The sequence below is a fragment of the Parvibaculum sp. genome (assembly GCF_039680535.1).
GTDB lineage: Bacteria > Pseudomonadota > Alphaproteobacteria > Parvibaculales > Parvibaculaceae > Parvibaculum.
On sequence record NZ_JBDKSS010000034.1, the window covers coordinates 1 to 56,308 of the forward strand.

Sequence of the window (56,308 nt, forward strand, 5' to 3'; positions counted from 1 at the left end):
GACGAGTGCCCGCATTGCGGCGAGGCGCTCCATCACCATCGTGCCGATGACGCGCCGCCCTACTTCACCATGCTGATCGTCGGCCACATCATCGTCCCGATCATTCTCGCGGTTGAGGTCGAATATGGCCCGCCGGTCTGGATCCAGATGACCATCTGGCCGCTTCTCACCGCCGCACTCTCGCTTCTGCTGCTTCCGCGCATCAAGGGCGCGGTTGTCGGCCTGCAATGGGCCCAACGCATGCACGGCTTCGGCGGCGAAGTTCACGACTAGTCTTCTGGACAGCCCCGATCCCGCCGGGCATCCTGACCGGAAACGACATTCAAGAAACCGGGACGGAAACATGGCAGAGGGACAGACGGGCGCTTTCGACCCGAAACAATCGCGCGACCAGGAATATCGCGATGGCAGCGCGGGCCGCGCCGTGCGTCCGCGCGATGCGGCAACGCTGATCCTTGTGCGTAACGATGGCGCGAGTCCTCGCGTGCTGATGGGCCAGCGCCACGCCAATCACAAATTCATGCCGAACAAATTCGTCTTCCCCGGCGGGCGCGTCGATCCGGCGGATAGCCGCATTCGTCCGGTCGAAGATCTGCGCCCCGAAGTGGCGCGGCTTCTGCTCGCGCGCATGCGCGGCACGCCGTCGGAAAATCGCGCGCGGGCGCTTGCGCTTGCAGCCATCCGCGAAACCTTCGAGGAAACGGGGCTAGCTGTTGGCCGCGTGATCGAGACACCGCAGACGAGCAAGCACAAGGACTGGAACGCCTATTTCTCCGCAGGCGTGTCGCCTGCGCTCGGCGCGCTGGAGTTCGTCGCTCGCGCCATCACGCCGCCCTATCGCACACGCCGCTTCGATACGCGTTTCTTCATTGCCGATGCCGAACATATTCACGGCGACCCGGCGCATGTCACTGGTTCCGGCGAATTGCAGGGATTGCACTGGATCGGCATCAAGGAAGCCGAAGACCTCGATCTGCCGAACATCACCCGCGTCGTGCTTGCCGAGATCGATGAACGTCTGCGTCAGAGCGCGGCGGCCCAGCGCGAGAGGCCGGTGCCCTTCATCCATTTCCGCAGAGGCGACGCCGTCCGCGACACGCTGGAGGGATGATGACGAGTGAAGCGCCCCTGCGCCCGCGCAGCGTCCGTCCGCGCGACGCAGCGAGTCTCGTGCTCGTCGATAAGCGAGATGACGAACCGCATATTCTGATGGGACGCAGACATGCCCGCATGTCCTTCGTTCCCGATGCCTTCGTCTTTCCCGGTGGCAAGCTCGATGCGGATGATTTCATCGCCCGTCCGGCGACCGAACTGCCGGCCTCGGTGAATTTCGGCCCAAAGGCGCGCGCACTCGCAATGGCGGCAATCCGCGAAACATTCGAGGAAACGGGCCTCCTTCTCACCTCGCCGGGCGACGTGGGGGCGGAAGCCGCGCAAAGCTGGGCGCATTTCCGCGAGCGCGGCATCGCTCCTCGTCTCGACGCGCTCTCGCCGCTCGCCCGTGCCATCACCCCCACGGAAAGTCCGATCCGCTTCCATGCGCGTTTCTTCACGGCGTCGGCCACGGCGCTGGAAGGAACGCTGGCGGGAAGCGGCGAACTTGAAGACCTCGACTGGTATCCCCTTTCGGAAGCGCTGAAACTTCCGATCATCGACGTCACCGAATTCGTGCTGCACGAGATAGCCCGGCGGCAGCGCGGCGAGCCGGATCGCGTGCCGCTTTACAGCTACCGCAACGGGCAACCGCTCAAACACCGCTGACGCCGGGGCAAAGCGACGCGGGCAGGTGGAAACCTTGCCTCGCCCCGGCTAGACTGCCTCCCGCATCGCGACAGGCGATGCAGTCACAACATCAAGGGCCGTCATCCGTGCGCCATGCCGCGCAGCGAAACTGACGATGACGCATGACCACTCAGACGAACCTCTCCACTCAACTCACATCCGCTGAGCGCCGCCGCGGCATTGCAGCCGCCATCGCCTGCCTGACCGTCGTAGGCGCATGCCTCGGCGCCTCCATGCCCTTCCTCGCGCTGGTTCTCGCAGGCCAGGGCGTGCCGCCGGCGATGATCGGGCTCAACTCGGCCATTCCCTCTCTCGCCGGCCTCATCGCCACACCCTTCATTCCGAAGCTGATGCAGCATGTGCCTGCGAACCGGCTTGTCGTGGTGAGCCTCATTCTCGCCGCCGGGGCAATGATCGGCTGCTACCTCGTCCCAAATTATTGGGCCTGGTTCCCGCTCCGCGCGATCATCGGCGCGACGATCACCATTGCCTTCGTGATCAGCGAAATCTGGATCAACGCGCTGGCCGATGAAAAGACGCGCGGCCGCATCATGGGCATCTATGGCGCGGTGCTGGCGATCGGCTTCGCCGCCGGTCCCGTGGTGCTCTTCCTCGCAGGCTCGGAAGGCTTCCTGCCCTTCGGCCTCATCGCGGGCCTCGCGCTCGTCGCCTGCATTCCGGTGCTCATGGCAGGCGACACAGCCCCCGGTGGCGAGGGCCACGCGCCAAGCCGCTCCTTCGCCGCCTTCCTGACCGTCGCGCCCACGGCGACGCTCGCCGCCTTCGTCTTCGGTGCGGTGGAGCAAGGCGTGATGAACCTCCTGCCCATCTACGGGACCAGGATCGGCCTCACATCGCAGGTGGCGGCACTGGTGCTCACCGCCTTCGCGGCTGGCAACATTCTCTGCCAGATCCCGCTCGGCATTCTGGCCGACCGGATGAACCGCCGGCTGCTGCTCGCCATCTGCGGCGGACTGGCCGGGGGAATCATCGCCTTGCTTCCGCTCGTTGCAGGCACCCTGCTCGTCTTCCCGGCAATCTTCGTCTTCGGAGGCATGGTGACGGGGCTCTATTCGGTGGGCCTGACGCTCCTCGGCCAGCGATTCCATGGGCCGGACCTTGCCTCGGCCAATTCGGCCTTCGTCATGTGCTACAGCATCGGCGCCCTGATGGGGCCACCCATCGGCGGGGCCGCCATGCAGGCCTGGGTTCCCCACGGACTCCCGGCCTCAATGGCGATTTTTGCCCTTGGATACATGGTTTTGGCCCTCTGGCGGTGGCGGACGGCCAGGGACAACCCGGCGGCCGGCTGAGGGAAAGCTCAACGGATGGCTTGACTTAACGGCTGCGGTGAGTAGTCTCCGGCGCAATCCGCACATCCCACCGATGGCGAGACGAACCCTCGCGGGCGCCTCTGGCCGACCCGCCCAATTGAAGGATTTCGCGCCATGGCGAAGCCGGCTTCGATCAAGATCAAACTCGAGAGCACCGCGGACACGGGCTACTTCTACGTGACGAAGAAGAACTCGCGCACGATGACCGAGAAGTTCACGATCAAAAAGTACGACCCGATCGCGCGCAAGCACGTCGAGTTCAAGGAAACCAAGATCAAATAAGGCTCGATGGGACAATGTCCCGTCGCCTTGTGAATCAGAAAGGCCGGTCCAATGGACCGGCCTTTTTCATTTGCCTGAAGGTTCGGCGGCAAGAGTGGCCGGCCGGAAATTCATGGCTTAACAGAGGAGGCCACTCCACCACCACGTTCCGACCGGCCGTGCCCCACGGACCCAGGAGATGCGGCGGACCTGAGCATCCCGTGAGGACACAAACGCTGCCCATGATTTCGGTTTCCTTCACCCCCCAGCTAGGGAAACCGGCACGGCAGCGAAAGCAATTCGATTAAATTTGAGCGTATCATTCCGGTGCAGTCAACTGAAGTCGAACACGAACGCCCACGTCCAATTCAATGATTCAATATGAAGAAACGTGGTTAAGGCCCCGTCGAATGAATCGAGCGAGGCCCTTCTGCCGCAACGGCAAAGCACCTGCAGCATCGCCTTAAGAGCGACATCTAACCCATTGACCTTAAGTTATTTTCAGGCCGCTTCTGCGACGACGCGATTACGGCCGTCGCGCTTGGCGCGGTAAAGCGCGGTATCGGCGCGCACCAGCAGGTCCTTGCCTGTATCGGTGCCCATTTCGGTCACGGCGATGCCGATGCTCACAGTCACGTTGAGCGTCACCGTCGGCTCAATGCGGAAGGGAGCTTCCGCCACCTTCTGCCGAAGGCGTTCGCCGACCATGAAGGCATAGGACACATCCGTGTCCGGCATCACGACGACGAACTCCTCGCCGCCGAGCCGGCAGGCGAGATCGACGCCGCGGACATTCTGCTGGATACGCTGCGCGAATTCCTTCAGCACCGCGTCGCCCGCCGCATGGCCATGGGTGTCATTGACCGCCTTGAAGAAGTCGATGTCGAAGATGAGCAATGAAACCGGCTTGCCGGAGTGGATGCCCTCTTCCACCAGCGCATCGAGGTGGCTCTCCATGTAGCGGCGATTGTAGAGGCCCGTGAGACCGTCCGTGACCGCCAGTTCGAGCCCCCGCTGGAACTTGTCGCGCAGATAATCCTGATAGCGTTTGCGGCGAAGCTGCGTGCGGCAGCGGGCCACCAGCTCGTTGCGGTCGACCGGGCGCAGCAGGTAATCGTTCACGCCCATGTCGAGCGCGCGGACGAGGCGCGTCATGTCGCCCTCCTCCACGATGGCGAGAATCGGCGTCTGCCGCGTCGACTCGAGCGAGCGGAGCTGCGAGCAGAGACGCAGCCCATCGGACTCCTGCAACGTCAGGCTGACGATCAGCAGGTCGAAATCCCCGACGCTGGCGAGTTGCACCATCTCTTCCGGCGTTTCGGCGACTGTGACCGTATGCTCGATCGACAGCGCCTCGCTCATGCGCTTGAGCGATGTCGGGCGGTCGTCGAGAACGAGGGCGCGGCCCGGTTCGGCCATCAGCATCTTTTCGGTGCTGGTGCCGACGAAGGCGCCGATGCGCTGCCCCGTCGCCTCGCGCATGCGCAGCTCGTCCGTCACCATCTTAAGGCGAACCAGACTCTTCACCCGGGCAAACAGCGCCAGATCGTTGACGGGCTTGGTCAGAAAATCGTCGGCGCCTGCTTCGAGCCCCTGCACGCGATCGCGCGGCTGGTCGAGCGCCGTCACCATGATGATGGGGATGTGTTCGGTCTGGGGCGCGGCCTTGAGCCTGCGGCAGACCTCGAACCCGTCCATGCCGGGCATCATGACGTCGAGCAGGATGATGTCGGGCTGCTGGGCGGTCGCGACTTCGATCGCCTCGGGGCCGGACGCGGCCTTGAGCACGTCGAAATATTCGGCCGTCAACTTCGCGTCGAGCAGCTTCAGATTTGCGGGAACATCGTCGACAATGAGTACGCGCGCGGTCACGGTGCCCTTACCTCAGGAAACGCTGCACCGTCTCGAGAAACTGCGTCACGGAGATGGGCTTCGAGATATAGGCTTCGCACCCACCCTCGCGGATCTTCTCCTCATCGCCCTTCATGGCGAAGGCCGTGACGGCCACCACCGGAATGGAGCGCAGGCTGTCGTCTTCCTTGATCCACTTGGTGACTTCCAGGCCCGACACTTCGGGAAGCTGAATGTCCATGAGGATCAGATCGGGGCGGTTCTTGCGCGCGATCTCGAGCGCCTCGATACCGTCTCGGGTCTGAAGCGTCTCATAGCCATGCGCATCCAGAAGATCATGGAAGAGCTTCATGTTGAGCTCATTGTCCTCGACGATCAGAACTCTCTTGGTCATCGCATCCATAGCTCCAAGACTCCCCCAGTTGCCGGGCACGGCCGGCGCCACGATACTGCCACAGGCAGGTCGGGCTTGATTCCCGGTCCTCTGGCGTTCCATATGACGCCAATATCCTTAACAAGGTCTTTAAATGGACGGCCGGTTTGCAGCGATTTAATCCGAACCCGCGCCATGCTTAACGAGTTATTGTAGAGCGGGGTTTGAGATGAAGCCGGAACAGGCTGAAATCATTGCCATTCAGGCTCTGGGGCATATCGCCGGAGATGACGAGCTTCTGTTCGCGTTTTTCGACATAACCGGACTTTCGCCCGACGAGCTGCGGGCCCGCGCGAGCGAACCCGAGATTCTGGGCGGTGTGCTCGACTTCCTCCTGATGGACGAAACCCGCCTGCTCGACTTCTGCGCCGCCGCCGAGCTTCGGCCTGAATTGCCTAGGATTGCGCGCCGGCTCCTTCCCGGCGGCGAAGAGGTGCACTGGACATGACGACGACCGCTCCCGCCACGCCGCATCTGCGCGGCCTCGATCCGCTCGCGCTCCACGAAGATGTGGCGCCGCAGATCGAAGCCCTGCGTCTCGAACGCGGAAAGCCGCTCATCGTCTCCGATTGCGACGAAGTGCTGATGCAGTTCATCGCCGGGCTCGAACTCTATCTGGAAACACAAGGACTCTGGCTCGACCTTCAGAGCTTCGCGCTGACTGGCAACATCAAGCGCAAGGACACGGGCGAATCCCTGCCCGCCTCCGAGATGCCCGCGCTGATGCAGGGATTTTTCGCCTCATCCACGCATTCGCTGATCCCGGTGCCCGGCGCGGCGACGGCGCTCACCGCGCTTTCCACCCGCGCGCAGGTTGTCGTGCTCACCAACGTGCCGTTCTCCGAGAAGGAAACCCGCGTCCGGAACCTCGCCGCCCACGGCATGGCCTATCCCGTCATCGCCAACAAGGGCCTCAAGGGCGGGGCCGTAAAGCGGCTGGCCGAAATCGTCGATGCGCCGGTCGTCTTCCTCGACGACATTCCGCATAACCTCGCCTCGGTGGCGGCCGCCCATGCGCCGACGCATCGCGTGCATTTCATCGCCGATCAGCGCCTCGCCAAACTCCTCGGCCCGTCCGAGCACAGCCATTTCCACACGACCGACTGGGCCAAGGCGCACGACTTCATCTCGGCCCGGCTCGAAGAGGATGGTTTCTGAGCCATGCGCATCGGCATCGACCTCGGCGGCACAAAGATCGAAGGCATCGCGCTCGGCACCGGCGGAGGCGAACTGGCGCGGAAGCGCATCGCAACGCCCGGTTCCTATGATGCGACCGTCGCCGCGATCCGCGACCTTGTCGCCTCGCTGGAGCAGGAAACGGCGGCGCGCGGCACGGTGGGCATCGGCATGCCCGGCGCCATTTCGCCGGCGTCCGGCCTCGTGAAGAACGCCAACAGCACTTTTCTCATCGGCAAGCCCTTCGATCGCGATCTCGAAGCAGCTCTTGGCCGCGAAGTCCGGCTCGCCAATGACGCCGATTGTTTCGCGCTGTCGGAGGCGACGGACGGCGCGGGCGCAGGCGCACCATCCGTTTTCGGCGTGATCCTCGGCACGGGCGTCGGCGGCGGCATCGTCGTCAATGGACAGCTCCTCTCCGGTCCCAACGCCATTGCCGGCGAATGGGGCCACAATCAGCTTCCCTGGATGCACCCCGACGAATTGCCCGGCCCCGATTGCTATTGCGGCAAGAAGGGCTGCATCGAAAGCTGGAATTCGGGGCCCGGCTTCGAGGCCGAATATGTCCGGTCCGGCGAAGATCCTATGACGACACATGAAATCGTCGCGGCCGCCGAAGCCGGACAGCGGCCTGCCCGCCTCGCGCTCCGCCGCTATGCCGACCGGCTCGCCCGCGCGCTCGCCCATGTCATCAACATCATCGACCCGCATGTGATCGTGCTGGGCGGCGGCATGTCGAACGTCGCGTCGCTTTACGACGAGGTGCCGGCGCGCTGGGGTTTTTACGCCTTCACCGATCGCGTCGACACGAAGCTCCTTCGCAACAAGCATGGCGACTCGAGCGGCGTTCGCGGCGCGGCGTGGCTCTGGCCGGAGGAAGGGTCCGCATGACGGAGGCGGCGCCTCGGCCCGGTTTCTGCCGCGACTGCTTCACGGCAGTCACGGAGGACGTGACGCGCTGCCCCGCCTGCAATCGCCCTCGCCTCGTCTTCCATTCCGAAATTCATGATCTCGACATCGCGCATCTCGACTGCGACGCCTTCTATGCCTCGGTCGAAAAGCGCGACAATCCGGAACTCCTCGACAAGCCGTTGATCATCGGCGGCGGCAAGCGCGGCGTGGTCTCGACCTGCTGCTACATCGCCCGCATTCGCGGCGTGCGCTCCGCCATGCCGATGTTCAAGGCGCTGGAAGCCTGCCCCGAAGCCGTGGTCATAAAGCCGAACATGGAGAAATACACGCGCGTCGGACGCGAAGTGCGGCAGATGATGCGCGAGCTGACGCCGCTCGTCGAACCGCTCTCCATCGATGAGGCCTTTCTCGATCTCACCGGCACGGAGCGGCTGCACCATGCGAGCCCCGCCCTCACCATGGCGAAACTTCAGGCGCGCATTCAGAAGGAAATCGGCATCACCGTTTCCGTCGGCCTCAGCTATTGCAAGTTCCTGGCGAAGATAGCATCCGACATGGACAAGCCGCGCGGCTTCGCCGTCATCGGTCGGGAAGAAGCGCTGGAATTTCTCGCTCAGAAGCCCGTCTCCTTCATCTGGGGCGTCGGCAAGGCCTTCGAGCAGAAGCTGATGAAAGACGGGATCAGCCGTATTTCCCAATTGCAGAAGATGGAAGAAAGCGACCTCATGGCGCGCTACGGCGTCATGGGCAGACGCCTCTGGCGTCTCGCGCGCGGGCTCGACGACCGCTCCGTCTCAAGCGCGAATGTCGCCAAGAGCATCTCTGCCGAGACGACATTTCTCGATGACATTGCCGACGCGGCAGAGCTTGAGCGGCGCCTCTGGCCGCTCTGCGAGAAGGTGGCGGAGCGCAGCAAGGCCGCAGGCGCCTCGGGCCAAACAATTGTGCTCAAACTCAAGACCGCCGACTTCAAGACGCGTACACGGAGCGTCACCCTTCCAGACCCGACGCAGCTTGCGGAAGTGATCTATCGGGTCGGCGCGCCGCTTCTGGCGAAGGAAGCCGACGGCACGCCGTTCCGCCTGCTTGGTATCGGCCTCGGCCAGCTCCTCGACGGTCAGTTGGCCGACCCTCCCGACATGCTGGACCCTTCGGCGACGCGCCGCGCGGAAGCCGAACGCGCCATGGACAAGGTGCGTGCGAAATTCGGCGCAGGCGCAATCATCAAGGGACGCGGCATCAAGAGTTGAGACCGAGATCCCTCTCGATGCGCCGCACCCAGTCTTTCACCGCCGGAAACTCGGCAAGGTCGAAGCCCGCCTCATGCGAAAGGCGCGTGTAGGCGACGAGGGCCAGATCGGCGAGCGTCAGCTTTTCGCCGACGAAATATTGCCGGGCCGCAAGATGCCCTTCCATGACGCCGAGGGCGCGCTTGCCCTTCTCGATCAGCGATGGATCGATTTCTCCATCCGGCTTTTTCAGGATATGCGCGTAATAGCGGCGCACGGCGATGGCCGTTTCGTGGCTGTACTGCTCCCAGAAAAGCCACTGGTTCATCAGCGCGCGATCGAAGGCGTCCGTTGGAATGAGGTCTGAGCCTTCGGCCAGATATTGCATGATGGCGTTCGACTGCGCGAGCGGCCTGCCATCGTCGAACATGACGGTGGGAACCTGCCCCGCCGGATTCATCGCCAAAAAAGCCGATGTGCGGGTTTCGCCCTTTGATAGGTCGACTTCAACCCAGCGATAGGGAATGCCGAGGCGATCGCAGACGAATTTGACCTTGTGGCAATTGCCCGAAATCGCGTTTCCATAGATTGTCAGCATGCATCCCTCGTCAGCAGCTTCCCGGCTTGAAATACTCGATCTGGCTCAGTTCGCCGTTCAGCACCACATCGTCGTAATGCATGACGAGCGAACTCATGACGCCGTTCGGGAACATGCGAAAGCCCATCTCGAAGCTCGGCGTGCCGTCCTGCTCGTCATTGCCCTTGTCAAAATAACTCATATGCACGGGCCAGGCATGGACCGAGCTCAAGGCGTCGGCCGTGCCCCTGTTCTTGATGCGGACCTTGCGCGCATCGATGGGCGCGTCGCCCGCCGTTCCGATAAAGGCGGTGATGGCGGTCGGGCCGTCCTGCGTGCCGTCGAAAAGCGGCGCGGCGAAAACGCCCTTGCCGTCCGCCGCCGCCTTCAGCAGCGCCAGATTGAACGCCGTGGGAAAAAGAACCTCTTTGGACAGCGTCTCCGGCGCCTTGCCCTGCTGTTCAAGATGCACATGCCCGCCATTCCGGAACGCATGACCGCTGACCCGCGCGGTCACCTTGCCGTCGGTATATTCGGTCCGGTCGAAGCGGAATTCGTTGCCGTCGAGCGACTCCCAGGAACTCAGCCGGATGTCGCTGGTGGTCGTGCCGCCGTTCCCGTCGCCCAGATTGGTCACGACCCGCTGGTCGGAAATATAGCCCTCGCAGCGCGGCCCGCCGCGCCATTCGACAACCATGCGGCCAGAGACCGCGTCCGTGTCTCCCATCGATTTCATGGCGTCGATGGAAAGATCATAAACCGCACGATGCATCTGCATGGCGAGCGCCGGCGCGGCGCTTCGCGTCTTCGCTGCCCAGACAAGCATGGCCGCAAGAGCGATGGCCACGACCGCCGCGCCCACCAGGAGTCCGCGTGAGCCCGTGAGGCCCCGCTGCCGCAATCCAAACCACTCCCGCATTTATGGGTATTGTCCTTCCGAAGTCGCCGTCGCCCGCCAGACTTCCCTTTTTCTACCTCAACCCATGGGATAAACCAAAGCATCAGGTATCAGACCTTAGAGGCCCGCCGTGCCATCTCCGCTGCCCCGCCTGCTCGTCACCAGAAAGCTTCCCGCCGATGTCGAGGCGCGGCTCGACCGGAACTACGACGCCGAGACCAATCCGACGGACGTCGTGCTCACAGCCGATGAGCTGGTCGCCCGGGCGGAGGGCAAGGATGCCCTTCTCGTGACGCCCGCCGACAGGCTCACCGCCGGGACAATCGCCCGGCTGCCCGCCTCCATTCGCGTCATCGCGAGTTTCTCGGTCGGTTACGACCATATCGACGTCACGGCGGCGGAGGCGCGCGGCATTCCGGTTACCAACACACCCGATGTGCTCACTGACGCGACCGCCGACATCGCGCTGCTGCTGATCCTCGGCGCGGCGCGCGGCGCGGCGGCGGGCATGGCCGCGATCCGCGAAAACACATGGAAGAACTGGGCGCCGACCGGAATGCTCAGCACCGACATCAGGGGCAAGCGGCTCGGCATTCTTGGCATGGGGCGCATCGGTCAGGCGGTCGCGCACCGCGCCCGCGCCTTCGGCATGGTCATTCACTATCACAATCGCAAAAGGCTCGACGCGGCGACCGAACTTGGCGCTCATTTCCACGCGACCGCGGACGAGCTTTTCGCCGCCTCGGACGTTCTCTCGATTCATTGCGCCTCGACGCCGGAGACGCGCCGGCTGGTCAATGCCCGTACTCTCGCGCTGCTGCCCCAGGGCGCCATTGTGGTCAACACGGCGCGTGGCGACATCGTGGACGACGAGGCGCTGATCGTAGCCATAAAATCCGGCAAGCTGCGCGCTATAGGTCTCGACGTCTACGCGAACGAACCCAATATTGACCCACGCTACAGGACGCTGGAAAACGCCTTCCTGCTTCCCCATCTCGGCAGCGCGACGATCGAAACCCGCAATGCCATGGGCTTTCGCGCGCTCGACAATCTCGATGACTTTTTTGCAGGACGCGAACCGCGAGACCTCGTGAGAAGCTGACCGCATGATGCGGTCTTGATAAAGACCGACGAGAGTCCATATCGAATTTTTATGTGCAAGCCGCGCATTATCCGGGTGTCAACAAGCGGATCCCGGTAATGCCACGCAACATTGAACCACATTCTTCCCTCTCGGCTCCGCACAGCGAGGAGCCGGCCTCATCCAGTGGCTCCGACAATCTGCCTGGGCCAGCCGCGCCCTTCTGGGAAGCGCTCGCCATACTGACGATCGTTTTCATGCTCGTCATTTTCGTCAATATTGCCGCTGGAATGCTTCAACTGAACCAAACGAAACCACCGGCTCACGATACCGCCATGTCCCCCGCAGACAGCGCCGGGCAGTCGACGCTGCGCAATTGAACGAATTTCATTTTCCTTCCCCAATCGGCATCGACGGATTAGGTATTACCCCTGTCCATCGAGATGAAACGAAGCGGAGACAGGAAATGACAGGCAGGATCGACGCGCGGCTTTCGGAACTCGGCATCGCGCTTCCCAAGGCAGCAGCACCGATGGCCAATTACGTCCCCTGGGTCGTCACCGGGAACCTCGTCTTCATTTCGGGCCAGGGCCCGGTGGGGCCGACCGGCGTCGAATATACCGGCAAACTTGGTCGCGACCTCGACGCCGAACAGGGCAAGAAGGCGGCGCGCCTCGTCGCGCTCAACATCGTCGCCCAGCTTCGCGAAGCCGTCGGCGGCGATCTCGACCGCGTGAAGCGCTGCGTGAAGCTCGTCGGCTTCGTCAATTCGACGCCGGAGTTCAACCAGCAGCCCGCCGTCATCAACGGCGCGTCGGACCTCATGGTCGAGATTTTCGGCGACGCAGGCCGCCACGCGCGTTCCGCCGTCTCCGCACCGAGCCTCCCTGTCGACATCTCGGTCGAAGTCGAAGCGATTTTCGAGATTGAGTGAAGGGAACCACAGGCTCTAGAGTCGCCCTATGGGTGACGCCGAACAAGCCATCATCAAGGTCGCGCAAGGGCTCGGCGCCGTCGATCCGGCGGCGTGGGACGCTTGCGCGAACCCCGTGGGCGAGCCCTTCAATCCCTTCGTCTCCCATGCCTTTCTGAGCGCGCTGGAAGATAGCGGCTCGGCGACGCGGCGCACCGGTTGGGCGCCCTATCACCTGCTTCTCGAAGACGGATGCGGCGGGCTTGCTGGCGCCATGCCGATGTACCTGAAGAGCCATAGCCGCGGCGAATATGTCTTCGACCACGGCTGGGCCGACGCCTATCAGCGTGCGGGCGGCAACTACTATCCGAAGTTGCAGGTCTCGGTTCCTTTCACGCCCGCGACCGGCCCGCGCCTGCTGACACCATCGGGACCGGGCCGGGAGGCCGCAGAAGACCAGTTGCTCGCAGGCGCAATCGAAGTCGCGCGGCGCATGGGCGTTTCCTCGATCCACTGGACCTTCCTGCCCGAGCGGCAATGGAAGCGCCTCGGCGCTCAGGACTGCCTTCAACGCACCGATCAGCAGTTCCACTGGCACAATCGCGGTTACAAGACCTTCGACGATTTCCTTGCCGACCTCTCCTCGCGCAAGCGCAAGATGATCCGCAAGGAGCGCGAGCGCGCGGTGGAGAATGGCGTCGAGATCGAATGGGTGACGGGTGCCGACCTCACCGAAGATCACTGGGACGCCTTTTATGCGTTCTACATGGACACGGGCAGCCGAAAATGGGGCAGCCCCTACCTCACGCGAGAATTCTTCAGCCTCATCAATGAACGCATGCCGGAGGACACCCTGCTCGTCATGGCGAAGCGCGCCGGGCGCTATGTCGCGGGCGCACTCAACTTCATCGGCGGCGACGTTCTTTTCGGCCGGAACTGGGGCGCCATCGAGCATCATCCATTCCTGCACTTCGAGTGCTGCTACTATCAGGCGATCGACTTTGCGATTGCGCGCGGCCTTTCCCGCGTGGAGGCGGGCGCGCAAGGCGAGCACAAGCTCGCGCGGGGCTATCTCCCCTCAAAAACCTATAGCGCGCACTGGATCGCCAATGCTGCCTTCCGCGAGGCCGTGGCGGAATATCTGGAGCGCGAGCGGATTTACGTCGACCGCGACGTCGAAGCTCTTGGCGAATATTCGCCATTCAGGCACGATCTCGCACCTGACGCCGACGCGCATATGCAAGAGGACGATTTCTGAGAATGGCCTACGACAACAACAATATTTTCGCGAAGATCCTTCGCGGCGAGGCGCCCAGCTTCAAGGTTTACGAGGACGAGCGGACATTCGCCTTCATGGATGTGATGCCGCAGTCGGAAGGCCACACGCTGGTGATCCCGAAGGTGCAGGCGGAAAACATCTTCGACCTCCCGCCGGATGACGCGGCAAACCTCATTCAGGTTACGCAGAAAATCGCCGTCGCCGTGAAGCGCGCCATCAAGGCGCCGGGCATCATGATTGCGCAGCTCAACGGCTCGGAAGCAGGCCAGACCGTCTTTCACATTCACATGCACGTCATCCCCCGCTGGAGCGGCGCGGACCTGAAGCTGCATGCGCGCGAGATGGCTGACTTTGAAGTGCTGAAAGGCCAAGCGGAGCTCATCAAGGCGGAACTCGCCAGAGGCTGAGAAGAGCCCCGCGCGAAATGAAAAAGCCGCCGGAGCAATCCGGCGGCTTTCTCGTTTTCAGTCCAGGCGCACTCAGCCCATATGGAAGGCGCAGAGCTTGTTGCCTTCGAGGTCGCGGAAATAAGCACCGTAGAAATTTCCGCCGCGCAGGCCCGGTGCACCTTCGTCCGTGCCGCCGAGCGCAAGCGCCTTGGCGTGGATCTTGTCGACATTCTCGCGCGAGCCAACGGCCAGCGCGACCATGTTGCCATTGCCGACCGTTGCCGCCTTGCCATCATAGGGGGCGATGACACCGAGCATGGGGCCGCCATTCGACCAGAGGATGAGGCGGTCGCCATCTTCCATCACACGCTTCGCGCCAAGAAGGCCGAGAAGTTCGTCATAGAAGGCGCCCGCCTTTTTGCGGTCGTTGCTGCCAAGCGTTACATATCCGATCATTCTGTCCTCCCGTTTGGGTTATTGGATTTTGTCGCGGGAGTGTACAGGGCGACGCTTGGGAAGCGAACAGGAACCTTCGGGAAGATCGCCAGAAATGAAAGCGGCCATGAAGCTGAAACTTCATGGCCGCCTTGGTTCTTGCCGCCTGCACGCCTATTCGACGAGCAGCGGAACCTTGGGCGTCGTGCCGCCATTGCCGTTGTCGCCGCCGCTCTTCGGCGCGCCGGGTTTCCTCGGCGAACCGGGCTGACGGGGCGTCGCCTCCTCGATGTCGAAGACGAGCACATCGCCTTCGCCCACCCTGACGGTGACGTGCCCGCCCTTGGTGAGGCGGCCGAACAGCAACTCGTCCGCCAGCGGCTTCTTGATCGATTCCTGAATGACGCGGGCAAGAGGCCGCGCACCCATCTGATCGTCGTAACCGCGCGCGGCGAGCCACTTGTTCGCTTCCGGCGTCAAGGTCACCATGACATTGCGATCCGCAAGCTGTGCGTCGAGTTGCAGCACGAACTTCTCGACCACATTCGCAATGATTTCCGGCGTCAGCGGCGCGAAAGGAACGACCGCGTCGAGACGGTTGCGGAATTCCGGCGTGAAGAGCCGCTTGATCGCGTCTTCGTCCTCGCCGGCACGCTTGCCGCCGCCGAAACCAATCGCGTTCTTCGCCGCTTCCGAGGCGCCCGCATTCGTCGTCATGATGAGAACGACATTGCGGAAGTCGATCTTCTTGCCGTTATGGTCGGTCAGCTTGCCGTGATCCATGACCTGCAACAGGATGTTGAACAGGTCCGGATGGGCCTTCTCGATCTCGTCGAGCAGCAGCACGCAATGCGGATGCTGATCCACGCCATCGGTGAGCAGGCCGCCCTGATCGAAGCCGACATATCCGGGCGGCGCGCCGATGAGACGCGAAACCGTGTGCCGCTCCATATATTCCGACATGTCAAAGCGGAGCATCTCGACGCCGAGGATCGAGGCGAGCTGCCGCGCGACTTCCGTCTTGCCGACGCCCGTGGGCCCGGAGAAGAGGTAGGCGCCGATGGGCTTCTCGGGCTCGCGCAATCCGGCGCGGGCAAGCTTGATCGAAGCCGAGAGCGCTTCGATGGCCTTGTCCTGGCCAAAGACGACGCGCTTCAGTTCCTTGCCGAGGTCCTTCAGCTTCTCGGTATCGGTCTTCGAGACGGACTTTGGCGGTATGCGCGCCATCGTCGCGATGACGCTTTCGATCTCGGTGACGCCGATGGTCTTCTTGCGGCGCGATTCCGGCAGCAGCATCTGCGAGGCGCCCGCCTCGTCGATCACGTCGATCGCCTTGTCGGGCAGCTTGCGGTCATGCATGTACTTTGCCGACAGCTCGACGGCTGACTTGATGGCGTCGTTCGTGTAGCGGACCTTGTGGAAGTCCTCGTAGTAGGGCTTCAGACCCTTCAGGATCTTGATCGAATCCGGGACGGTCGGCTCTGCCACGTCGATCTTCTGGAAGCGACGGACAAGCGCACGGTCCTTTTCGAAGTGCTGACGATATTCCTTGTAGGTCGTCGAGCCGATGCAGCGCAGCGTGCCGCTGGCAAGCGCCGGCTTGAGCAGGTTCGAGGCGTCCATCGCGCCGCCCGACGTCGCGCCAGCGCCGATCACCGTGTGGATCTCGTCGATGAACATGACCGCGCCCGGATAGGCTTCGAGTTCCTTGATGACCGCCTTGATGCGCTCCTCGAAATCGCCGCGATAGCGCGTGCCCGCGAGCAGCGTGCCCATATCGAGCGAGAAGATCGTCGCATCGAGCAGCACCTCGGGCACCTCGCCCTTGACGATGCGGCGCGCGAGCCCCTCGGCAATCGCCGTCTTGCCGACGCCGGGATCACCGACGAAGAGCGGATTGTTCTTCGAACGGCGGCATAGAATCTGAATCGTGCGCTCGACTTCCTTCTCGCGCCCGATCAGCGGATCGATCTTGCCGGACCTCGCCTTCTCGTTGAGGTTCACGCAATAGGCGTCCAGCGCCTCGGTGGAGCGCTCCTTGCCGTTCTTCGGCTTTTCGCGCTGCTCGCCCTCATTGTCCGAGGCGCCGCGCACCGGGCGCGACTCGTTCATGTCGGCGCGCTTGGCGATGCCGTGACTGATGTAGTTCACGGCGTCGTAACGCGTCATGTCCTGCTCCTGCAGGAAATAGGCGGCGTGGCTCTCGCGCTCGGCGAACATGGCCACGAGCACATTGGCGCCCGTCACCTCGTCCCGGCCCGAAGACTGGACGTGGATCACGGCCCGCTGAATCACGCGCTGGAAGCCTGCCGTCGGCTTCGAGTCCTCACCGTCGTCGACGACCAGACTCGACAGTTCATTGTCTATGTAATTGGTAAGCTGCTGGCGGAGGACGCCGAGATCGACATTGCAGGCCCGCATGACGGCGGCTGCGTCTGAATCATCCAGCAAAGCCAGCAACAGATGTTCGAGCGTCGCATATTCGTGATTACGGTCATTGGCCAGCGCCAGTGCCCGATGTAGGCCTTCCTCCAGACTGCGTGAAAATGTCGGCACTTAAGACCTTTCCTTCCGCTGCGCGTCAGCCCTGTGACCCAACGAGTGACTAAAACAACCGCTCCGAATGTTACTCTCTCTCCATCGTGCATTGCAGCGGATGTTGGTGCTGCCGCGCGAAATCCATGACCTGGGTGACCTTCGTCTCCGCAACCTCATACGTATAGAGACCGCAGATTCCGACGCCGTGCTGATGCACATGCAGCATGATCCGGGTCGCATCTTCCCGCCCCTTGTTGAAGAAGTGCTCCAGCACAAGAACCACGAACTCCATGGGAGTGTAGTCGTCGTTCAGCAGAAGCACCTTGTACAAGGAGGGCTTTTTCGTTTTCGGCTTCGTTTTCGAGATGACGCCGGTATTCGTACCCTCGTCATCTCCCCGCCGCGTGTCGTCAGACATGCCCCGATCCTGCAAAATCACTCAAACCGGCCAATCTCCCATCCCGGCAAGCCGGATTTCGACGCTCGACCATCAATCCAAGCCGGAAGCACGCTTCCGGCCCGTCTATTAGATAAGCCAAATTCGCCAATTTCAAAGCCCGATCCGCTGCAATCTCCGCGGCCATGCCCGGGCGTTCATCGTCGTTGCGAAAATGGGGCCTGGCGACCGCCAATATCGAGCATAGACTGAGTCGGAAGCCACGCCGGTCAGCGGCCATCTGACGTGCGGTCGATACCGCCATGGTGGTTCAATTTGGGTGAAACATGCCCAAGCTTCGGGAATCGCGACCTTTTTTTGGCATTTTCATGGCTGCCGGGGATTCACAAGGCGACTCGGCACAGTTAGAGTAACCACAAGGTGAAGTTGCGTATTCGCCGCGCTTGTCCGGCAGGGGCAGGCGAAGATAAAGGGGTTATCGGGGTATGTTTTTGTCTTCGCTCGCGATCGCACCGTCAGGCCACGCATTGCCCAGACTGCGCCGCCAAGGTGTGGCGTTCGTATGCGCGGTGCTCGTTGCCTGTCTTGCCTTCTCGACGGTTGCGGAAGCCAAGACCAAGAAGCACCGCCGGCATAGCGAAGCTGGCGGCTTCACGCCGACTGCGGCCTCACTCGTCGTCGATTACTATTCCGGTCGCGTGCTCTATTCCAGCAACGCCGATGCGCAGACCTATCCCGCCTCGCTGACCAAGGTGATGACGCTTTATCTTCTGTTCGAGCGTCTGCAGCAGGGTACCATATCGCTCAATTCGCGCGTCCCGATCTCGACTCATGCCGCCAATCAGGCGCCGTCGCGTCTCGGCCTCCGTCCCGGTCAGACGATCCGCGTTGAAGACGCGATCCTCGCGCTGGTGACGAAGTCGGCAAACGATATCGCGGTCGCGCTGGCAGAATATATGGGCGGTACCGAAAAGGATTTTGCCCGGCTGATGACGGCGAAGGCGCGTGCGCTCGGCATGAGCCGCACGCAATACATGAATGCCTCAGGCCTGCCCAACAAGGGACAGCTCACCACGGCCCGAGATCAGGCCACGCTCGCCAAGCGCGTGCAGACCGATTTCCCGCAGTATTTCCGCTATTTCAGCACTGAGGAATTCGCCTGGAACGGCGCAGTCATCAGGAACCACAACCACCTGCTCGGAAAATATGAGGGCGTGACGGGTCTCAAGACCGGTTACACCGCCGCTTCCGGCTTCAACCTCACGACGACCGTCAAGCGCGACAACAAATCCCTGATTGGCGTCGTCCTTGGCGGCAAGACATCGCGCGCGCGAGATCTGCAGATGGTGGCGATCCTCGACCGCGCCCTGCCCAGCGCCATGGCCATGCGCGACACAGGCACCCGACTCGCTTCCGCCACCCCGCGCCCCACGACGCAGGCCGGTATTTCCAACGGCGACCGGCAGGCGCTCGCTTCCCTCGTCTCCCGCGACGAACCCGATCCGGATGAAGAGTCCTATACCGGCACCGAGCAGGTCGCGAGCCTGACGGCCCCGACGCCCGCTCAACCGGTGGCGCAGTCGCAGCCGCCAGTGGTGAAGCCTGTGAAGCCCGCCGTCCCGGTTCAGTCAGCGTCGCTCGGCTCGCCCGCCCCGGCCAGGTCCGTCCCCATTCTGAATGCGGAGCCTGCGGCGCAACGTGTCGCTTCGGTCGAGCCCACCGCACCGGTTGCAGCCGCGCGATCCGCCTCCGCGCCCATCGACCGCGCCACCGCCTATGCGCTTGCCGCCATCCACAAGGCTGAAGGCCCGGTGCGGACCGCAGGCCGCGAAATCGGCAGCCTCATCGTGACGCCGGCGCAGGCGAGCGAAGGCAACCAGGCAACGCAGTACGCCACCGGTCAGAAGATCGATCTCGCGCAGGCTTCCACGAAGCCGGCCACCGCGCGCTCCGGCCATAGCTGGCATGCCGGCGATCCGCTCATTCCAGAAGGCACATGGGTCATTCAGATCGGCGCCTATGCGGACCAGGCCGATGCGGTCGATCGCATCCGCTCGGCCATCAAGGCAGCGCCCGAACTCGGCAAGGCAGTTCCGGTGACAGTCGCGGTGAAGACGGCCGACAACCGCACCCTCTACCGTTCCCGGTTCGGTGGCTTTGACGATGAGCGCGACGCACGTAAAGCCTGCGGTCGACTGGCACGCCAGAGCATTTCCTGCGTCACCATCCCGCCCGCAAACTGGGCCATGCCCAAGGGCGAGAGGGAAAGGCAGCGGGGTTAGCCGACGCTCGGGCTTTGCGCTTCGTCGCCCGCCTGGTCCGGTGAGGACTCGCCTTGCGGTTCGCCTTCTCCCTCTTCCGCCGCCGCCTCGGTCGGCACTTCCGCGCTCTGTACGCGGGGCATGGGTAGTTCGAGCACGTCCAGCAACGCCCTGACTTCCGCCCGCGCAGCCACATGCGACATCGACATCTGCGCCTCGACGCCTTCCTGACGAAGGTCGAGCAAGGTCAGGCCGGACGGAAACATTTCACGAAAGATGACACGCTCGCCCACGCCCGGCGCAAGACGGAAGCCGATGCGCGCCGCCAGCGACTCCAGCACGCCCTCGACGCGCCGCTTGTTCTTGGCTGCGAGCGACGACAGACGGTTCCTCATCACGACCCAGTCGATCTTGCCGCCATCACGCATGACGCGCCGCTTGCGGCTTTCCCAGACCATTTCGCTGTAGACGCTCGGGCCCTTGATCTTCCAGCTTTGCGGATCAACGCGGCCCAGAAGGTCGAAATCGACAAAGCTGTCGTTCATCGGCGTGATGAGCGTGTCGGCGGTCGCATGGGCAAGCCGCGACAGGTATGAGTCGGCGCCGGGGCAGTCGATGACGATAAAGTCGTTCTCCGCAGAGAGCCGGTTGAACTCCGCCTCGAAGGCCGCCCGCTCGATTGCCTGCGCCTCGGTGACCGTGTCTGCGTCCGAACGGGGAATCACGACATGGTCCGGCATGACGAGTTTCACGCCATTCGCCTCGGCCCAGGCCTTGCGGTTCTCCACATAGCGCGTGAGCGAGCGCTGCCGGCTGTCGAGGTCCATCGAGCCGACTCGCGCTCCTTCATGCAGCAGAAGCGCAATCAGATGCATGGCGGTGGTGGTCTTGCCCGACCCGCCCTTTTCATTGCCCAGCACCACAATGTGCGCCAGCCCCTTGCCCGGCATCGTCTCCGTCATCGCCCCGTACCTGTACGCCTGGTGAACTTGTAGCAGAGTGTGGGTTCGGCCGCCCGGCGTCAATCGCGACACCGGCCAACCCCGAATCCCCCATACCCTTCTGATAATGCGATTAGCGGCTTTCTCAAAATCCGATCCTGCCCATTTAATAATCCTGATGAAACGGCGGGCAAAACCGTGCAGACTTCCGCATAGGGAAGTCCGCGCGGTTCGTCAAAAGGGGGGCCGCATTGATGATGCACTCACAATTCAGCCTGAGAAGTCTAGAGGTCTGCGTGGTCCGTCGGTAAAGCGCCGGGGACCAAACGGCTGCGCGTCGTCTTCCCGTTCTGTGGTTAAGCGGTGGATCGTCGATCCTCCGAGGCAACACATTTCGAACGAATGAGGGGACGATGACTGCAAATCCGAATTCGCCAGGGGCTGGCGACATTTCCGAAGATGTCAAAATTCTGCACGACATGGGCTACGCCCAGGAGTTGAGCCGCTCGATGGGCGCCTTCTCCAACTTCGCCATTTCCTTCTCGATCATCTGCATCCTGTCTGGCGGCATCAACTCGCTGGCCCAGGCGACATCCGGTGCCGGCGGTTTCGGCATTGGCGTAGGCTGGCCGCTCGGCTGCGCGATCTCGGGCGTCTTCGCCCTCGCCATGGCTCAGATCAGCTCTGCCTATCCGACGGCTGGCGGCCTCTATCACTGGGGTTCGCTGCTCGGCAACCGCTTCACCGGCTGGCTGACGGCCTGGTTCAACCTGCTCGGCCTCATCACGGTTCTCGGCGCCATCAATGCCGGTACCTGGACCTTCTTCGTCGGCGCCTTTCCGGGCCTCGGCATTGAAAACAATCTCACCAACCAGATGATCTTCCTCGCGATCATCACGGGCGGCATGGCGCTCATCAATCACTACGGCATCAAGCTCACCGCGATGCTGACCGACTTCTCGGGCTATCTCATCTTCGCAACGGCGATTGCCCTTACGGTGGTTTGCTTCGTCTTTGCCGAGACCTGGGATTTCGCCCGCCTCTTCACCTTCCACAACTATTCGGGCGATGTTGGCGGCGGCGTCTGGCCGCAGGTCTCCAACAACTGGGTCTTCCTGCTCGGCCTGCTGCTTCCGATCTATACCATCACCGGCTATGACGCCTCGGCGCACACGTCGGAAGAGACCGTGAAAGCCGCCCACGCTGTGCCGCGCGGCATGGTCCGATCGGTCATCTGGTCAGCGGTCTTCGGCTACATCATGCTCTGCTCCTTCGTGCTGCTCATTCCGAACATGGACGAGGCGGCGAAGCAGGGCTGGAACGTGTTCTTCTGGGCGATGGACGCCCGCGTTCCCGGCGGCCTCAAGGAAGTTCTCTATATCGCGATCTTCATCTCGCAGCTTCTTTGCGGCCTCGCGACGGTCACCTCCGCTTCGCGCATGATCTTCGCCTTCTCGCGCGACGGCGGCCTGCCCTTCTCGAAGATTCTTTCGAAGGTTTCGCCGAAGCGCCGGACGCCGGTGGCGGCGATCTGGACCGGTGCGACGCTCGCCGTGCTCTTCGTCTGGGGCTCGTCGCTCGTCTCCATCGCCGGAACCTCGGCCTATGCGATCGTCGTGTCCTGCACCGTCATCTTCCTCTTCTTCTCCTTCGCGATCCCGATCACGCTCGGTCTCTTCGCCTATGGCACGTCGAAGTGGCCGAAAATGGGCCCGTGGAACATCGGCCGCGGCGCCTACTCCCTGGTGGCATTGCTCTCCGTCGCGTCGATCATCCTGATCTTCGTCATCGGCGTGCAGCCGCCGAACGACTGGGCGCTCAAAATCACGGTCGGTTTCCTGGTCGTGACCGCGATCATCTGGGTTCTGTTCGAGAGCCGGCGTTTCCAGGGTCCGCCCACGGGCGAACTCGCAGCCGAACGTCTCGCCAACATCAAGGCGGCTGAAGCCGCTGTCGGCGAGACCACGAAAGTCTGACGTTCCAGATTCCAGCCGCATGAGAGGGCGTCAGGTCGCAATGGCCTGACGCCCTTGGCGGTTCAAGCGGGGCAACCCTCGCGAGACAAGATCAATGGAGTTACTCCGAATGCCACAACCTTCTCTAGGCAAGCTCACTCTCGATCAACTGTCAGATCTCGTCAGCACCGGCGACATCGACACCGTCGTCATGGCGATGCCCGACATGCAAGGCCGCCTCGTCGGCAAGCGCATGCAGGCGGGATATTTTCTCGACACCGCCGTGCATGAGACGCATGCCTGCAACTACCTGCTGACCGTCGATACGGACATGGAGCCCGTGCCGGGCTACAAGGCCGCGAGCTGGGCGCAGGGCTATGGCGATTTCGTGATGAAGCCCGATCTCGGCACGCTGCGCCGCATCCCATGGCTTCCGGGCACCGCCATCGTCATTTGCGACACGCTCGACCATCACGGCGAGGACGTTCCGCATGCGCCGCGCGCAATCCTGAAGAAGCAGCTGAAGCGTCTCGTCAAGGCGAAGATGAGCGCGATGACGGCCTCCGAGCTTGAATTCTACCTCTTCGATGAGACCTACGAGACCGCGCACGAAAAGCACTACAAGGGCCTCAAGACCGCGAACTGGTACATCGAGGACTACCACATCCTCGGCACGACCAAGGAAGAAGGGATGATGCGCGCGATCCGCAACGGACTCGAAGGCGCAGGCATTCCGGTCGAAAACTCCAAGGGCGAATGGGGCCCCGGTCAGGAGGAAATCAATATCCGCTATGCCGAGGCGCTGGAAATGGCCGACCGGCATACGATCCTGAAGAACGGCATCAAGGAGATTGCCCATCTCCACGGCAAGGCCATCACCTTCATGGCGAAGTGGAACTACGCGCAGGCCGGCTCCTCCTGCCACATCCACATTTCGCTCTGGGACGACAAGGTGAAGAAGGCGCTCTTCCATGATGACAAGAGCAAGCTCCACGGCCTTTCGGATATCGGCCAGCAATTTCTTGCGGGCCAGCTCGCCCATGCGCGCGAGCTTACCTATTTCCTCGCGCCCAACATCAACTCCTACAAGCGCTTCGTGAACGGCACCTTCGCGCCGACCAATGTCGTCTGGTCGAACGACAACCGCACGGCGGGCTTCCGCCTCTGCGGGCACGGCAAGAGCCTGCGTGTCGAATGCCGCATCGGCGGCGCCGACCTAAACCCCTATCTTGCCTTTGCGGGCCTGATCGCGGGCGGTCTCGACGGCATCGAAAAGAAGATGAAGCTCGAACCGGAATTCTCCGGCGACGCCTATGTCGGCGAAGGCATTCCTTCGCTGCCGAAAAGTCTTCGTGACGCGCTGACCGAGCTTGAAAACTCGGCTACTCTCCGCGCCGCACTGGGCGACGAAGTTGTCGAACACTATCTCCATACCGGCCGCTGGGAGCAGTTCGAATATGACCGCCGGGTCACAGATTGGGAAATCATGAGAGGTTTCGAGCGCGGATAATGGCTGAAACACTGAAGGTAATTTCTCCCGTCGACGGGAGTGTCTATGTCGAGCGGCCTCTCGCCACATGGGCGGAGGTCGATGAGGCCCTGTCCGAGGCCAAGCGCGCCCAGGCGGCGTGGAAGCTCGTGCCTATCGCCGAACGCGCCGCACTCGCGCTTCGCTTCGTCGAAGCCTTCACCGCGATGAAGGATGAGGTCGTGCCTGAACTCGCCTGGCAGATGGGCCGCCCCATCGCCTATGGCGCCGGCGAAGTGCGCGGCTTCGAGGAGCGCGCGCGCTACATGGTCGGCATCGCAGCCGATGCGCTGGCCGATATCGATGTCGGCCCGAAGGAAGGCTTTCATCGCTGGATCAGGCGCGATCCGCTCGGCGTCGTGCTGGCGGTCGCCGCGTGGAACTATCCCTATCTCATCTCGGTCAATGTCGTCGTTCCGGCCATCATGGCGGGCAACGCCGTCATCCTGAAGCATTCGGGCCAGACGCCGCTCTGTGCCGAACGCTTTGCTGAAGCCTTCGAAAAGGCGGGCGCGCCGGATGGCCTATTCCAGGCGATCCATATGAGCCATGAAATGACGGAGAAGACGATCGGCGATCCTCGCGTCGATTACGTCGCCTTCACGGGCTCCGTCTCCGGCGGACATGCCGTGGTGAAGGCAGCCTCGGGCCGCTTCATCAATGTCGGCCTCGAACTCGGCGGCAAGGACCCGGCCTATGTCCGCCCCGACGCCAACCTGCCCTTCGCGGTCGAGAACCTCGTCGATGGCGCCTTCTTCAACTCGGGCCAGTCCTGCTGCGGCAAGGAACGGATCTATGTGCATGAAGCCGTCTATGACGAATTCGTCGAAGGCTTCGTGGACCTGACGAAGAAATACAAACTCGGCAGCCCGCTCGATTCTTCAACCACGCTCGGGCCTATGGTCCGGTCTTCCGCCGCGGCATTCGTCCGTGGACAGATCGAAAGCGCGGTGCGCGGCGGCGCAAAAGCGCTGATCGATGAAAAACTCTTCCCGGCGTCGAAGGCGGGCACGCCCTATCTCGCGCCGCAGGTTCTCGTCGATGTGAACCACCAGATGGAAGTGATGCGCGAGGAGAGCTTCGGCCCCGTCATCGGCATCATGAAGGTGCGTTCGGACGATGAAGCCGTCCAGCTCATGAACGACAGCCCCTATGGGCTCACCGCCTCGGTCTGGACGGAAGACGAAGACGCCGCCATCGCCATTGGCGAAAAGATCGAGACCGGCACCTATTTCCAGAACCGTTGCGACTATCTCGACCCCGCCCTTCCCTGGACCGGCGTCAAGGACACGGGGCGCGGCGCGACACTCTCACGCGTCGGCTATGAATTCCTGACGCGGCCGAAAAGCTATCACCTGCGGACAAAAACGAAATGATCGACAAGTACCCCTCTCTCTCGGCCAACTGGAACTATCCGACCAAGGTTCGCTTCGGACCGGGACGCATCAAGGAACTGGCGGAGGCCTGCCGCGCCGCGGGCATCTCGCGTCCGCTGCTCGTCACCGATCCCGGGCTGAAGCCGATGCATATGATGCTCGATGCCATCGGCTCGCTTGAACAGAGCGGCCTGCCGAGCGCGCTTTTCGCGGACGTGCACCCCAACCCCATCGGCGCCGATGTCGAGGCAGGCCTCAAGGTCTTCCGCGGCGGCAAGCATGACGGCGTGATCGTCTTCGGCGGCGGCAGCGCCATGGATGCGGGCAAGGCCATCGCCTTCATGTCCGGCCAGACGCGTCCCATGTGGGACTATGAAGACCGTGAGGACTGGTGGACCCGCGCCGACGCGAAGGGCATCGCGCCCATCGTCGCCGTGCCGACCACCGCCGGCACGGGCTCGGAAGTCGGCCGCGCCGCCGTCATCACCGACGAGCGCGACCACACGAAGAAGATCATCTTCCATCCGAAGATGCAGCCCGTCGAAGTGATCGCGGACCCGGAGCTCACCGTCGGCCTCCCCGCCCACATCACGGCGGCGACGGGCATGGACGCGCTCTCCCACAATCTTGAAGCCTATTGCTCGCCCTTCTGGCATCCGATGGCGCAAGGCATCGCGCTCGAAGGCATGCGGCTGGTGAAGGACTGGCTCCCCGCCGCCGTCAAGCAGGGTAGCAATATCGAGGCGCGCTCCTACATGCTCGCCGCATCCTCCATGGGCGCGACGGCGTTCCAGAAGGGCCTCGGCGCCATGCATTCGATGAGCCATCCCTGCTCGTCGCTGCGCGGCACGCATCACGGCCTCACCAATGCGGTCGTCATGCCCTATGTGCTCGTTCACAACAAATCCGCGATCGAGGAAAAGCTCGCCGCGGCTGCGCGCTACATGGGCCTGAAGGACCAGAGCTTCAACGGCTATGTGGATTGGGTGCTCGCCATCCGCGAGGAGATCGGCATTCCGCACACGCTGAAGGAAATCGGCGTCGATCTCGACGCGATCCCCGAGGCCGCGCCCATGGCGCTTGAAGATCCGTCGACCGGCGGCAACCCGCTGCCCATGACCGTCGGCGACTATGAGAAGCTCTATCGCAACGCGATCGAGGGACGCCTCGTCTGAAGACTACTCGGGATGGCCCGGCACCCATGCGCCATTGGCGTCGTGGTGGCCGGGCACCCATCCTTGCGATTTCTGCCCCGGCTCGGCGGGCGCGTGAACCGGCCCCGTACTCTCATATGTCGGCACGTATCCCTGTTTGCTCTGATGCCCCGGCACAATGCGGCTCGGAGGCTCGACAGCGGGCGCCTTTTGCTGCGGCGGTTTCGGCTGCGTCGAAATGACCGGGGGCGTCGCAGGCCTCGCCGGCTCCCACGGAAATTGGCCTGCATATAGTGGCGTCACGGCGCCAAAAAGCGCGAAAACAGCTGCAATCGCTTGAATCCGGATACGCATGGCACGCATGTGGGAAGCCTCCTCGCGCTTCGCCAGCCTCGTTGAGGACACTAGCTCAATCGTTTAAGGTCCGCCCGGATTTCCCGGAGAAGCGACCATGACCATCGACACGACCAGCTATGCCATCCCCGTCGCGCGCAGCGTCGCGAGCCTTCGCGCCGTCATTGCGGACTGGCGCAAGCAAGGACTGAAGGTCGGCCTCGTCCCGACCATGGGCGCGCTTCACTCCGGCCACCTTTCGCTCGTCGATCTCGCCAAAACGAAAGTCGATCGCGTCGTTGTCTCCATCTTCGTCAACCCGACGCAATTTGCGCCGAATGAGGATTTCGGCGCCTATCCTCGCACCGAAGCCGCCGATGCGGAAGAGCTCGCGGGACATGGCGACCTCATCTTCGCGCCCACGCCGGAGGAAATGTATCACCCCGGCTTCTCGACCACGGTTTCCGTCGCGGGCGTTTCCGCGCCGCTCGAAGGCCAGTTCCGCCCGACGCATTTCGCGGGCGTCGCCACCGTCGTCGCGAAGCTGCTCATTCAGGCGCTCCCCGACCTCGCCTGCTTCGGCGAGAAAGACTGGCAGCAGCTCGCCGTCATCCGCCGCATGGTCGAAGACCTCGACATTCCGGTCGAAATTCTCGGCGGCGCGATCCTTCGCGAAGCGGACGGCCTCGCCATGTCGTCGCGCAACGTCTATCTCTCGGAAGGCGAGCGGAGGGCGGCGGGCCAGTTGAACGTGGTCCTGCGCGAGACGGCGGCAAAGGTTGCCGGCGGCGCCATCATCGCCGATGCGACGCGGGAAGGCGCAGACCGCATCCGCGCCCTCGGCTTCGATCATGTGGATTATCTGGAAGTGCGCGACGCCGCATCGCTGGAGATTTTCCCGTCGGGCCATCCGACCGCGCCTGCGCGCATTCTCATCGCGGCGAAGATCGGCCGCACGCGCCTCATCGACAATATGCCGGTCTAGAGCAGCCCCAGCTCTTCAAGCTCGCGGCGCATGTCTTCCGGCATGTCGTCGACCTCGTCCACGCCCTTCACATCCTCGGGCGCATCTTTAGGATCGAGATAGCGCCAGCCCTGAAACGGGCGGCGCTCGCGGCGGCGCACCAGCACGATTTCAGGATCGAGCACAAGCCGGCAACGCTTGATGCCCTCGCCATCGACGAAAGGCTCGATGTCGACGATCCGCTGGCGGCAGCGAATGATGCCCTTCATCACCCAATAGAGCGAACCGCCGTCGAGAATCTCGGCTGCCCGTGTCGGCACCATGCGCGTGACATGGGCGAGCACCGGCTTTTCCTTGCGCTTGCGCTTTTCGGCCAGCCGCGCGTTCTGCCAGTTTTGCAGATCCTCGACGTCGTCCGCGCCGACACAGAGCTTGATGAGATGAAGCGTCACGCCTCGTCCTTCTTGACCTCGAACACGACCAGCGCCGCACCTGCCTCGACCTGATCGCCGGGCGCGACATTGACCGAGGCTATGACGCCGTCGGCAGCCGCTGCAAGCGTCTGCTCCATCTTCATCGCTTCCATGACGACGAGGCCCGTGCCCTTCTTCACATGGGCGCCCGCCTCCGCCATGACGGCCACGATCTTGCCCGGCATGGGCGATTTCAGCGCGCCCGTGTCGCCCTCGGTCGCCACATCGACGTCGAGCGGATCGGGAATGGTGAAATCATAGGTCGCGCCGCGCAGAACGAGGCTGAAGCCCCGCCCCGCGCTCACGAAGCCCGCCTTGAGCCGCAGACCATCGACGGTTGCAATGACCTCGCCCTGCGCGTTCATCGCGCCTGTCACGACATGCTCCACGCCCCCATGCGTGAAACGCCAGCCCTCGCCTTCCGGCGCGACGCGGATGTTCAACGCCTCCTCGCCCGCGATGAGCTTCAACGTCTCGCTGCGGGCTCCCCCCAGCGTCCAGTTATCCGACGCAGACCAGGGCGACCAACGGTCACGCGCAAGGGCTTCGCCGCGCGCCGAGAGATAGCCAACCAGCGCCGCACCAAGCGCCTTCGCATCGAGCCTCTGCACGGGCACGAGCGCGCCGATGTGCCGATCGATATAGCCGGTATCGATGTCGGCCTCGCGGAACGGGTCATGCCCCATGATCTCGGCGAGGAACGCCAGATTGGTGCGCGGGCCCGCCACTTCCGTATCGAGCAGGAAACGACGCATCTTCGCCAGCGCCACATCGCGGCTCTCGCCATGCGCGATGATCTTGCCGATCATCGGATCGTAGAACATGGAGACTTCGTCGCCCTCCTCCACGCCCATATCGGCGCGGATGCCTTCTTCGCTGGGAAGGCGCAGGCGCGTCAGCTTGCCTGTCGAGGGAAAGAAGTTCTTCGCCGGGTCTTCTGCATAGAGACGAACCTCGACAGCATGGCCGACGAGCGGAATATCCTTCTGCGCCAGCGGCAATCTCTCGCCAGCCGCGACGCGGAGCTGCCATTCGACGAGATCGGTGCCGGTAATCGCTTCCGTCACCGGATGCTCGACCTGAAGCCGCGTGTTCATTTCCATGAACCAGAAAGCGTCTGCGCTGAGCCCCTTCGAGCCATCGGCAATGAACTCCACCGTGCCCGCCCCGCGATAGCCGATAGCCTTCGCCGCAGCCACCGCCGCCTCGCCCATAGCGCGGCGCATTTCTTCCGGCATGCCCGGCGCGGGCGCTTCCTCGATCACCTTCTGATGGCGGCGCTGCAGCGAACAATCGCGCTCATGCAGATAGACCGCGTTTCCATGTGCGTCGGCAAAGACCTGGATTTCGATATGACGCGGGCGCGTCACATATTTCTCGATCAGCACACGCTCATCGCCAAAGGCAGCCAGCGCCTCGCGCTGCGCGCTCTTGAGTTCCGTCGCGAAGTTTGCCGGCTCGTCCACGCGGCGCATGCCCTTGCCGCCGCCGCCCGCCACCGCCTTGATGAGCACGGGATAGCCGATCTTCTGCGCCTCGCCTTCGAGGAACAATGCGTCCTGCTCCGCCCCATGGTAGCCGGGCACCACAGGCACGCCGGCCTTTTCCATCAGCGCCTTGGCGGCGTCCTTCAGCCCCATCGCCCTGATCGCGGAGGCCGGAGGCCCGACAAAGATCAGCCCCGCCTTTTCGCATGCCTCGGCGAAGGCGACATTCTCGGAGAGAAAGCCATAACCCGGATGGATCGCTTCCGCGCCCGAACGCTTCGCGGCTTCGATGATCTTCTCGATGACGAGATAGGAGTCCTTTGCCGCGGCCGGACCGATGTGAACGGCGTCGTCCGCCTGCCTGACATGATAAGCGCCCGCATCGGCGTCGGAGTAGACCGCCACCGTGCGAAGTCCGAGACGCTTCGCCGTCCGCGTGACACGCGCGGCGATTTCGCCACGATTGGCGATGAGGAGTGAAGAAAACATCAGACGAGACCCTTCATATTTCCCGTCATGGCCCGGCTTGTCCGGGCCATCCACGTCTTCCGACCGGTTGCGATCACAGAAAGACGTGGATGCCCCGCATGAAGCGGGGCATGACGCCCAAGTTCAGGTGAGGAAGAATGCATGGTCCCTCACATGCGGAACACGCCGAAGCGCGTGTCCGGAACTGGCGTGTTGAGCGTGGCGGAGAAGGCGAGCGCGAGGACGCGGCGCGTTTCGCGAGGTGTGATGATGCCGTCGTCCCAGAGCCGCGCGGTCGCGAAGTAAGGATGCCCTTCCTTCTCATATTGAGCGCGGATCGGCGACTTGAAGCTGTCTTCCTCTTCCGCGCTCCAGCTTTCGCCGCGCGCTTCCATGCCCTCGCGCTTCACCGTGGCGAGAACGCTTGCCGCCTGCTCGCCGCCCATGACGGAAATGCGGGCGTTAGGCCATGTGAACAGGAAGCGCGGTGAATAGGCGCGGCCGCACATGCCGTAATTGCCCGCGCCGTAGGAGCCGCCGATAACCAGCGTAATCTTGGGCACATCGGCGCAGGCGACTGCCGTCACCATCTTCGCGCCGTCCTTCGCGATGCCGCCCGTCTCATATTCGCGGCCGACCATGAAGCCCGCAATGTTCTGAAGGAACAGAAGCGGGATGCGGCGCTGGCAGCAAAGCTCGACGAAATGAGCGACCTTCAACGCAGACTCCGAAAAGAGAATGCCGTTATTCGCTACGATACCGATGGGAATGCCGTGGAGCTTGGCAAAGCCGGTGACCACGGTCGTTCCGTAAAGCGCCTTGAACTCGTCGAATTCCGAACCGTCGACGAGGCGCGCAATGACCTCACGCACATCGTACTGGATCGAAAGCGCATGCGGCACCACGCCATCGAGTTCCGCCTCGTCGTAAAGCGGCGCGACCGGCTCCGAGAGCGGGATGTTCACATGCTTCTGACGATTGAGCGTCGAGGCGATCTGACGCGCAATGGCAAGCGCGTGATTGTCGTCCATCGCGTAATGGTCGGTGACGCCGGACTTGCGCGAATGAACATCCGCGCCGCCAAGGTCTTCCGCCGTGACCACTTCGCCCGTCGCCGCCTTCACCAGCGGCGGGCCGCCGAGGAAGATGGTGCCCTGCTTGCGCACGATGATTGTCTCGTCCGACATGGCTGGCACATAGGCGCCGCCCGCCGTGCAGGACCCCATGACGACGGCCACCTGCGGAATGCCCTTCGAGGACATGCGCGCCTGATTGTAGAAGATGCGGCCAAAATGCTCGCGGTCCGGGAAGATTTCCGCCTGGTTCGGCAGGTTCGCGCCGCCGCTATCGACGAGGTAGAAGCATGGCAGATTGTTTTCCAGCGCGACTTCCTGCGCGCGCAGATGCTTTTTCACCGTGACCGGATAATATGTTCCGCCCTTGATCGTCGCGTCGTTGCAGACGATGACACATTCCTGCCCCGCCACGCGGCCGATGCCGGTGATGATGCCCGCCGCGTTGATCGCTTCGCCATACATGCCATGCGCGGCCATGGGCGACAGTTCAAGAAACGGCGTACCCGGATCGATGAGCCCATGCACACGGTCGCGAGGCAGAAGCTTGCCTCGGGAAACATGCCGCTCGCGCGAACGCTGATCGCCGCCTTCCGCCGCCTTCGCGCGCTCGACCGCCAGCTCGGCTACGAGGCGCGACATGGCGTCGGCGTTTTCCCTGAAGCGCGCGTCGCGCGGATTGATATTGGTCTTGAGAATGGACATGGGCGCGACCGGATGATTGAAGATGGGGCCGGACTGGTATAAAAACGATCATACGTTCGTTTCCTGCCGCCCACAAGTCCAGGCACAATGAGCAGAACCCGAGGTTCCTCCGGCCCGAAAACGCTGGCCGCCATCAACGAGGCGGGCCTCGACCTCATTTATACCGCCGGTTACGAGGCGATGAGCCTTCGGGAACTCGCGGCCAGGGTGGGCCTTCAACCGGGCTCGCTCTACAACCATATCGAGACGAAGCAGGATCTCCTCTTCGACCTCATCCACAATCACATGGTGACGCTGCTCGCCCGGGTCGATGCGGAACTCGAAGGCGTCGAGGGGCCCGTCGAACGGCTCAAGGTCTTCGTCGCCTTCCATCTCGACTATCACATCGAGCGCAAGCGCGAGGTTTTCATCGGCTCGGCGGAGCTGCGCAGCCTCACGCCGAAGAACCGGAAGGCTATCGTCGCGCTGCGCCGTGCCTATGAAGACCGTCTTTGCGATATCCTGAAAAAAGGCGCGGCGAAAAAGCTATTCGTCGTCTCCGATCTCCGCGTGACAGCCTATGCCCTTCTCGCCATGCTGACGGGCATCTGCACCTGGTACGATCCAAAAGGCCGCGTCAGCCGCAAGAAGCTTATCGACATTCACACGCGCCTCGTTCTCGACGGCGTGACGGCATAAGAGGGAGGAAACATGTCCGGTGAAGCAAAGGCGTTTCTCAAGCGCTGGTACGCCTATATGGAAAATCCGACACCTGAGGTTCTCGACGATCTGGTCGCCGAGGATGCGGGCATTTCCTCGCCCGCCTTCTACAAGCCGAAATATTCCAAACCTTACGTGATTTCGATCCTCAACGCCGTCAACGAGGGCTTCGAGGATTTCGTCTACAAGAAGGAATGGATCGACGGACGCGACATCATCCTCGAATTCGAGACGAGGATCGGCGACGTCAATCTGAAGGGCATCGACCGCATCACGGTGGATGAGAACGCGCGGATGAAACACATCGAAGTGCTCATCCGCCCGCTCAATGGCCTCATCGCACTCGCCGAACACGTCAAGGCGACGCTGGCGAAAGCTGCCGCCTGATTACATCAACTCGACCGCAAGCGCCGTCGCTTCGCCGCCGCCGATGCAGAGCGAGGCGACGCCGCGCTTGCCACCGCCCTGCTTCAGCGCGTTGAGCAGCGTCACGACGATGCGCGCGCCCGACGCGCCGATGGGATGGCCGAGCGCCGTCGCGCCGCCATAGATGTTGATGTTGTCGTGGCTGAGACCGATCTCCTTCATCGCCGCCATGACGACGATGGCGAAGGCCTCGTTGATCTCATAAGCATCGACGTCGGAGGCCTTCCAGCCCGTCTGTTCGAAAAGCTTGTTGATCGCGCCGACGGGCGCCGTGGTGAACCAGGCGGGCGCCTGCGCGAAGCCGGAATGGCCGCGGATCGCAGCAAGCGGCTTCAGCCCGCGCTTCTCGGCCTCCGAGAGACGCATCAGAACGAGCGCGGCGGCGCCATCCGAAATCGAGCTGGCATTCGCCGCCGTCACCGTGCCGTCCTTCGCGAAGGCGGGCTTCAGCGTCGGGATCTTTGCAGGGTCGGCCTTCAGCGGCTGTTCGTCCTGCGCGACCTCGATCTCGCCCTTGCGGCTCTGCACCGCGACGGGAACGATCTCCGGCGCGAAGCTGCCGCCCTCGATGGCGCGCTTGGCGCGGGCGAGCGACTCCAGCGCATAGGCGTCCTGCGCTTCGCGCGAGAACTGATAGTGCTTCGCCGTCTCCTCGGCATAGGTGCCCATCAACCGGCCTTCATAGGCATCCTCGAGGCCGTCCAGGAACATGTGATCCTTCACCTCGCCATGGCCGAGGCGATAGCCACCGCGCGCCTTGGTCAGCAGGTACGGCGCATTGGTCATGCTTTCCATGCCGCCCGCGATGATGACGTCGCCATGGCCAAGCGCCAGCGCATCATGGGCGAGCATGATGGCCTTCATACCCGAGCCGCAGACCTTGCTCACCGTGGTGCAGGTCGTCGACTGGTCGAGGCCACCCTTGAGCGCCGCCTGCCGCGCGGGCGCCTGCTTCGCGCCGGCCGAGAGCACGCAGCCCATCATCACCTCATCGACCGCGCCAGACGAGAGCCCTGCACGTTCCGCCGCCGCGCGCACTGCGACTGCGCCGAGATCCGGGCCGGAGATGTCCGCCAGCGCGCCCTGGAACCCGCCCATGGGCGTCCGCGCCGCACTCGCGATGACGACGGGATCGGTGCTTGTACGGGACTGTGTCATGGCTGCGTTTCCACGTTAGATTGTTTCGAAAGGCTTGGATTCGGGGGGAACCCTAGCCCAAAACTCACGACGGGGGAAAGTTCGCGTGGAATTTCTGCACAATATGGATTGGGTGCTGCCACTCAGGAGCGATGCCGCTACGTTAATCGCCAATGGCTTCACCTGGCTCGGCTATACGACCTTCTTCCTGATCGCCCTGCCGCTGGCCTACTGGTTCTGGGGCCGAGACCGCGCCATGCGCATGACGATGCTGATCGCCATCACGGCGGTCCTCAACGGCTGGCTCAAGGATCTCTGGCAGGACCCGCGGCCCGACCCGAAATACTGGCTCGATCCACGCGTCGCAGACTCCTATGGCAGACCGAGCGGGCACGCGCAGGTGGCCTTCGCCATGTGGTCGCTGATCGCCCGGGAGATCCGCCGATACTGGGCCTATGCTGTCGTGGCGATCATCATCGCGGGCGTCTGCTTCAGCCGTCTCTATCTCGGTGTCCATGATGTCGACGACGTGCTGACGGGCATGGGGCTCGCCATCATCGGGCTCGCCATCTTTGCCTGGCTCCTCTCCCCCGCGCTCGCACCCGCGCGCAACTGGCCGGTGCTGACGCATCTCGCCATCATCGTCATCGCGGGTGCCATCCTCTTCGCAACCTGGCCGAACGGCGAAGGGCCGGACCGCACGGTCAGCGTTCTCGCATTGCTCTTTGGCTGGGTTCTCGGCGCCGACATGGACAGGCGCCTCGCACCGAATGAGCCGGTATTGCCTGCATGGCGGGTCTGCGTCGTCATGGGCCTTGGCGGCATCGTGGTGCTGTTCGCCCTGCAAACAGGGCTCAACAGACTCGCACATGCGCTCGGCGCCGATGGAACAGCGGCAAGCTATGCCATCAACGCCGCACTGGCGTTCTACATGACGGGTCTCGCGCCCCTCGCCTTCCGCAAGCTGAGGCTGGTGAAGCAGCCTTAGCGCTTCTCGACCACGAGGCTCTGGATGGCGCGGCCGAAATAGCCGCGTTCATCCGCGAGCTTGCCCGCCGCGATGCCGACGCCGCGCTCGTCGATCCATGTTTCGGCGTCGAGCGCGATCCACTCGCCCACCGGCATGCGGACAAAGTTGATCGACAGGTCGCCGTTGAGGAAGGTCCAGCCCTGATCGAGCACGGACGAAACGCCATTGCAGAAATCGGACGTCATGGCCGCACGCATAAGCGGCGTGTTTGCCTCGCCATGGACGATCGGCCTGATCGCGCGGAACCAGCAGGCCGCAGGCCCACCGGCGCTCAGCAGGCCGAAATTGCCGACGGCGTTCTTCACCTCAAGCCCTGAGATGAAGCCGCTGCTGCGGCGCACGATTTCGTCAATGGGTGAAGACTCCGCAGGCGACGGAATGCTCACCGGGGCCTCGGTCACGCCATTGAGATCAGGATATTCGGCCGCCCTGATCTTCAGCGCACTGGCGCGCACGCATTCCTTGCCGCCCGCGAGAAGGCTCACGCCACAAAGCTGGATCTTCTTTCCCTCGCGCACGACCTCGGACCTGATTTCCAGCGGCGCGATGGGCACGGGCCGCAACAGGTCGATGGTCATCCGCGCGACCTGCATGGGCGCCGCTGTCGGAATATTCTCAACCACCCATGCGACGAGCGCGGACGGCGCGCCGCCATGCTGCATGGAAGGGTCCCACGGCCCCGCTGCATAGGCGGTGCTGTGAGCGACACTGCCTTTGACTTCGAAAACGGCGTCGACAGTCATCATGCGGTCTCGTTGAAGAGTTCGCGACCGATCAGCATACGGCGGATTTCGCTGGTGCCCGCGCCGATCTCGTAGAGCTTGGCGTCGCGCAGCAACCGGCCCGTGGGATAGTCGTTGATATATCCATTGCCGCCCAGCGTCTGCAACGCTTCGAGCGCCATCCATGTCGCCTTTTCGGCGGCATAAAGGATCGCGCCCGCCGCGTCCTTGCGCGTCGTCTGGCCGCGATCGCAGGCCTTCGCCACCGCATAGACATAGGCGCGGCAGGCATTCATGGTCGAATACATGTCGGCAAGCTTGCCCTGCATCAGCTGGAACGTGCCGATAGGCTCGCCGAACTGCTTGCGCTCATGCACATAAGGCACGACCACATCCATGCAAGCCTGCATGATGCCGAGCGGACCGCCCGAAAGCACGGCGCGCTCATAATCGAGACCCGACATCAGCACGCGGACGCCTTCGTTCACCTTGCCGAGCACGTTTTCCTCGGGCACTTCGCAATCCTCGAAGACGAGTTCCGCCGTGTTCGAGCCGCGCATGCCGAGCTTGTCGAGCTTCTGAGCGGGCGTGAACCCCTTGAAGCCCTTCTCGATGAGGAAAGGCGTGATGCCGCGGGGGCCGCCCTGCGGATCGGTCTTGGCGTAAACAATCAGCGTGTCGGCGTCGGGCCCATTGGTGATCCACATCTTGTTGCCGTTGAGGACGTAGCGGTCGCCCTTCTTCTCGGCCTTGAGACGCATGGAGACGACGTCCGAGCCCGCGCCCGGCTCAGACATGGCCAGCGCGCCGACATGTTCGCCGGAAATGAGCTTCGGCAGATATTTGTTCTTCTGCGCGACGGTGCCCCAGCGGCGAAGCTGATTGACGCAGAGATTGGAATGGGCGCCATAGGAAAGGCCGATGCTCGCCGAGCCGCGGCTGATCTCTTCCATCGCCACGACATGTTCGAGATAGCCGAGCCCCGTCCCGCCGAATTCCTCTTCCACCGTGATGCCGAGAAGGCCGAGATTGCCGAGTTCGGGCCAGAGGTCGCGGGGGAACTGGTTGGTGCGATCGATTTCCGCCGCGCGCGGCGTGATCCTGTCGGCCGTGAAGGCGCGCACCGTGTCGCGGATCATGTCGGCAGTTTCGCCGAGATCGAAATCGAGGGACTGGAAATTCGCTGAAGACATGTCGCCGGCTTTCTTGATGTTCTATTTGTCTGAAATGTAGATATCGACCGCGTCGGACTGCGTAAAGACCGTAAAGACGCCTGCCCCGGGGCTCCCGCCAATGACGAAGAGCTTGCCGTTGGTTGCGGCGGCCACTGCGGCGTGGCGCGGCGTCGGCAGCGGCGCTGCGCTCGTCCACGCTCCGCCATTGAGCACGAAGTGATCGCTGAAGGTTTTCGGCGGCGAAAGGCTCTCTCCACCGGTCACGTGGATTCTCCCGCCGAGCACTGCGGCGATATGGCCGGCGCGCGGCGCGGGCAGCGATGGGCCGGCGCGCCATGTGCCCGCTTCGGTGTCAAGGATATCGACACGGGCGGTGGCCACGCGGCCGTCGAGCCCACCGATCACGTAGATTTCACTGCCCTGCGCGACAATCGCAGCGCCGCTGCGTGGCGCGGGCATGTTCGCCTTCGCGACAGCCCAGCGGTCTTCCGCCGGATCGTAGATAAAGACGCGGCCCGCATCCGCGCCTCTGCCGCCCAGCGCATAGAGCTTGCCGCCTACGGCAACGAGCGAAAGGCCGACGCGCGGCGCAGGCATGGGCGCGACACCGCGCCAACCGCCGCCCGCACGGTCGAAGACCCAGGTGGCGGCGCTTTCTTCCAGCGTCGGCGCTTCGCGCGTTCCGCCCGCCGCATAGCCGCCCGCGACATAGATTCGCTCGCCGCTCGCCGCCATGCCGAATTGTTCGAGGCCCACGGGCAGCGCCACATCCGCGCGCCAGATGTCGCCGATCGTGTCATAGACCTCGGTGAGTGAGCGCGGGCCCGAAGCGCCGCCGCCGCCCACCACATAGAGATCTTCGCCCAGCAGCGCGGCGCCCGCATAGGCCCGCGCCGTCGTCATCGGCGCGCCTTCGCGCCAGCCATCGGCCCAGGCCGCGCCGCCAAGGCCGCCCAGCAGCGTTGCGACGACGGCGACATGACGGCATAGGACGAGTGGAGAAAACAAAGACGAACGCATGAAGGCCCCGGCAAAACGCAGTCGCCCCGGTCGAGGGACGACGGGTTGCGAGTGTGCGTCATTTGCAGCCGCCTCGCCACCCGGCGCGCCGTCTGTGCCCAGCGTGTGGCGGCAAAGAAAAAGCCGGCCGCTTGAGGTGCGAGCCGGCTTTTCATTTTCATCCCAAGGCCATGGTGCGGTCGAGAAGACTCGAACTTCCACGGGTTGCCCCACAGCGACCTCAACGCTGCGCGTCTACCAATTCCGCCACGACCGCGCATGACTTGGGATGCGCCGATGTAACAAATCCGTTCCGGGTACTCAAGCTGCAAATTGACGAATTCGGTGAATAACCGAAAGCCGGTCAGATGCCGTCACCACCCGTATTGATGGGCAGGTGGATGCCGCACTCGTCCTTGTCACGGCCAACCCAGCGCCCGTCGCGATAGCTGCCCCCTTCCGGAACGCGCTCCGTGCAGGGCATGCAGCCGATCGAGAGGTAGCCGTCCTTGACCAGCGGGTGCCGGGGCAGCCGGTTGGCGTCGGTATAGCGTTCCAGCTCCTCCTGGCCCCAGAAGGCCAGCGGATTGAGCTTGAAGCGGGTTCCCGTGGCACTTCCGGGCTCGCCGGTGCCGCGCACGGCCTCCTCCTCGATCGGGTCCATGCTGGTCCGGGCCGAGGTCTGGAAGCGCTTCCGCCCCGTGATCGAGGCCTCGAAGCCCTTCAGCGCCCGCTCAAGCGGCAGGACCTTGCGGACGAAGCAGCAGGCATCGGGATCGGCGTTCCACAGCGTACCGTTGGGGTCGCGCGCCGCCAGATCGGCCGGATGGGGCCCGGCGGCGCGAATATCGGTCAGGCCGAGGCGTTCCTGCAGCCGGTCGCGATAGCGCAGCGTTTCGCCGAAAAGCTTGCCCGTATTGAGGAAAATGACCGGCGTCGTCGGGTCGATCTCGGCCACCATGTGCAGGAGCACGGCCGATTCGGCGCCGAAGGAGGAAACGACCGCAATCTTGCCCGCGAATTCCTGCCTGATCATGACGTCGAGCAGCGCCTGCCCGCTGAGGCCCTGATAGCGCGTTCGCAGGCCCGTAAGGCGCGGCGACGTGACGGTCGCGGCATCCATGGCGGCGGCCCGATTCTCATGGCTCTTGAGCTGAATGACTGTCATGGGAGCCAACCTTTATCCTCGATATATGCCTCGCTGCGCCGTCCGACTTCGGACAGATCGAGGCCCTCCTTGCGCCAGACTTCGCGGCGCTCCGCCAGTTCCTTGAGCCGTCCGGACCATTCCGGCCCGAACAGTCCCTCGAGATAGCGCCGGAGGCGCCGCGCGAGGCCGGGGGACTGCCCCCCGGTAGATACCGTCAGCAACAGGTCGCCCCGCCGGACGGTCGAAGGAATGTGGAAGTCGCAAAGCGGCTTCCGGTCTTCCGTATTCACCAGCCGTCCCGCCTTTCGGGCGGCGGCGGCCAAGGCCTCCGACTCGGCCTCGTCGAGACCGGCAATCAGCACCAGCCCTGCGGCCTCCAGAGCCTCGCTGGAGGGCCTTGCGCCCTTCAGCCTCACACCGGCCCGGCTCGCCAGAGCCCCGTCCTGTGCCCCGGAAAAGACCTCCACATGGGCGGCCCCGGCAGCATCCAGAAGCTCCAGCCGCTTCAGACCGGCCTCGCCCTCCCCGACCAGCACGATCCGGAGCGCGCCGACATCGAGCACGATGGGAAGCATGACGTCTCCTGACGGGAGCCAAGGGTGGAACGCCCGAGGCGGGGTCGAAGCCTAATTTCCATAGAAATAGGACAAGCGCCCGAATAATTCAATATCAGGACGTATTATGCTCTATTCAACACTATTTATTGTGTTGTTTTTGGTCCGGCTCAGTTCCGGATCGTCTCCGTGATCGCGATGGCGATGCGCTCGCCCTGCACGACGATTTCGCCGCGCGCGATCGGAATGTTGTTGGCGAGCAGCCAGACCTCGTCGTCATGATGCGCGTCGAGTTCGATGACCGCGCCACGGCCCATCTTCAAAAGCTGATGGATCGGCAAGGCGGTTTTGCCCAGCACGACCGAAATCTCGACAGAAACATTATTGACGGAATTCATTCCCGCCCCCAATTGGCATCACGCGACCATCGAGAACGTCGCATGCTAGAGTTACCCCATGGTTAAGACATCAAGTCTGGCGGAGCCCCTTTCCGCCTCAGCAGTCGAATGGCGCGTCTCCGATGCGCCGGTTCCCTATGACGTCGCAGTGGCCGAAATGGAGGCGCGCGCCGCCGCCATTGCCGAAGGCAAGGCGCGCGAGCTCGTCTGGCTGCTCGAACATCCCGCCCTCTACACGGCGGGCACCAGCGCGGATGAAAAGGACCTCCTCGCGCCGGATCGCTTCCCTGTGTTCAAGACCGGGCGCGGCGGGCAATACACCTATCATGGCCCCGGGCAGCGCGTGGCCTATGTGATGCTCGATCTGAAGCGTCGCAAACCCGATGTGCGCGCCTATGTCCACGATCTCGAACGCTGGATCATCGCCACGCTGGCGCGCTTCAACGTCGTTGGCGAAGTGCGCGAGGATCGCGTCGGTGTCTGGGTGCGCCGTCCGGACAAGGGGCTTGGCCGCGAAGACAAGATTGCCGCCATCGGCGTGCGCCTCCGCAAATGGGTGAGCTTCCACGGCATCAGCATCAACGTGGACCCGGCGCTGGAACATTTCTCCGGCATCGTCCCGTGCGGCATCTCGCAACATGGCGTGACGAGCCTCGCCGATCTCGGCCATCTGGTCAGCATGGAAGAAGTCGACATGGCGCTGAAGGCGAGCTTCGAGGACGTGTTCGGTCCGGCGCACTAATCGAACCGGACTGCCAGCACGAGCGCGCCAACGCCGAATATCACTGCCGCCAGCCAGACAAATCCGCCGAGCGCCGGGAGCGATATTCCGATCCAGAGAAGGAGCGTCGCGACAAAGATGCCGCCGATCACGCGCACGGTTCTGTCATAGGTCGTCCCGATGCGCCCCGCGACGAGTTCGCCAATCACCATGATGGAGATGACAAGCCCGATCACCATGCCGAGCGGCCAAAGCAGAATGACGATGAAGGCGAGCGGTAATCCGATAATCGTCACGGCCGACAGGACGGCGAGTATTGGTGTACCGATCAGCCAGACGAGGCCGACGAGAAAGGCGAAGGCCGACTGCGCAGCAGCTGCCTCGCTGAGACGCGCCGCCCCTGCGGGTGCAGCAAGCGCGACGATGCCCGCCAGCAGGCCGAAGAAGACCGCCCCCGGCCAGGAGAGCCTGTAGCCCGGTGTCGGCCAGCGGTCGGTCCAGCTTCTCTCCGTATACTGTCCATATGGTTCCGGCGCGCCATAATGAGGTTCGCGCGGCCTTGTCGCCTCATCCCAGACCTTCGAACGCATGGCGCCCTTGATCCGCGCCCCGGAATCGACTTCGGCCGGACCGGCGGAGAAATAATTCACATCGCCTTCGACCCAGGCATCGGGACCGAAGACAACATGAACGCCATAGAACGTAACATCGCCCTTCACATGGCCGTTGATGAGCGCGTCCTGCGCGCGGATGGAAAGATCGCCGTTGATGTCGCCTTCCGTCGCGACACGTCGCCCCGCGATCCAGACATCGCCGCCGACCTTCACGTCGCGCGAAATCGAGACGGTCTCGCCGGTAATGGTCAGCGCGCCCTCGACATTGCTGTCGACCGTGACGTCGCGCCCCGCGAGATAGACCGTGTCGCCGCTGCTCCACTCCACCGAAGCCGGGGTCGTGCCCTTGGCGACCGCGGCTCCAGCGGGCGCAATCAGCAGAAGCGCCCCCAACAGGGCCATGATAGCGGCTGCAAATCCGGTGCGCATGAAGCCCTCCTTCTTCGGAGCCCAAGGCTCGCGTCATTGCGCCAGAGTGTCAACCGCAAGCGCGGCCCATAAACAAACACCCCGGCGCAAGGCCGGGGTGCAGGTATTCGACTATGCGTCCGCGTCTTATTTCGACTCGAACTCAAACTCCATGATGACGGCATCGACCGCCAGGCTGTCGCCCGGCTTCGCCTCGATGGCGGCAATCGTGCAGTCCTTCTCGGCGCGGAGGATGTTTTCCATCTTCATCGCTTCGACGATGGCGAGAGGTTCACCCGCCTTCACTTCCTGGCCGACTTCCACCGCGATGGACTTCACGAGGCCGGGCATGGGGCACAGCAGATATTTCGACGTATCCGCGGCAACCTTTTCCGGCATCAGCAGGTTCAGGCGATGGCCGAGCTGCGTGCGCACCACGGCCGCAACCGTCGCGCCGCGATAGCGCAGGCGGTAACCCTGCTTCGCGCGGTCGATCTGCACGGCTATGTCCTCGCCGTTCACCGTGCCGACGAAGACCGACTGTCCCGGCGTCCATTCGCTGTCCACGACGAAGGTCTGGACGTCGCTGTCGTCGAGACCGGAAAGCGTGATCTCAAGACCGTCTTCGACGAAATCGGCCTTCGCCTTCTGGTGCCACGTGTCGAGGCTAACCACCCAATCCTCGGGCAGCTTGCGCGGACGGCCCGAGAGCTGGCCGCTGATCTGCACGGCGCGGGCGACATGAAGCTCGTTCATGTAGACCGCGATGGCTGCGAGCTTGCGGCGGCGTTCGTCGCCCAGTTCGACGCCATGGAAACCTTCCGGATATTCCTCGGCAATAAAGCCCGTCGTGATGTTGCCCGACCGGAAGCGCGGATGCTCCATGATCGCGCCGAGGAACGGAATGTTGTGCTGGATACCGTCGATGCGGAACTCGTCCAGCGCGATGGACATGTAGTCGATGGCGCTGGCGCGGTCTGGACCATGCGTGCAGAGCTTGGCGATCATCGGATCGTAATAGATCGAGATTTCGCCGCCTTCATAGACGCCGGTATCGTTGCGGATGGTAAGGCCGTTCTCGGTGCCTTCCGCCGGCGGCTGGTAGCGCACGAGACGTCCGGTCGAAGGCAGGAAGTTGCGATAGGGATCTTCCGCATAGATGCGGCTTTCCATCGCCCAGCCGTTGATCTTCACATCGGCCTGCGTGATCGAGAGCTTCTCGCCCGCGGCGACGCGGATCATCTGCTCCACGAGGTCGATGCCGGTGATGAGCTCGGTCACCGGATGCTCGACCTGAAGGCGCGTGTTCATTTCGAGGAAGTAGAAATTGCGGTCCTTGTCGACGATGAACTCGACGGTGCCCGCGCTCTCGTAATCCACGGCCTTGGCGAGCGCGACGGCCTGCTCGCCCATCGCCTTGCGTGTGTTTTCATCAAGGAAGGGCGACGGCGCTTCTTCGATGACCTTCTGGTTGCGGCGCTGGATCGAGCATTCGCGCTCGTTCACATAGATGACGTTGCCATGCTTGTCGCCGAGCACCTGGATTTCGATGTGGCGCGGCTGCGTGACGAACTTCTCGATGAAAACGCGGTCGTCGCCGAAGCTCGACTTGGCTTCCGACATCGAAGCAGCGAAGCCTTCGGCCACTTCCTTCTCGGACCATGCGATGCGCATGCCCTTGCCGCCGCCGCCTGCCGACGCCTTGATCATGACCGGATAGCCGATCTCATTGGCGATCTTCACGGCTTCGGTGGAATCGGCGATCACACCGAGATAACCCGGAACGGTCGAGACCTTCGCCGCATTGGCGAATTTCTTCGACTCGATCTTGTCGCCCATGACCTCGACGGCCTTGACGTTCGGACCGATGAAGGCGATCCCCGCCTCCTTCAGCGCGATGGCGAACTTCGAGTTCTCGGAGAGGAAGCCGTATCCCGGATGAACCGCTTCGGCACCCGTCTTCTTGCAGGCGTCGATGATCTTTTCGATGATCAGATAGGACTGGGCGGCTGCGGGCGCGCCGATATGAACGGCTTCATCCGCCATCTCGACATGCAGCGCGTCCTTGTCGGCGTCCGAATAGACGGCGACCGTCTTGATGCCCATCTTGCGCGCCGTCTTGATGACGCGGCAGGCAATCTCGCCTCGGTTGGCGATCAGGATTTTCTTGAACATGTGATCGCCCTCAGAGCGGAATGTTGTCGTGCTTCTTCCACGGGGCTTCGACTTCCTTGTTGCGAAGGAGAGCCAATGCCCGCGCCACGCGCACTCGCGTCGAGTGCGGCATGATCACTTCGTCGATGTAGCCACGTTCGGCGGCGACGAAGGGATTGAGGAAGCGGTCTTCATAGGTCTTGGTATGGGCGGCGATCTTCTCCGCATCGCCGAGATCCTGGCGATGGATGATCTCGACCGCGCCCTTCGCGCCCATGACCGCGATTTCGGCGGTCGGCCAGGCGTAGTTCAGGTCACCGCGAATATGCTTCGACGACATGACGTCATAGGCGCCGCCATAGGCCTTGCGCGTGATGACGGTGATTTTCGGCACGGTCGCTTCGGTATAGGCGAAGAGAAGCTTCGCGCCGTGCTTGATGAGGCCGCCATATTCCTGCGCGGTGCCCGGAAGGAAGCCCGGCACGTCCACGAAGGTGACGATCGGAATATTGAAGCAGTCGCAGAAGCGCACGAAGCGCGCGGCCTTGCGGCTGGCGTCCGAGTCGAGCACGCCCGCGAGCACCATCGGCTGGTTCGCAACGATGCCGACGGTGCGGCCTTCGATGCGGGCAAAGCCGGTGATGATGTTCTTCGCGAAGCTTTCCTGAATCTCGAAGAAATCGCCCTCGTCCACGACCTTCAGGATCAGTTCCTTCATGTCATAGGGCATGTTCGGGTTCGCCGGGATCAGCGTGTCGAGCGACATCTCGATGCGCTTGGCGTCGTCGTAATAGGGACGCTCCGGCACGTCGTCGCGGTTCGACGAAGGCAGGAAGTCGATCAGGCGGCGGATCTGGCCGAGCGTGATGACGTCATTGTCCCAGGCGCCGTCGGCAACCGACGATTTGACCGTGTGGATCGACGCGCCGCCGAGCTGTTCGGAGGTGACGGTTTCGTTCGTCACCGTCTTCACGACGTCAGGGCCGGTCACGAACATGTAGGAGGTATCGCGGACCATGAAGATGAAGTCCGTCATGGCCGGCGAGTAGACGTCGCCGCCCGCGCACGGGCCCATGATGACGGAGATCTGCGGAATGACGCCCGAGGCGAGCACATTGCGCGTGAAGACTTCGCCATAGCCGCCAAGCGCGTCCACGCCTTCCTGGATGCGCGCGCCGCCCGCGTCGAAGAGGCCGATGATCGGCGCGCCGTTGCGCAGCGCCATGTCCTGGATCTTCGTCATCTTCTTCGCATGCGCCTTGGAGAGCGAGCCGCCGAAGACCGTGAAGTCCTTCACGAAGATATAGACGGGGCGACCGTTGACCGTGCCCCAGCCCGTTACGACGCCGTCGCCCGGAATCTTCTGCTTCTCCATGCCGAAGTCGTGGCAATCATGTTCGACGAACATGTCGAACTCCTCGAAGGAGCCCTCGTCGAGCAGCAGCTCGATGCGCTCGCGCGCCGTGAGCTTGCCGCGTGCATGCTGAGCGTCGATGCGCTTCTGGCCGCCGCCGAGCCTGGCAACGTTCCTGCGCTCTTCGAGCTGGCGAATAATCTCTTTCATTCCGACCCCTGAGACCTTGGGCCGGGACGATCCGGCCGGGCGTTTTCGAGATGGTGGATGACCGGCGCACGGGGCTCGAAACGGCCGCCGCCCGGCATCTTGCGAGGGCCTTGAATAGCACCCAAATCGAACGTTTGCCAATGGCTTGGCGGGCGTTTTGGAGCCCCGGTTTTACGTAGCGTCAGACGGAGGTCTGGCCCAGAAGCTCCAAAAAACGTGCCGTGTCCGCCAGTTCTTCGCGCCTTGTGGCGAGTCGAAGCGCCTCGTCTTCGTCCTCGCCGCAGAGTTCCGCCTGCCAGGTTTCGTCCACGTGAGAGGCGTCGAAAGCCTGCCCGACATCGAGCCTGCCCTTCAGAAGCGCGAGCCCGATAATGGCCGAGCCGGTCAGCGTCGTGGCGTTGTGGAGCGCCGCCAGCGAGAAGGAGCCGATCCCGGTCAGGGCGGAGCGGAGCGCGGCGAGCGCGTCCTCGTCCTGGGCGATATGGGTGAGCCCTTCCGTCACGCGCAGCCGGGCGCCGAAGGTTTCCGCCGCCCAGTCCACCAAAGGCTGCCAATAGGCAATATGGCGGCGGGCAAGTTCCGCCGGATTGTCCGCCCGGTAGCAGATGAGGTCGGTGCCGGCGAAGGCCATGATGTCGGCGATCACCTCATCCCGGCGCGGTTCGACCCGATCGATCGCCGTATTGGCGAGCTTGGTCAACCACATGGTGCGGGGGTCGATCTTCTCGCCCTGGCCCTCCCACTCGCCGGCCATGGCTTCCGCCAGTGCCAGCGTCGGAACCTTGAGTGGCGACCTGGCGGGCGTCTTCACGGCCCGCCCGTCGAGCAGCACCGTGAAGCCATCATCCAACGGCGCCGCCTTGGCTTCCTTGTAGAAGCGCTTGGGCAGCGGGCGGAAAGTATTGCGCCCCGGATGCTCGACCTGTTCGTCGAGCGCCCGGTTGCGCCCCAGCTCCGAGAAGAGCGGGCCAAAGATGGAATCGTCGTCACTCATATTCGTTACTTCGCTATCGCTTACTTGCCGAAGAGGCCGCCAATGCCCTCTCCGATGCCTTTGACCGCGCCGCCGACGCCCTCGGCCGCACCGCCGACCGCGCTGCCGACGCCCTTCACCGTGCCGCCTACGCCACCAGAGTCCTGAGCCGCCGCGGCAGCAAGCTTCGCGCAGCCGCCGGAACCCGCAGCGCCTTCATTTCCGCTGCTCATGAGCGGCAGGAGCGCGCCAACGCCACCGGTCAGCGCCACGCCGCCGACTGCCGTCGCCACACCCATGGCGGCGCCCGCCTTGTCGAGACCGGCCGAAGGCGCCGAAAGCGAACCCGATACGCGGATCGGGAAGGCGAGGCTCACGAGGCTCGGGTTCTTCGGTTTCGGCTTGAGCAGAAGGTCGATCTGCTCCGTACCCAGATTGATGGTGCCGCCGCCCGTGGTGATGAGGCTGTCGGTTTCGACCGCCAGCGCCCTGGATGTGCCGACGCCGCCCTGGAAGCTGAAGGCGCTCAAGGCGCATACGAGCTTGGCCTTATCGGTATTCGCACCGCTCGGAATGAGCGCCGTCGCCAGATCGCCGGAAACCGTTGCGAACATCTTGGAATTGACCGTGCCCTCGCCCGTCGCAAGGTTGGTCATGCCGTTGAGGCTCGCCGCAATGTCATGCAGCGACTTGCCGCGTCCATTGAGCTTCGCCGCGATGTCGGCCTTGACGGAAAGAAGGTCCGTCACGTCGAGGTCCTTGAAGAGCTGGCCGAGGTCGAGCGAGGTCGTGCGCGCATCGAGCGACACCGCGCGCGAGCCGCCATTGGCGGTCACGGCGGCGTTGATCGGTACGCCACGGTAAGCCGCGCTGAGCGGCGCATTAAGCTGCCCGTCCCTGAGCTTCACCGGCAGCTTCACATTGGTGAGTTCGACCTTGCCGAAGACAAGCGAGGCAATGCTGACCGTCACATCCGCATCGGCGGCACTGAGTTGGTCGAGCGGAAGCGGGTCACGGCTGAAGACAGGTCCGCCCTTCGTCTTGCTGCCGCCGTCACCTTTGGTAAATGGGGTGAGATCGAATTTCGGGCTCGCCAGAGCGCCGCTGATGCTGGGCTTCGCGCCGCCAAGCGCCAGCGTGAGGTCGCCCTTCGCGCTGGTTCCGGCCACCGTCACCGAAGCATCCTTCAGCGAAATGTCGCCCGCCGACTGAAACACATCGGAGTCGAAGGCAATGGTCGAGCCATTGACGTCGCCCTCGATCGTCGCATGAATGCCGCCGGCCTTCTGCGCGATGCTGACCTTCTGGAAGTCGGCCGTCGTCACCTTCTTCGTCTTGCCGTCGCGATAGGTGATCTTGAGGTTCGAGATGGCGACATTGGGCACACCCGCCAGCGCCGGGCCACCGCCCGCCTTGGGCGCGGCCTCTGCCGGCGCCGCGCCAAACTCCCAGTTGCCCTTACCGGTCTTGTCCGTTTCGACATAGATGTCGGCGCCGTCGAGTTCGACGGATTTCAGCGCCACCTGCCCCTTGAGCAGTGGCAGCACGTCGATCTTCAGGGCCAGCCGGTCCGCCTTCACCATCTCCGGCCGCGAGCCCCAATCTGCATTGGCGAAGCTCACCTTCTCCGCGATCAGCTCAGGTTGCAGCGAAATGCCGATATGCAGGCGCCCGTCGATCTTGAGGGCGCGGCCTGTCGCCTTTTGCGCGGCTGCCTCGATCTGCGGCGAGAAGCGCCCGAGATCGACGAAGCTCAGGCCGACAACACCGACGACCAGAACAATGATGACAAGAAGAAGCAACCGGCCGATGAATCTCATTTAACTGGCTCCCCGAATATTGGCACCGTCCAGATCGTCTCCAGCGCGGGATGAAGCTCCGCAAAATCCGAAAGGATTACGGAAGCTCCCGCCTGCGCCAGAACGTCCGTGTCATGATAGCCCCAATCGACGCCGAACGCATGCGTTCCTGCGGCGCGGGCCATATGAATATCGTATGACGTATCCCCCACCAGAACGGTATTGCGGGGGTCCGCACCCGCCTCCGCCATGGCGCGCTCCATCATCATGGGATGAGGCTTCGAGGGCGCATCGTCCGCCGTCTGAAGGGTGACAAAAAAGCGGGCGAGATCATGCTGTTCGAGCGCGAGCCGAAGCCCCTTCTGCGACTTGCCCGTGGCAATCCCTAGAAGAATATCATCCCGTTCAGCCAGACGCTCGATCGCCTCGCGGGCGCCGGGAAAAAGCGGCTCTGCGAGCTCGGGCCGCGCGCGCAGATGATGGAAGGCATCCTTGTAGCCCTCGGTCACGGCCTTGCGAAGCACCGGGTCCGTCTCCGGCAGAAGCGCCGCCAGCGCCTCGTCGAGCGACAGGCCGACAATGGACAAAACCTCCTCGCGCGGAAGCGGCTTGAGCCCATGCGCTTCAAAGGCATGGTTCATCGCTGCCACGATCATGTGCTGGCTATCGATCAGCGTGCCGTCGCAATCGAAAACGACGAGCCGCGTGCTCATGGCTCCAGCCCGTCAAAGGCGTGCTTCGCGTCGCGCTCCTCGAAGGCAAGCAGCTCCCATGTCTTCTTCATGTGAGGCGGCAGTTCCGCCTCCACAAAAAGGCGCTTGCCGCCATCGGGATGCGCGATGTCGAGCGAACGCGCATGAAGGTGAAGCTGGCGCGGAATTTCGCCACCCGGATGCGCATCGACACCGCCATATTTCCCGTCGCCGACAATGGGCGTTCCCATGGCGGCGGCATGAGCGCGGATCTGGTGCGTGCGCCCCGTCATCGGCATGAAGGCCACCCAGGCGAATTTCTGCGCCACCGTCGTTACCACCGAATAATGCGTGACGGCATTCTTCGCGTCCTCGTCGCCCTTCTCGGCGGCGAAAACGCGTTCGGCACGCGGCCCGCCCTGCTTCGCCAACGCAAGGTTGATCGTGCCCTGACGCGGGCTCGGCACGCCGACGACGAGCGCCCAGTAAATCTTCTGCGCGTCCTTCTGCTGAAAGGCGCGGGCAAGAGCCGTGGCCGCGCGGACATTCCGCGCCAGCACGATAACGCCCGAGGTGTCGCGGTCGAGGCGGTGAACGAGGCGCGGACGCTCCTTCGCCTCGAACATCAGCGCGTCAAGCATTCCATCGAGATGCCGCTCTGTCTTGGTGCCACCTTGCACGGCAAGCCCCGCCGGCTTGTTCAGCACGATCACCGACTTGTCCTTGTAGATGACGCAGGCGCGGATCATCTCCGCATCAGCCTCGCTCACCGGTTTTTCAACCTTGGGCGCGGGTTCCAGCGCCTCGCCGAGCGGCGGCACACGGACGATCTGACCGGCAGAGAGCCGCGCATTCGACTTCGCCTTGGCGCCGTCAACACGCACCTGCCCCGTGCGCAGCAGCTTTTCGAGACGGCCATGCGTCAGCGAAGGAAAGCGACGTTTGAACCAGCGGTCGAGGCGGATGCCATCCTCTTCCTCCGTCACGTCGAGTTGCGCGACAGCACTCATGAAAACACCGCCCTTACAGTCCAAAGTCCGAGAAAAAGCGCCAGGATCGATCCGCAGACCGACCCCGCCACATAAAGGCCAGCAAGGCCAAAATCGTTCCGCTCGATCATGTTGCCCGCATCGAGCGCGAAGGCCGAGAATGTCGTGAAGCCGCCGAGAATGCCCGTCATCATGAAGCTGCGCATTTCCTGCGGCGCGCTGAACTTCAGCTCGAAGCTCTCGGCAACCGCCCCCATGACGAAACAGCCGAGAATGTTGACGACGAAAATGCCCCAGGGAAAGCCGGTGCCGAGCGCTTTGCTCACCTCGATATTGAAAAGATAGCGCAGCACGGAACCAATGGCGCCGCCGACGGCGACGGCGAAAATGCTGTTCACTTCGACTTCTCCTGTCTCAGCCTTTGCCAATAGGCGAGGCGCTTGGAAATCTCGCGCTCAAAGCCACGTTCGAAGGGCTCATAGAACTGCTCGCGCTCCATCTCGTCGGGGAAATAGTCCTGCCCCGAAAACCCTTCCGGCGTATCGGGATCGTAGACATAGCCTTTGCCGTATCCGAGATCCTTCATCAATCGCGTCGGCGCATTGAGAATATGCGCGGGCGGATTGAGCGAGCCGGTTTCCTTGGCAGCGCGCTTCGCCGCGCCGAAAGCCGTATAGGCCGCATTCGATTTCGGCGCGGTGGCGAGATAGATCAGCGCCTGCGCGATGGCGAGTTCGCCTTCGGGCGAACCCAGAAAATCATAAGCCTCTTTCGCGGCAAGCGTCTGGTGCAGCGCTTCCGGGTCGGCGAGGCCGATATCTTCCACCGCCATGCGCACCATGCGCCGGCAGATATAAAGCGGGTCTTCGCCGCCCGCCAGCATACGCGCAAGCCAGTAGAGCGCCGCGTCGCAATCCGATCCGCGTACGGATTTATGAAGCGCGCTGACGAGATTGTAGTGCCCTTCCCGGCCCTTGTCGTAGAGCGGCGCGCGGCGCTGCACCGCGCCGATGAGGCCTGCCGTGTCGAGCGTCTGGTCGCCCGCCACCTCGAAGACTTCTTCGGCAAGACCCAGCATGTAGCGTCCATCGCCATCGGCCATGGCGCGCAGCGTGGCCCGCGCATCCTCGTCGAGCGGCAGCTTGCGGCCCACATAGGCCTCGGCGCGCCCAAGCAGCTTTTCGAGCGAGGCATCGTCGAGCCGGTTCAGCACCAGCACCTGCGCGCGAGAGAGAAGCGCGGCATTGAGTTCGAAGGACGGGTTTTCGGTCGTCGCACCGACCAGCGTGACCGTGCCGTCCTCCATCACCGGGAGGAAGCTGTCCTGCTGGGCACGGTTGAAGCGGTGTATCTCGTCGACGAAAAGCAGCGTGCCCTTGCCGACCGCGCGACGGCCCCGCGCCGCATCGAAGACCTTCTTGAGGTCCCCGACGCCGGAAAAGATCGCCGACATCGGCTCAAAATGAAGCCCCACCTTGTCAGCCAGCAGCCGGGCGATGGTCGTCTTGCCGGTGCCGGGCGGGCCCCAGAGGACGATCGACGACAGATGGCCCTTGGCGAGCATGCGCCCAAGCGGCCCCTTCGGCCCTATCAGATGGTCTTGACCGACCACCTCCTCGAGGGTCTTCGGACGCAGCCTGTCCGCCAGCGGACGCGGCGCGCCCTCATCCAGACCTGCGGCTTCGAAAAGATTGCTCATGGGCAGGGTTTAGCATGTTTCCCCTGCCCGCCGCATCATCCGCCGACGGTCGCCGTGAAGGTCTGATCGCCGCGCCGGATCGCGAAATCCCATTGCTCGCGGGTGCCGGCGGTCGCGCCCAGAAGCTCCTTGACCGCGCCGATCTTCACCTCGCCCACCTGGAGCACGATATCGCCAGGCTGAAACTGGAGCCGGTCGGCAGGCGTCCCGTTCTCGATCTTCAGGATCACGACGCCCTTCGCGGCCGGCGCGTCCATGCCCAGCTCATCCGCGATCGCCGGCGAGAGGTTGGCGACGGTGGCCCCCGTGAACGGGTTGCGCCCCTTGACGACTGTGCGGTCTGCGGCGGGCTTCTCCGGCGGCGCCTCGAGCGCCATCTGGGTCTCATAGCTGCGGCCATCGCGCTGATAGCGCACAGTCACCTTGCCATTGAGCCCCTTGGTGGCGAAGCGGTAGCGCACCGCCTGCGGGTCCTCGACATCATGATTGTCGACGGCCCGGATCACATCGCCATCCTTCAGCCCCGCGCGCGCCGCTGGGCCACCCGCAAAGACCTGCTGCACCAGCGCGCCGCCCGGTCGGTCGAGGCCAAGCGTCGAGGCGAGCTGCGCGTCTACCGCCTGGAGCTGCGCGCCCGTCCAGGGCCGCTTCACATGGCCGCCATTCCTCGCGCTATCGACGATGAGCCGGACCATGTTCGACGGGATCGCAAAGCCGATTCCGACACTGCCACCCGACTGCGAATAGATCGCGCTGTTGATGCCGATGAGCCTGCCATCCGTCGTCACCAACGCGCCGCCCGAATTGCCCGGATTGATCGCGGCATCCGTCTGGATGAAGAACTGATAATCCGAGACGCCGATATGCGTCCGCGCCAGCGCCGAGACGATGCCCGTCGTCACCGTCTGGCCGACACCGAAGGGATTGCCGAGCGCGAGCACGAGATCGCCCACTTCCACCGAATCCGAATCCTTGAACGCGAGGAATGGCAGCTTCTCGCCCTTGGTGTCGATCTTCAGCACGGCGAGATCGGTGCGCTCATCCGCGAGCACGACTTTCGCCTCATATTCACGCCTGTCGTTGAGCGCGACCTTGAACTGGTCGCCACCCTGAATGACGTGATTGTTGGTAACGATGAGGCCGCTCGCGTCGACGATCACGCCCGAGCCGAGCGACTGCTGCACGCGTTCTCGCGGCACGCCGAAGCTGAAGCGGTCGCCGAAAAAGCGCTGGAAGAACGGGTCGTTGAAGAGTGGCGACGGCGCCTGAGCCTGCACCACGCGCTTCGAATAGACGTTCACCACCGCCGGTGCGACACGCTTCACCACCGCCGAATAGGACAGCGTCACCTCGCTCGACGAGCCCGGCAGCGCACGCGTCTCCGCCTTCGCATCGCGCGGAAAGAAAACCAGCGTCAGGCTGAGCACCGCAGCGCCAAGCGCCATCGAGAGCCAACCGCCCACGGAAGATTGGGACATGAATTCAACCACCACCTGATACGCCCCCGGCCCGGAAGCGCCGCATCCATCCATGGATTTTGTTGAGCCATTGTGACTCTGGCAAGGCCGAACTATTCCGAACCCCGCGCCGAGACCGGGAACGCGCAAACAAAAAGGGCGGCCCGAAAGGCCGCCCTCGAATGTCGCTTGAAGCGCGATCGGCTTACGCCGTCGCCAGCGCTTCTTCCTCGTCACCCTCGACCAGCACCGGACCCGAATCCTGGCCCTTGGCGCTCTCGTCGCGGTCGACGAATTCGATGACCGCCATCGGGGCGTTGTCGCCGAAGCGGAAGCCCGCCTTCAGAACGCGGATATAGCCGCCCGGACGCTCCTGGTAGCGCGGTCCGAGAATGTCGAAGAGCTTCGCCGCCCACTTCTTGTCGGGCAGCTGCGCATAGGCCTGGCGGCGCGTATGCAGCGTGTCCGTCTTGCCGAGCGTGACGAGCTTCTCCACGTAGGGGCGCAGCTCCTTCGCCTTCGGCAGCGTCGTGACGATCTGCTCGTGCTTGATCAGCGCAACGGCCATGTTGGCGAGCATCGCCTTGCGGTGGCTCGCTGTCCTGTTGAGCTTGCGGCCGGAATTACCGTGACGCATGACCCCTTCTCCTTACATTCCTTGCGGCGTCTTCTGCGACGCGGCGTTCAAATATCAATACTGGTCTTCGTAGCGCTTCGCGAGTTCTTCGATGTTCTCCGGCGGCCAGTTCGGCACTTCCATGCCGAGGTGGAGACCCATCTGTGCGAGCACTTCCTTGATCTCGTTGAGCGACTTGCGTCCGAAGTTCGGCGTACGGAGCATTTCGGCTTCCGTCTTCTGGATGAGGTCGCCGATATAGACGATGTTGTCGTTCTTGAGGCAGTTGGCCGAGCGGACCGAGAGTTCCAGTTCGTCGACCTTCTTGAGCAGCGCCGCGTTGAATTCGAGTTCCGGGCGCGTCTCTTCGATGTGCTTCTGCTCCGGCTCTTCGAAGTTCACGAAAATCTGGAGCTGGTCTTGCAGGATTCGCGCGGCATAGGCAACCGCATCGTCCGGCGTCAGCGCGCCGTTCGTCTCGATCTGCATGGTGAGCTTGTCATAGTCGAGGATCTGCCCTTCGCGGGTGTTCTCGACCTTGTAGGAAACGCGCTTCACCGGGCTGTAGAGGCTGTCAACGGCGATGAGGCCGATCGGCGCGTCTTCCGGACGGTTGCGGTCCGACGAGACATAGCCCTTGCCGAGCGCGACCGTGAATTCCATGCGGATGTCGGCGCCCTGGTCCAGCGTGCAGAGCACGAGGTCCGGATTAAGCACTTCAATGTCCGCGCCCGTCGTGATGTCGCCGGCGGTGACGACGCCCGGGCCCTTCTTCGTCAGCGTCATGCGCTTCGGGCCTTCGGCGTGAAGGCGCAGCGCGAGCTGCTTGATGTTCAGAATGATGTCCGTGACGTCTTCACGAACGCCCGCGATCGACGAGAACTCATGCAGCACGCCGTCGATCTGCACGGCCGTCACGGCGGCGCCCTGGAGCGACGACATGAGGACGCGGCGCAGCGCGTTGCCGAGCGTCAGGCCGAAGCCGCGCTCAAGCGGCTCTGCGATGACAGTCGCAAAGCGGCCGGCGTCATGGCCCGGAACGATCTCGAGCTTGTTCGGCTTAATGAGCTCTTCCCAGTTCTTCTGGATCAATTTCAAAACCTCGTGCCGTTTACGGGCGCCAAACCGGCGCGCCGGGCGGGAGACATCCGCCACTTGGTCTCTTTAACGTCCGCCCCACCATTCAATCGTGCGGGCAGACGGACCAGAAAAGGTCGAGTATCGAACGCTGGTTACACGCGACGACGCTTGGGCGGGCGGCAGCCATTGTGCGGGATCGGCGTGACGTCGCGGATCGTCGTCACGGTGAAACCGACCGACTGCAGCGCGCGGAGAGCCGACTCACGGCCCGAACCCGGACCCGTCACCTCGACTTCGAGGGTACGCATGCCGTGCTCCATCGCCTTCTTGCCGGCGTCTTCGGCGGCCATCTGCGCGGCGAAGGGCGTCGACTTGCGGCTGCCCTTGAAGCCCATCATGCCGGCCGAGGACCAGGAGATCGTGTTGCCCTGCGCGTCGGTGATCGTGATCATCGTATTGTTGAACGACGAGTTCACATGCGCCACGCCGGACGAAATGTTCTTCCGTTCCTTGCGCCGAATACGGGTCTTTTCCTTAGCCATCGCTCTCAAACCTTGCCTGTCGCCCGAGCTCATGCCCCGGCGTAAAAATTACGTGGGGCTCTTACTTCTTCTTGCCGGCAATCGCCTTGGCCGGACCCTTGCGGGTGCGGGCGTTGGTGTGCGTCCGCTGACCATGAACCGGCAGGCCCTTGCGGTGGCGCAGACCGCGATAGCAGCCGAGATCCATGAGCCGCTTGATGTTCATCGCGACTTCGCGACGCAGGTCGCCTTCGACCAGGTAGTCGCGGTCAATCGTTTCACGGATCTGGATGACTTCGCTGTCGGTCAGCTGGTTCACGCGGCGCTCGGCCGGAATACCGACCTTCTCGCAGATCTCCTGCGCCTTGGCGTCGCCGATGCCATGGATATAGGTCAGCGCGATGAGCACCCGCTTGTTCGTCGGGATGTTGACACCAGCAATACGAGCCACTTCAATTCTCCTGCTCTCCGTATCGGCGCTCTAGCCCGATACAACCCTCATTCGGTACGGCGTCCCACCTGGTTCAC

General features: G+C 63.3%; 56 protein-coding genes and 1 tRNA gene. 24 read left to right on the plus strand and 33 right to left on the minus strand.

Features of this window, described 5'->3' with window-relative positions; all coding sequences use genetic code 11:
* The 5 genes from ABFC66_RS17015 to rpmG all read left to right on the plus strand — a co-directional run.
* Positions 1-273 (plus strand): DUF983 domain-containing protein (locus tag ABFC66_RS17015; RefSeq protein ID WP_346742168.1); only part of this gene is annotated, 273 nt, incomplete at its 5' end.
* A gap of 70 nt (positions 274-343) precedes the next feature.
* A complete protein-coding gene (locus ABFC66_RS17020) occupies positions 344-1,111 on the plus strand; it encodes an NUDIX hydrolase (protein ID WP_346742169.1) in 768 nt (255 codons plus the stop codon).
* Positions 1,111-1,761: an NUDIX domain-containing protein gene (locus tag ABFC66_RS17025; RefSeq protein WP_346742170.1), complete on the plus strand. Its 651-nt coding sequence runs from the start codon at positions 1,111-1,113 to the stop codon at positions 1,759-1,761. The genes ABFC66_RS17020 and ABFC66_RS17025 overlap by 1 nt, the downstream gene beginning before the upstream one ends.
* A gap of 143 nt (positions 1,762-1,904) precedes the next feature.
* Complete coding sequence (locus tag ABFC66_RS17030) at positions 1,905-3,095, plus strand: MFS transporter (RefSeq protein WP_346742171.1); 1,191 nt, start codon at positions 1,905-1,907, stop codon at positions 3,093-3,095.
* A 135-nt stretch (positions 3,096-3,230) separates the two neighbouring features.
* Positions 3,231-3,398: a 50S ribosomal protein L33 gene (rpmG, locus tag ABFC66_RS17035; RefSeq protein WP_325405477.1), complete on the plus strand. Its 168-nt coding sequence runs from the start codon at positions 3,231-3,233 to the stop codon at positions 3,396-3,398.
* Between the two features lie 480 nt (positions 3,399-3,878).
* On the opposite strand, the gene ABFC66_RS17040 is transcribed toward rpmG, so the two are convergent.
* Positions 3,879-5,249 (minus strand): PleD family two-component system response regulator, encoded by a 1,371-nt coding sequence (locus ABFC66_RS17040; protein ID WP_346742172.1) that lies wholly within the window; start codon positions 5,247-5,249, stop codon positions 3,879-3,881.
* Positions 5,250-5,256: 7 nt separating this feature from the next.
* Entirely contained in the window at positions 5,257-5,622 is a 366-nt protein-coding gene (locus ABFC66_RS17045) for a response regulator (RefSeq protein WP_346742173.1), read from the minus strand.
* Between the two features lie 208 nt (positions 5,623-5,830).
* Between ABFC66_RS17045 and ABFC66_RS17050 the strand changes: the two genes are divergently transcribed.
* The 4 genes from ABFC66_RS17050 to ABFC66_RS17065 are packed head-to-tail and all read left to right on the plus strand — an operon-like array spanning position 5,831 to position 8,999.
* Complete coding sequence (locus tag ABFC66_RS17050) at positions 5,831-6,109, plus strand: DUF3572 domain-containing protein (RefSeq protein WP_346742174.1); 279 nt, start codon at positions 5,831-5,833, stop codon at positions 6,107-6,109.
* Positions 6,106-6,819, plus strand: coding sequence for a hypothetical protein (locus tag ABFC66_RS17055; protein ID WP_346742175.1), 714 nt, complete (start codon positions 6,106-6,108; stop codon positions 6,817-6,819). Before ABFC66_RS17050 ends, ABFC66_RS17055 begins: the two co-directional genes overlap by 4 nt.
* A gap of 3 nt (positions 6,820-6,822) precedes the next feature.
* Entirely contained in the window at positions 6,823-7,728 is a 906-nt protein-coding gene (locus tag ABFC66_RS17060; protein ID WP_346742176.1) for an ROK family protein, read from the plus strand.
* A complete protein-coding gene (locus tag ABFC66_RS17065) occupies positions 7,725-8,999 on the plus strand; it encodes a DNA polymerase IV (protein ID WP_346742177.1) in 1,275 nt (424 codons plus the stop codon). Before ABFC66_RS17060 ends, ABFC66_RS17065 begins: the two co-directional genes overlap by 4 nt.
* Here ABFC66_RS17065 and ABFC66_RS17070 read toward each other — a convergent pair.
* Both ABFC66_RS17070 and ABFC66_RS17075 read right to left on the minus strand, forming a co-directional pair.
* Positions 8,989-9,573 carry a glutathione S-transferase family protein gene (locus ABFC66_RS17070; protein WP_346742240.1) on the minus strand — a complete coding sequence of 195 codons (585 nt, stop codon included), beginning with the start codon at positions 9,571-9,573 and terminating at the stop codon, positions 8,989-8,991. The two genes, ABFC66_RS17065 and ABFC66_RS17070, sit on opposite strands and share 11 nt — an antisense overlap.
* A gap of 13 nt (positions 9,574-9,586) precedes the next feature.
* On the minus strand, positions 9,587-10,456 hold the full coding sequence (locus tag ABFC66_RS17075; RefSeq protein WP_346742178.1) for a DUF1849 family protein: 870 nt from the start codon (positions 10,454-10,456) through the stop codon (positions 9,587-9,589).
* Positions 10,457-10,583: 127 nt separating this feature from the next.
* Here ABFC66_RS17075 and ABFC66_RS17080 point away from each other — a divergent pair, with 127 nt between their 5' ends.
* From ABFC66_RS17080 to ABFC66_RS17100, 5 genes are all read left to right on the plus strand, one after another.
* Positions 10,584-11,555, plus strand: coding sequence for a D-glycerate dehydrogenase (locus ABFC66_RS17080; protein WP_346742179.1), 972 nt, complete (start codon positions 10,584-10,586; stop codon positions 11,553-11,555).
* A 98-nt stretch (positions 11,556-11,653) separates the two neighbouring features.
* Positions 11,654-11,914, plus strand: a complete 261-nt coding sequence (locus ABFC66_RS17085; protein WP_346742180.1) for a hypothetical protein — start codon at positions 11,654-11,656, stop codon at positions 11,912-11,914.
* 86 nt (positions 11,915-12,000) lie between these two features.
* On the plus strand, positions 12,001-12,468 hold the full coding sequence (locus ABFC66_RS17090; RefSeq protein ID WP_346742181.1) for a RidA family protein: 468 nt from the start codon (positions 12,001-12,003) through the stop codon (positions 12,466-12,468).
* Positions 12,469-12,496: 28 nt separating this feature from the next.
* Complete coding sequence (locus ABFC66_RS17095; protein WP_346742182.1) at positions 12,497-13,705, plus strand: GNAT family N-acetyltransferase; 1,209 nt, start codon at positions 12,497-12,499, stop codon at positions 13,703-13,705.
* Between the two features lie 2 nt (positions 13,706-13,707).
* Positions 13,708-14,133: an HIT family protein gene (locus ABFC66_RS17100; protein ID WP_346742183.1), complete on the plus strand. Its 426-nt coding sequence runs from the start codon at positions 13,708-13,710 to the stop codon at positions 14,131-14,133.
* 72 nt (positions 14,134-14,205) lie between these two features.
* On the opposite strand, the gene ABFC66_RS17105 is transcribed toward ABFC66_RS17100, so the two are convergent.
* From ABFC66_RS17105 to clpS, 3 genes are all read right to left on the minus strand, one after another.
* A complete protein-coding gene (locus tag ABFC66_RS17105) occupies positions 14,206-14,571 on the minus strand; it encodes a VOC family protein (RefSeq protein ID WP_346742184.1) in 366 nt (121 codons plus the stop codon).
* Positions 14,572-14,724: 153 nt separating this feature from the next.
* On the minus strand, positions 14,725-17,106 hold the full coding sequence (gene clpA, locus ABFC66_RS17110) for an ATP-dependent Clp protease ATP-binding subunit ClpA (protein ID WP_346742185.1): 2,382 nt from the start codon (positions 17,104-17,106) through the stop codon (positions 14,725-14,727).
* A 70-nt stretch (positions 17,107-17,176) separates the two neighbouring features.
* Positions 17,177-17,506, minus strand: coding sequence for an ATP-dependent Clp protease adapter ClpS (gene clpS / locus ABFC66_RS17115; protein WP_152216103.1), 330 nt, complete (start codon positions 17,504-17,506; stop codon positions 17,177-17,179).
* Positions 17,507-17,970: 464 nt separating this feature from the next.
* Here clpS and ABFC66_RS17120 point away from each other — a divergent pair, with 464 nt between their 5' ends.
* Complete coding sequence (locus tag ABFC66_RS17120) at positions 17,971-19,767, plus strand: SPOR domain-containing protein (protein ID WP_346742186.1); 1,797 nt, start codon at positions 17,971-17,973, stop codon at positions 19,765-19,767.
* Here ABFC66_RS17120 and ABFC66_RS17125 read toward each other — a convergent pair.
* Positions 19,764-20,708, minus strand: a complete 945-nt coding sequence (locus tag ABFC66_RS17125) for a division plane positioning ATPase MipZ (protein WP_346742187.1) — start codon at positions 20,706-20,708, stop codon at positions 19,764-19,766. The genes ABFC66_RS17120 and ABFC66_RS17125 overlap by 4 nt on opposite strands.
* Before the next feature lie 392 nt (positions 20,709-21,100).
* Between ABFC66_RS17125 and ABFC66_RS17130 the strand changes: the two genes are divergently transcribed.
* From ABFC66_RS17130 to panC, 5 genes are all read left to right on the plus strand, one after another.
* A complete protein-coding gene (locus tag ABFC66_RS17130; RefSeq protein ID WP_346742188.1) occupies positions 21,101-22,663 on the plus strand; it encodes an amino acid permease in 1,563 nt (520 codons plus the stop codon).
* Between the two features lie 109 nt (positions 22,664-22,772).
* Positions 22,773-24,152 (plus strand): glutamine synthetase family protein, encoded by a 1,380-nt coding sequence (locus ABFC66_RS17135; RefSeq protein ID WP_346742189.1) that lies wholly within the window; start codon positions 22,773-22,775, stop codon positions 24,150-24,152.
* Positions 24,152-25,546: an aldehyde dehydrogenase family protein gene (locus ABFC66_RS17140; RefSeq protein WP_346742190.1), complete on the plus strand. Its 1,395-nt coding sequence runs from the start codon at positions 24,152-24,154 to the stop codon at positions 25,544-25,546. Before ABFC66_RS17135 ends, ABFC66_RS17140 begins: the two co-directional genes overlap by 1 nt.
* A complete protein-coding gene (locus tag ABFC66_RS17145; protein WP_346742192.1) occupies positions 25,543-26,721 on the plus strand; it encodes an iron-containing alcohol dehydrogenase in 1,179 nt (392 codons plus the stop codon). The genes ABFC66_RS17140 and ABFC66_RS17145 overlap by 4 nt, the downstream gene beginning before the upstream one ends.
* A 430-nt stretch (positions 26,722-27,151) precedes the next feature.
* Entirely contained in the window at positions 27,152-28,018 is an 867-nt protein-coding gene (gene panC, locus ABFC66_RS17150) for a pantoate--beta-alanine ligase (protein WP_346742193.1), read from the plus strand.
* Here panC and ABFC66_RS17155 read toward each other — a convergent pair.
* From ABFC66_RS17155 to ABFC66_RS17165, 3 genes are all read right to left on the minus strand, one after another.
* Complete coding sequence (locus tag ABFC66_RS17155) at positions 28,015-28,449, minus strand: DUF1489 domain-containing protein (RefSeq protein ID WP_346742194.1); 435 nt, start codon at positions 28,447-28,449, stop codon at positions 28,015-28,017. The genes panC and ABFC66_RS17155 overlap by 4 nt on opposite strands.
* Complete coding sequence (locus ABFC66_RS17160) at positions 28,446-30,446, minus strand: acetyl/propionyl/methylcrotonyl-CoA carboxylase subunit alpha (protein WP_346742195.1); 2,001 nt, start codon at positions 30,444-30,446, stop codon at positions 28,446-28,448. Before ABFC66_RS17160 ends, ABFC66_RS17155 begins: the two co-directional genes overlap by 4 nt.
* A 149-nt stretch (positions 30,447-30,595) precedes the next feature.
* Complete coding sequence (locus tag ABFC66_RS17165; RefSeq protein WP_346742196.1) at positions 30,596-32,203, minus strand: carboxyl transferase domain-containing protein; 1,608 nt, start codon at positions 32,201-32,203, stop codon at positions 30,596-30,598.
* A gap of 87 nt (positions 32,204-32,290) precedes the next feature.
* Between ABFC66_RS17165 and ABFC66_RS17170 the strand changes: the two genes are divergently transcribed.
* A complete protein-coding gene (locus ABFC66_RS17170) occupies positions 32,291-32,881 on the plus strand; it encodes a TetR/AcrR family transcriptional regulator (protein WP_346742197.1) in 591 nt (196 codons plus the stop codon).
* Between the two features lie 12 nt (positions 32,882-32,893).
* The gene (locus tag ABFC66_RS17175) at positions 32,894-33,289 is read left to right on the plus strand and encodes a nuclear transport factor 2 family protein (RefSeq protein WP_346742198.1); all 396 of its coding nucleotides are present in this window, start codon (positions 32,894-32,896) and stop codon (positions 33,287-33,289) included.
* On the opposite strand, the gene ABFC66_RS17180 is transcribed toward ABFC66_RS17175, so the two are convergent.
* Positions 33,290-34,486, minus strand: coding sequence for an acetyl-CoA C-acyltransferase (locus tag ABFC66_RS17180; protein ID WP_346742199.1), 1,197 nt, complete (start codon positions 34,484-34,486; stop codon positions 33,290-33,292).
* Positions 34,487-34,571: 85 nt separating this feature from the next.
* On the opposite strand from ABFC66_RS17180, the gene ABFC66_RS17185 reads away from it, so the two are divergent.
* On the plus strand, positions 34,572-35,453 hold the full coding sequence (locus ABFC66_RS17185; RefSeq protein WP_346742200.1) for a phosphatase PAP2 family protein: 882 nt from the start codon (positions 34,572-34,574) through the stop codon (positions 35,451-35,453).
* Here the strand turns inward: ABFC66_RS17185 and ABFC66_RS17190 are convergent.
* From ABFC66_RS17190 to ABFC66_RS17220, 7 genes are all read right to left on the minus strand, one after another.
* Positions 35,450-36,241: a thioesterase family protein gene (locus ABFC66_RS17190; RefSeq protein WP_346742201.1), complete on the minus strand. Its 792-nt coding sequence runs from the start codon at positions 36,239-36,241 to the stop codon at positions 35,450-35,452. The genes ABFC66_RS17185 and ABFC66_RS17190 overlap by 4 nt on opposite strands.
* Complete coding sequence (locus tag ABFC66_RS17195; RefSeq protein ID WP_346742202.1) at positions 36,238-37,410, minus strand: isovaleryl-CoA dehydrogenase; 1,173 nt, start codon at positions 37,408-37,410, stop codon at positions 36,238-36,240. Before ABFC66_RS17195 ends, ABFC66_RS17190 begins: the two co-directional genes overlap by 4 nt.
* Before the next feature lie 21 nt (positions 37,411-37,431).
* The gene (locus ABFC66_RS17200) at positions 37,432-38,412 is read right to left on the minus strand and encodes a kelch repeat-containing protein (protein ID WP_346742203.1); all 981 of its coding nucleotides are present in this window, start codon (positions 38,410-38,412) and stop codon (positions 37,432-37,434) included.
* A 171-nt stretch (positions 38,413-38,583) separates the two neighbouring features.
* Positions 38,584-38,668 (minus strand) — tRNA-Leu (locus ABFC66_RS17205).
* A gap of 87 nt (positions 38,669-38,755) precedes the next feature.
* A complete protein-coding gene (locus ABFC66_RS17210; protein WP_346742204.1) occupies positions 38,756-39,559 on the minus strand; it encodes a phosphoadenylyl-sulfate reductase in 804 nt (267 codons plus the stop codon).
* Positions 39,556-40,116: an NAD(P)-dependent oxidoreductase gene (locus ABFC66_RS17215; protein ID WP_346742205.1), complete on the minus strand. Its 561-nt coding sequence runs from the start codon at positions 40,114-40,116 to the stop codon at positions 39,556-39,558. The genes ABFC66_RS17210 and ABFC66_RS17215 overlap by 4 nt, the downstream gene beginning before the upstream one ends.
* A gap of 149 nt (positions 40,117-40,265) precedes the next feature.
* Complete coding sequence (locus tag ABFC66_RS17220; RefSeq protein WP_346742206.1) at positions 40,266-40,493, minus strand: FliM/FliN family flagellar motor switch protein; 228 nt, start codon at positions 40,491-40,493, stop codon at positions 40,266-40,268.
* Between the two features lie 58 nt (positions 40,494-40,551).
* Between ABFC66_RS17220 and lipB the strand changes: the two genes are divergently transcribed.
* Entirely contained in the window at positions 40,552-41,235 is a 684-nt protein-coding gene (gene lipB / locus ABFC66_RS17225; protein ID WP_346742207.1) for a lipoyl(octanoyl) transferase LipB, read from the plus strand.
* Here the strand turns inward: lipB and ABFC66_RS17230 are convergent.
* From ABFC66_RS17230 to rpsM, 14 genes are all read right to left on the minus strand, one after another.
* Positions 41,232-42,257, minus strand: coding sequence for a polymer-forming cytoskeletal protein (locus ABFC66_RS17230; protein ID WP_346742208.1), 1,026 nt, complete (start codon positions 42,255-42,257; stop codon positions 41,232-41,234). The genes lipB and ABFC66_RS17230 overlap by 4 nt on opposite strands.
* A 126-nt stretch (positions 42,258-42,383) precedes the next feature.
* Positions 42,384-44,411: an acetyl/propionyl/methylcrotonyl-CoA carboxylase subunit alpha gene (locus ABFC66_RS17235; RefSeq protein WP_346742209.1), complete on the minus strand. Its 2,028-nt coding sequence runs from the start codon at positions 44,409-44,411 to the stop codon at positions 42,384-42,386.
* Between the two features lie 10 nt (positions 44,412-44,421).
* Entirely contained in the window at positions 44,422-45,954 is a 1,533-nt protein-coding gene (locus ABFC66_RS17240; RefSeq protein WP_346742210.1) for an acyl-CoA carboxylase subunit beta, read from the minus strand.
* 181 nt (positions 45,955-46,135) lie between these two features.
* Positions 46,136-46,948, minus strand: a complete 813-nt coding sequence (locus ABFC66_RS17245; RefSeq protein WP_346742211.1) for an ATP12 family protein — start codon at positions 46,946-46,948, stop codon at positions 46,136-46,138.
* Positions 46,949-46,968: 20 nt separating this feature from the next.
* Positions 46,969-48,747, minus strand: coding sequence for an AsmA family protein (locus ABFC66_RS17250; RefSeq protein WP_346742212.1), 1,779 nt, complete (start codon positions 48,745-48,747; stop codon positions 46,969-46,971).
* A complete protein-coding gene (locus ABFC66_RS17255) occupies positions 48,744-49,439 on the minus strand; it encodes an HAD family hydrolase (protein WP_346742213.1) in 696 nt (231 codons plus the stop codon). The genes ABFC66_RS17250 and ABFC66_RS17255 overlap by 4 nt, the downstream gene beginning before the upstream one ends.
* Positions 49,436-50,428 (minus strand): RluA family pseudouridine synthase, encoded by a 993-nt coding sequence (locus ABFC66_RS17260; RefSeq protein WP_346742214.1) that lies wholly within the window; start codon positions 50,426-50,428, stop codon positions 49,436-49,438. The genes ABFC66_RS17255 and ABFC66_RS17260 overlap by 4 nt, the downstream gene beginning before the upstream one ends.
* Positions 50,425-50,805 carry a fluoride efflux transporter CrcB gene (crcB, locus tag ABFC66_RS17265; RefSeq protein ID WP_346742215.1) on the minus strand — a complete coding sequence of 127 codons (381 nt, stop codon included), beginning with the start codon at positions 50,803-50,805 and terminating at the stop codon, positions 50,425-50,427. Before crcB ends, ABFC66_RS17260 begins: the two co-directional genes overlap by 4 nt.
* Positions 50,802-52,106, minus strand: a complete 1,305-nt coding sequence (locus ABFC66_RS17270; protein ID WP_346742216.1) for a replication-associated recombination protein A — start codon at positions 52,104-52,106, stop codon at positions 50,802-50,804. Before ABFC66_RS17270 ends, crcB begins: the two co-directional genes overlap by 4 nt.
* 35 nt (positions 52,107-52,141) lie before the next feature.
* Positions 52,142-53,584: a DegQ family serine endoprotease gene (locus tag ABFC66_RS17275; protein ID WP_346742217.1), complete on the minus strand. Its 1,443-nt coding sequence runs from the start codon at positions 53,582-53,584 to the stop codon at positions 52,142-52,144.
* A gap of 184 nt (positions 53,585-53,768) precedes the next feature.
* Positions 53,769-54,200 (minus strand): 50S ribosomal protein L17, encoded by a 432-nt coding sequence (gene rplQ, locus ABFC66_RS17280; RefSeq protein ID WP_346742218.1) that lies wholly within the window; start codon positions 54,198-54,200, stop codon positions 53,769-53,771.
* Positions 54,201-54,254: 54 nt separating this feature from the next.
* Entirely contained in the window at positions 54,255-55,271 is a 1,017-nt protein-coding gene (locus tag ABFC66_RS17285; RefSeq protein WP_346742219.1) for a DNA-directed RNA polymerase subunit alpha, read from the minus strand.
* A gap of 140 nt (positions 55,272-55,411) precedes the next feature.
* Positions 55,412-55,801 carry a 30S ribosomal protein S11 gene (gene rpsK / locus ABFC66_RS17290; protein WP_152216135.1) on the minus strand — a complete coding sequence of 130 codons (390 nt, stop codon included), beginning with the start codon at positions 55,799-55,801 and terminating at the stop codon, positions 55,412-55,414.
* Positions 55,802-55,862: 61 nt separating this feature from the next.
* Positions 55,863-56,231, minus strand: a complete 369-nt coding sequence (rpsM, locus tag ABFC66_RS17295; protein ID WP_346742220.1) for a 30S ribosomal protein S13 — start codon at positions 56,229-56,231, stop codon at positions 55,863-55,865.
* Positions 56,232-56,308 lie beyond the last annotated feature (77 nt).

Coding starts and splice junctions, on each gene's coding strand:
- ABFC66_RS17020 (WP_346742169.1), top strand. CDS start 344: ATGGCAGAGGGACAGACGGGCGCTTTCGACCCGAAACAATCGCGCGAC.
- ABFC66_RS17025 (WP_346742170.1), top strand. CDS start 1,111: ATGACGAGTGAAGCGCCCCTGCGCCCGCGCAGCGTCCGTCCGCGCGAC.
- ABFC66_RS17030 (WP_346742171.1), top strand. CDS start 1,905: ATGACCACTCAGACGAACCTCTCCACTCAACTCACATCCGCTGAGCGC.
- rpmG (WP_325405477.1), top strand. CDS start 3,231: ATGGCGAAGCCGGCTTCGATCAAGATCAAACTCGAGAGCACCGCGGAC.
- ABFC66_RS17045 (WP_346742173.1), bottom strand. CDS start 5,622: ATGACCAAGAGAGTTCTGATCGTCGAGGACAATGAGCTCAACATGAAG.
- ABFC66_RS17050 (WP_346742174.1), top strand. CDS start 5,831: ATGAAGCCGGAACAGGCTGAAATCATTGCCATTCAGGCTCTGGGGCAT.
- ABFC66_RS17055 (WP_346742175.1), top strand. CDS start 6,106: ATGACGACGACCGCTCCCGCCACGCCGCATCTGCGCGGCCTCGATCCG.
- ABFC66_RS17060 (WP_346742176.1), top strand. CDS start 6,823: ATGCGCATCGGCATCGACCTCGGCGGCACAAAGATCGAAGGCATCGCG.
- ABFC66_RS17065 (WP_346742177.1), top strand. CDS start 7,725: ATGACGGAGGCGGCGCCTCGGCCCGGTTTCTGCCGCGACTGCTTCACG.
- ABFC66_RS17085 (WP_346742180.1), top strand. CDS start 11,654: ATGCCACGCAACATTGAACCACATTCTTCCCTCTCGGCTCCGCACAGC.
- ABFC66_RS17090 (WP_346742181.1), top strand. CDS start 12,001: ATGACAGGCAGGATCGACGCGCGGCTTTCGGAACTCGGCATCGCGCTT.
- ABFC66_RS17095 (WP_346742182.1), top strand. CDS start 12,497: ATGGGTGACGCCGAACAAGCCATCATCAAGGTCGCGCAAGGGCTCGGC.
- ABFC66_RS17100 (WP_346742183.1), top strand. CDS start 13,708: ATGGCCTACGACAACAACAATATTTTCGCGAAGATCCTTCGCGGCGAG.
- ABFC66_RS17105 (WP_346742184.1), bottom strand. CDS start 14,571: ATGATCGGATATGTAACGCTTGGCAGCAACGACCGCAAAAAGGCGGGC.
- clpS (WP_152216103.1), bottom strand. CDS start 17,506: ATGTCTGACGACACGCGGCGGGGAGATGACGAGGGTACGAATACCGGC.
- ABFC66_RS17120 (WP_346742186.1), top strand. CDS start 17,971: ATGTTTTTGTCTTCGCTCGCGATCGCACCGTCAGGCCACGCATTGCCC.
- ABFC66_RS17125 (WP_346742187.1), bottom strand. CDS start 20,708: ATGACGGAGACGATGCCGGGCAAGGGGCTGGCGCACATTGTGGTGCTG.
- ABFC66_RS17130 (WP_346742188.1), top strand. CDS start 21,101: ATGACTGCAAATCCGAATTCGCCAGGGGCTGGCGACATTTCCGAAGAT.
- ABFC66_RS17135 (WP_346742189.1), top strand. CDS start 22,773: ATGCCACAACCTTCTCTAGGCAAGCTCACTCTCGATCAACTGTCAGAT.
- ABFC66_RS17140 (WP_346742190.1), top strand. CDS start 24,152: ATGGCTGAAACACTGAAGGTAATTTCTCCCGTCGACGGGAGTGTCTAT.
- ABFC66_RS17145 (WP_346742192.1), top strand. CDS start 25,543: ATGATCGACAAGTACCCCTCTCTCTCGGCCAACTGGAACTATCCGACC.
- panC (WP_346742193.1), top strand. CDS start 27,152: ATGACCATCGACACGACCAGCTATGCCATCCCCGTCGCGCGCAGCGTC.
- ABFC66_RS17160 (WP_346742195.1), bottom strand. CDS start 30,446: ATGTTTTCTTCACTCCTCATCGCCAATCGTGGCGAAATCGCCGCGCGT.
- ABFC66_RS17165 (WP_346742196.1), bottom strand. CDS start 32,203: ATGTCCATTCTCAAGACCAATATCAATCCGCGCGACGCGCGCTTCAGG.
- ABFC66_RS17170 (WP_346742197.1), top strand. CDS start 32,291: ATGAGCAGAACCCGAGGTTCCTCCGGCCCGAAAACGCTGGCCGCCATC.
- ABFC66_RS17175 (WP_346742198.1), top strand. CDS start 32,894: ATGTCCGGTGAAGCAAAGGCGTTTCTCAAGCGCTGGTACGCCTATATG.
- ABFC66_RS17180 (WP_346742199.1), bottom strand. CDS start 34,486: ATGACACAGTCCCGTACAAGCACCGATCCCGTCGTCATCGCGAGTGCG.
- ABFC66_RS17190 (WP_346742201.1), bottom strand. CDS start 36,241: ATGATGACTGTCGACGCCGTTTTCGAAGTCAAAGGCAGTGTCGCTCAC.
- ABFC66_RS17195 (WP_346742202.1), bottom strand. CDS start 37,410: ATGTCTTCAGCGAATTTCCAGTCCCTCGATTTCGATCTCGGCGAAACT.
- ABFC66_RS17200 (WP_346742203.1), bottom strand. CDS start 38,412: ATGCGTTCGTCTTTGTTTTCTCCACTCGTCCTATGCCGTCATGTCGCC.
- ABFC66_RS17210 (WP_346742204.1), bottom strand. CDS start 39,559: ATGACAGTCATTCAGCTCAAGAGCCATGAGAATCGGGCCGCCGCCATG.
- ABFC66_RS17215 (WP_346742205.1), bottom strand. CDS start 40,116: ATGCTTCCCATCGTGCTCGATGTCGGCGCGCTCCGGATCGTGCTGGTC.
- ABFC66_RS17220 (WP_346742206.1), bottom strand. CDS start 40,493: ATGAATTCCGTCAATAATGTTTCTGTCGAGATTTCGGTCGTGCTGGGC.
- lipB (WP_346742207.1), top strand. CDS start 40,552: ATGGTTAAGACATCAAGTCTGGCGGAGCCCCTTTCCGCCTCAGCAGTC.
- ABFC66_RS17230 (WP_346742208.1), bottom strand. CDS start 42,257: ATGCGCACCGGATTTGCAGCCGCTATCATGGCCCTGTTGGGGGCGCTT.
- ABFC66_RS17235 (WP_346742209.1), bottom strand. CDS start 44,411: ATGTTCAAGAAAATCCTGATCGCCAACCGAGGCGAGATTGCCTGCCGC.
- ABFC66_RS17240 (WP_346742210.1), bottom strand. CDS start 45,954: ATGAAAGAGATTATTCGCCAGCTCGAAGAGCGCAGGAACGTTGCCAGG.
- ABFC66_RS17245 (WP_346742211.1), bottom strand. CDS start 46,948: ATGAGTGACGACGATTCCATCTTTGGCCCGCTCTTCTCGGAGCTGGGG.
- ABFC66_RS17250 (WP_346742212.1), bottom strand. CDS start 48,747: ATGAGATTCATCGGCCGGTTGCTTCTTCTTGTCATCATTGTTCTGGTC.
- ABFC66_RS17255 (WP_346742213.1), bottom strand. CDS start 49,439: ATGAGCACGCGGCTCGTCGTTTTCGATTGCGACGGCACGCTGATCGAT.
- ABFC66_RS17260 (WP_346742214.1), bottom strand. CDS start 50,428: ATGAGTGCTGTCGCGCAACTCGACGTGACGGAGGAAGAGGATGGCATC.
- ABFC66_RS17270 (WP_346742216.1), bottom strand. CDS start 52,106: ATGAGCAATCTTTTCGAAGCCGCAGGTCTGGATGAGGGCGCGCCGCGT.
- ABFC66_RS17275 (WP_346742217.1), bottom strand. CDS start 53,584: ATGTCCCAATCTTCCGTGGGCGGTTGGCTCTCGATGGCGCTTGGCGCT.
- rplQ (WP_346742218.1), bottom strand. CDS start 54,200: ATGCGTCACGGTAATTCCGGCCGCAAGCTCAACAGGACAGCGAGCCAC.
- rpsK (WP_152216135.1), bottom strand. CDS start 55,801: ATGGCTAAGGAAAAGACCCGTATTCGGCGCAAGGAACGGAAGAACATT.